Raw genomic sequence first — 57,671 nt, 5'->3', positions numbered from 1 at the left:
TTCGCAGCAATTTCTGCAGGACTGGTCAAGCTGTACCCTCCAAATAGAAGGATAAGGCAACATTATCGTTCGTTTTGTTGCTCCGACAGGCTGTGCGTTTTAGGCCGAAATCGATGGCGAAAAGCGCACGCGCGATTTACCCTCGAAAGTCATGATTCGCCTCGATCCCACGACCGCCAGCCCCGCCCCGGCGCCAGCCGTTCCGGCCTGGGCGCTCGCAAGCGCCGGCACACCGAGCGACGGTGATGCCGCTTTCCGGGCTCGGCGGCATCATTGTTGCCTCGTTTGGACCGCTGACGGCGTTCGCCGTGGCGACGCTGACCTACTTGGCGATCCTGTGGGCCATAGGGAGCCGTGAATGGAGTGGTAGCCCTTCGCCTCTTCCTCGTGAGTCGCTGACCACCGCCATTCATGACGGAGCGCGCTTTACTGCGCTTTCGTCGGAGATCAAGGCCGCAATCGCGCGCGGAACGCTTTTTGGCCTGACAAGCATCTCGATCCTGGCACTGCTGCCGCTGGTCGCCCGCGATCAGTTGGGGGGAGGCCCGATCGCTTATGGCATTCTTATGGCCGGCTTTGGGGCGGGCGCCTTGTGCGCCGGCATCTCTAACAACGTGCTTCGACGGTCGCTGTCACAGGAGCGGCTGACAACACTGGCGTGCGTCTCCTGCGCGGCGTGCTGCCTGGCGCTTGCATTCACGCCCTCGCTGGCGGTAGCGGCACTCGCCTTGACGTTCGGTGGCGCGGGCTGGGTTGTCACCTGGACGGGGCTGGACGTCAGCGTGCAATTGTCGAGTCCACGCTGGGTCGTCGGTCGCACGCTGTCGATCTACTCTGCCCTCTCGTCGGGCGGCATCGCGGCCGGCAGCTGGCTGTGGGGCATGGTAGCCGAGACCTATTCGCTCACCTTGGCGCTGGAAAGCTCCGCTGGCGCTCTCTTGCTGGTTGCTGCCACCGGGTTGCTGCTGCCAATCCGGCAATGGAAAGAAACCGACCAGGATCCATTTGGCTTTGAAACGCCGCAGCTCGCCCTAGACCTGAAGTCAAGAAGCGGCCCGATCCTCGTTAAGATCGAGTACTCGATACCGGAGGCGAATGTCGAAGCCTTCCTGGACCTGATGCGGGAACGCCGCCGGGTGCAAAGCGGCGTGGGCGCCCGGCACTGGAATCTCCAGCGCGATCTGCAGGAGCCGTTGCTTTGGACAGAGACATTCCGCACCCCGACCTGGATGGATTACCTTCGCCTCAACCATCGCCTCACCGCGGCGGACAAAGAACTGGATCAGAATCTGCTCGAACTGCATGTGGGAGAGGGGCCACCTCGCACCAGGCTTTCGATTGAGCGTCCAACCGGAGCAAATCGAAGGCGTCATGATTCAACTGGCTTCTTTTTGCGGCGTTGATCGCGTCGCAGTTTAGCTACACACGAGGCGGGATGATGACCCAAGCCTACCTGAGCTCCTTTTGATAGGCAGGTCCGAACATTGCGCTAGAAATGGGCAGTTCCGGACAGTTTTGTATTGATCTCAACGCACTGGCCGGTCCAATAGCCGAATTGCAGCGGAGTGGCGACGACGACGCGAACGGTGGTCGTGCTGTTTCGACGTATCCAATGTCTGCCTCGTTTAGACCGACGCCCACTGGTCGCCGTTCTCGACGCCTCACCGACCTCAGTGCCGCAAATTGCCTTAACGCCCGACCATACCGTTTACGTCGTCGCCTTACCGACTTCGGTCAGAAAAGCTCTCTGAATTTGCGCCCATTGTTACGACCATGCTGATAGTCTAGCTGATCAAAGCAGGATCAAATGGGCAGTTTGTCAGGTTTTCAAACCCACTTTCTGTTATGAGCACCTGCTCCTCCAGCTTGACGCCTTCGCGTCCACCAACGGCGCCAACATACGCCTCAACACACAGGGTCATCCCTGGTTGAAGCGAGTAGTCAAATGCGCCGGGTATGAAGTCCTCGGGATATAGAATCGCGGGATACTCATCACACAATCCGATGCCATGCATCATCACGCCATATCGCTGTTCGACGAACTCCGGAGGGAGTTTATGGCTACGTTCCGTAAGCTCAGTGAACGAGACCCCAGGCTTCAGCATGGCCATATTTGTCATCACGTGCTCATAAGCGATAGCGTGCAACTTTCGCTGTTCGTCGGTGGGCCGACCGTCGCCACAGTACCAAGTGCGAGAGAAATCCGCGCACATCCCATAGGGACCGACCATGTCCGTATCGAACGCAACGAGGTCCCCTGAAACAATTCGCCGGGGCCCGGCCTCCTGCATCTATGGATTCGTACGGGGGCCCGACGTCAAAATGCGTGTTTCGATCCACTCGCCTCCACGGGCGATGTTCTCGGCATGAAGAACTGACCACAACTCTGTCTCAGCGATGCCTGGCCGCAAGCGCTCGCGCATTTTGGCTACAGCTATTTCGCAGGTGGCGAGGGAACACCGCATCGCATTGATTTCGTCGATTCCCTTGATGGCGCGGGCGTGTTCCATCATCTGCATGCCGTTGCAGACCTCGATGCCCAATTTATCGAGCGCGCGCAGTCCGGGAATTTCAATCTTGTCGATCGCGAGCCGCCTGTTACTAGCCCCGGCACGGCGCAAGAGCTCGTCGATTTGGGCCGCGAACCCTTCGGCAATTGCTTGCTCCTCATCTCCTGCCACAAAGTAGTAAAATCCTGCCCCGCCATCCCGAATTTCGTTGATTAGGGGAAGGTGTGTCGAAAGGTGGCTGCATCGATGGAAATCCCAAAGAACAACATGCCCGTCTGCCGCAATGAACACTGCTCGCGATGGGTTGTGCATGGTCCAGATATGCATGTTCGAAGAATCCGACGCATACCTTATATTCAAGGGGTCAAAGCAAAGTACGCCTGCATAGTCCCTTTGCCGGAGTTGTTGCACGATACGGTCAAGCCGCGTTCCGCGCATGCGTTCGAGGTTCGGCGTTGTCAGGCCAAGAGCGGCCCACTCGGCGAACGCTACATCCGTAGGTCCAATCTCAGCTCGATCGTTGTCATCAACGCTTCCATCGGGCTTCAACCCTGTCCCGCCACGCGTCGGATCGATCTTGTGGTTAGCGATTGAGAACGAGGACATTCAGGCTTTCCAGGAGAGTGATGAGAGGGAGGATCTAGGCCCAGATTGATAGGATCCGACAGGCGGAAAAAATAGCGGCAGACATAAAGCCTATTCATCCGGTGCTAGGGTTTCCGTCAAATTCTTGGTGGCTCGTTCAGCTCCGGCAGCCACTAGGATTCAAGCCAAATGCATTCCGGAAACATTTTGAGAAATGTGAGGCAGATGCGAAGCCACAGGCGATTGCGATCTCGACAACCTGCAACTCCGTTTGTTCGATTAGCCTCTTCGCGCGTGCTAATCTTAGATGAAGATAGTATCGCATCGGCGATGAGGAGACCGATCGATGGAAAAGCCGCTCGATCTGACGTTGTGACAGGCCGACGCATTTCGCGATGTCGCGCAATGGCAGAGGATCCTCGATATGCTCTTCCATGATCCGGATAACCTCGGCGATCGGCTTGAGAATACCTGTGCCATTCGCATGGTTCGTCCCGTGGCTCGTCCATTGTCTGTCAGAAGCTGAGCGCCAATGTCCGGCAGTCGTGTGCCGGCATACAGCCAAAGCGGTCTCTCTCCCGAGACGTTCTGCGATCAGTTCCATCACAAGATCGAAGGACGCGAATTCCCCAGCGCAGGTTACCAGGCGCGTATCTCGCACAAACAGTGTGTCGTTCACATCGATGCGAACAAACGCCTCGGAAAGCGCGGCTCGCTTGTCCCAGTGAATTGTGCATGTGGTATCGTCGAGCAATCCCGTCTCCGCGAGAAGCCAGGTTGCGGTGCCCAGAGCTACGATCGGAATTCCCTGCCTATTGCAAAGGCGAAGTGTTTTGCTGAGGGATGCTGATGTCTGGTTCTCGACGTGATCTCCGGCGCAGACAATCACCATGCTTGGCCCGTCGAGCGCCTGAATGCATTTGCCCAGGCTGGCGAAATCGGCGCCAACCGACAGGTTGAAGCCACTTGCGCACTCCACCGGCCGGCCATCAGCACTAGCGACCGTCCATGCGAAGGACGGTCGGCCAGAGACTGAATTGGCTAGCCGCAGAGGATCCACGAAGGATGAAAGGCTAAGCTGTGAAAAACCGGGCAATATCAGGATGACTAGTCGAAATATGCTTTCCCCAGTGTCGATAACGGGTCGGCGATGAGGCCTCACAATCCGCGAACGCTCTCCAGCTGAAAACGGGGCATTCATGAGCAAATCTCTCTCGTTCGCGCGTGATTAACCGCGGACGTTGTGCTTGCGCTTCATAAAGTCCTTTGCCGTCTCGACAGCCACCGCGGCGTCGCGGCAATAGGCGTCGGCGCCGACGGCCTTGCCGAATTCCTCGTTGAGCGGCGCACCGCCGACCAGCACGACATAATCGTCCCGGATGCCCTTTTCCTTCATCGTGTCGATGACGACCTTCATATAGGGCATGGTCGTAGTGAGCAGCGCCGACATGCCGATAATGTCGGGCTGGTGCTCCTCGATCGCAGCCATGTATTTTTCGACCGCATTGTTGATGCCGAGGTCGATGACGTCGAAGCCAGCACCCTCCATCATCATGCCGACGAGGTTCTTGCCTATGTCATGGATGTCGCCCTTGACGGTGCCGATGACCATCTTGCCCTGCTTGGGCGCGCCGGTGGCGGCGAGCAGCGGGCGCAGGATGAACATGCCGGCCTTCATGGCATTGGCCGACAACAGCACTTCGGGCACGAACAGGATGCCGTCGCGAAAATCCTCGCCGACGATACGCATGCCTTCGACCAGCGCCTCGGTCAGCACCGTGTAAGGCACCCAGCCGCGCTCGAGAAGGATATGCGTTCCTTGCTCGATCTCTTCCTTCAACCCGTCATAGAGGTCGTCGTGCATCTGCTGCACCAACTCGTCATCGGAAAGCTCGGAAAGAACGATCTCGTCGTCGGACATAGTGAAACGCCTCGCAATGTGTGAATTACAAAAAATCGGTACCCTTCCGCGTTGAAGAAAGGGTACCGATCAGGCTTCCGGCTCAGCCTTGGGAGTTCGTCAGGCTGCCAGCCAGACTTTTTGCAGATCCATCTGGAAAGTCTGGTGGATCGCGTAATTCTGGACCTTCTTGCCCATATGGCCGTAGAGGCTTTGCCAGAACGGTTGGATGATGACACCGGAGTCCTGCATGATGGTTTCGAGTTCCTTCATGAGTTCTCTCCGCTTGGCGGGATCACTTACCGAGAAGGCCTTCTTCAGTTTTGCGTCGAAGTCGGGATTGGAATAGGCCGTCTCGTTCCATGCCTCGCCGGTCCGGTAAGCCAGCGCAAGCACCTGAACGCCGAGCGGCCGCATGTACCAGACCGTCAGCGAATAAGGGTACTTCGACCAGTCGTTCCAGAAGGTCGAGCCCGGCAGGACGGTGCGCTTCACCTTGAAACCGGCCTCACGCAATTGAGCCGCGATCGCGTCACCGGTATTCTTCTGCCAGTCCTCGTCGATCGAGATCAGCTCATGCTCGAAGTCGGCATGTCCGGCCTCAGCCATCAGTTTCTTCGCGCCCTCGAGGTCACGGGTCTTCTTGGGCAGCGCATAATACTCCGGATGGATTGGGCTGACGTGATGATTTTCGCCGACTGTGCCACGTCCGGCGTATCCGAGCTGCAGGACAGCATTGTTGTCGACCGCCATTTGCAAGGCATTTCTGACCTTCTTGTCGTCGTATGGTTTGTTGGCGGTGTTCGTCCGGCATACCAGTGTCGTTGCGGTGGCGACCTCCGATTTGACGACATTCATCTTGTTCAAAATGTCAACGAAATCCGCCGGCGTTTCGAGATTGACATCGATTTCCCCGGAGTCGAATGCGGAGACGGTCGCCTGGAAGTCGGTGCCGTAGTCTATGAACTGAACACCATCAAGCAGGGCTTCGCCGCCCCACCATTTGCCGTTGCCACGGCGCTTGACTTCAGCCTTGCTGCCGACCGAGTACGAAACCAGCTCGAACGCCCCCGTTCCGATCGGCTTTGCCACAGGGTCGGCACCCGTCGAGTCGAAGCTGTGATGCACGACCAGGCCGGGGTAGTCGGTGAAGTTGGCTATGATCGCTATGTCCGGTTCACTGAGCTTTAGCTTGACCGTATGATCGTCGACCTTGACGATTGCACCGTCTCGAGCCTTGCCCGATTTGGTGTCGATCAGACCACCGACGCGGGCCGCCATCGAGTTTCCGGAAACGCCCTTGTCACACCAGCGCGTAAGGTTGAAAATCACATCGTCCGCGTTGAACGCGTCGCCATTATTCCAGGTTACACCCTTGCGCACATGGAACACGTATTCCGTTGCGTCCTCGTTGACCTCCCAGCTCTCAAGCAGGACTGGTTCGAATGTGAATTCATGCGTGTAACGGACCAGAGGCTCCAGCCAGCAACGTGAGATGTTGGCCAGTTCGACCCAGTCATAGGTGCGCGGATCTTTCTGCGCCTTGACAGGCATCGACACGCGCAGCGTGCCGCCCTTGGTTGGCTCCGCGGCGTAAGCGGCCTTGGGTAGCGTCACGCCCATCAGGCCATAAGCCATAACGGCAGAGGCGCCGAAGGTGCTTGCAAGCGCCAGGAATTCGCGCCGATCCATCCTGCCGGCCTTCACCTCGTTCGCCATCGTCGCGACCGAAGCGGGGACACTGTCCCCGTTGCTTCTGAAAAATCCCATTTCCTGCTCCCTTTGTTATGTTCCCAATAGATTTTCGGAGGCTAGGCGAGGCTTGGCGAAATTTCCTCCTGGCGTTTCGCCACAAAGGCGTCGAGCTCCTCCCGCACGGCCGGGTCCATGGAGGGTTGTTCATAGCCGGCGATGATCGCCTTCGCCTTTTCCCGACAGCGTTGCGCCATGTCCCGCGACCCTTTCACTTTCCACTGTTCGTAGCTGAGGTAGTCGAGGATCTCGGGTGCGATAAATGCGTCCTTAAAGCGTTTGAGGGTGAAGGCATCCCCGAGATAGTGCCCGCCTGGACCGATGCGCCGGACCGCCTCGAGCGCGTCATCAAAATGATCAAAATTTATCCCCCGAGCGTATTTCTCCATCAGAAGGTTCTGTTCAGCATCGGCGACGAACTTGGCCATACAGCAGACGAGGCCGGCTTCATCCCAGCCGCCCGCATGCATCATCAGGTTTGCGTTGGCGCTGGCGCCCGACATGTAGGCAACCGCCGATTCGTAACCGGACTGAGCATCGAAGGTCTTGGCGGACGATTGGGAAGCGGTGGTCCGCCACGGTATCCCGTATCGTCGGGCAAGTTGGCCGATAACCGCGTTGATGAGCGTAACCTCCGGCATCCCTGACATCGGCGCGCCGCTGCGCATCGACACTGAGACCGAGTATTGGCCGTAGATCATATTCGCCCCAGGCCTGACCAACTGGGTGTAAGCAAGGGCGGCGAGCGCCTCTGCATTCAGTTGGGCGATCGTCGCTGGGATGTCGGCCGGGGTGTTAGCGGCCCCGAGTACGAACGGGGATAGCAGCACCACCTGGTTTGCTTCGACGAATGCGCGAAGTCCTTCGAGCATAGTGGCGTCCCAGACAAGTGGCGAGTTTCCCGACACGTGTCCCATCATCACCGCATTCTGGTCCATGAACGCTTTGCCGTGGACGATCTGCCCCATGGCAATGGAGTCTTCGGCACGCTGCTGCCCGGTCGTAAGACCGAAGAACGGCATGTTGGTCTCAACGAGACTTGAATGGTTGATGTGCAAGTGCCGCCAGGGCACCGCAATATCGGTTGGCTCACAGGTGAAGCCGCCCGCGATATGAAATCCGGGCAGCATTTGCGTTAGCCGGTTCATGTTTCGCAGATCCTCGATCGTCGAGGCGCGGCGTACGCCCTGCAGGTCGCGGACATTCGGCGCACCCTGCATCGCCCCGAATGTCATTGTATCGAGCGCAATCTCGAAACGCTGCGACGGGTCGCGTGAGGTCATCTCGAAACTTGAAGGAGCCTTCGAGATAAGGTCCATGACCATCTCGCCTTCAAGGCGAACGCGGTGATCGCGGACATCGGCGCCAGCCTCTTTCCACTGCCTGATGGCAGTCTCGTCCCGGAATTCGATTCCGATTTCGCGCAAGATGGCCAGAGACGCTTGGTGAATGCGCTCTAACTGCGCAGCGGTCACCGCTTCAACGGGGCGAATGCCGTACCTGATGGTCGAAACCCGGGGCCGCCTCTCTGCTTCACGGGTGGCCACGACCGATGCACGTCCACCTCGGCGTCGGCTTAGGGGAGCATCAGTGTCCATTGTTCGGCCTTCCCAAATGCGGGCAACGCTCCGCGCCACAAACCGGCCATCGTCGCTGCATCCAAGGCGCGAGATGACACGCTCGTGATGATATTGCGACGGGAGAGTTCTGAGAATGAGCAAAAGTTTTCGCTGGTCTTCAATCCAGTTTATACCTGAGCATCTTTAAGGCGCTCACCGTCAGCGCCGATCGTTCGCTTGACGGCCCCGTCGTGCAAGCTAGGCGTTGTTAGGACCGGATTTCACTCGTCTGCTCAAGAAACCAGTCCACCAGAAGCTTGCTCCTCTTGTTTCTGGCAGGATCCTCGCTGGTCAGCAGGAAGAAAGCTCGATCTGTTTTGACCTCGACCGGGACCGGTCGGATGAGAAGCCGATTTTTCAATAGGTGTTGTGCCGTGAGGGACCATCCCAACGAGATGCCTTCGCCAGCAAGAGCTGCCTGGAGGGTCAGTTGGTAGTCATTGAAGACGATGTCTGTTTTGATTTCAGTGGGATCGCCCCCCGCCAGCTCGACCCACTCTGGCCAACCCATCCTCTTGCGGAAAGCATCAGACGAGTGGATCAGCTGATGTTGGAGGAGATCATCGACCGACTGAGGGGACGGATGTGACAAAAGATAGGCAGGTGAGCAGACTGGAAAGACGATTTCATCACAAACAAACCAGCTGTTTGCCCTGCTGAAATCCCGCGGCCGCACCCAAACCGTCACGTCAACTTCATGATCGGGTTCGGCGTCCCGGTCCGTGGCGACAACTTTGATCTTAACGTCTGGGTGCTCCTGTTGAAAGTGATACAGCTGGGGCGCAAGCCAATGGGCCGCCAAGGAAGTGGACGCCGCGAACGTGACGTACTTCGTCCCGCGATCGGAGATGACCTCGAGCCTCTGCTCTAGCCGGCGGAAACTCGTTCGCACTTCGTCATAGAGCTGGCGTCCGGCTTCGGTCAGCTGAACTCCACGATTGTCGCGGGCGAACAGGAGGATCCCACAATGCTTTTCGAACATCTTGATGGAATGTGAGACGCTTGGCTGCGTCACGTTCAATTCCCGGGCTGCACTCTTGAAACTGAGCGTACGAGCGGCCGCTTCGAAGACGAAGAGCGAATGCGTCGAGGGAACCAGACTGCGAAGCGTGGACATGAAGCAGCTCTATATCAGCCGCGATCTTTTCCGTCTACGAGCCTCCTCTCTGATGGTCTATTCGAGCACTGAGACAACACGAACGTGACCGTCACAGGTCACCATCACAGAGCGAGTTGGCAGTGAGTTCGAGCGACCAGAATTTGGGAAAGCGGATACCCGTCGAGCCGCCGCATCCGGAGCCTACTCGGTCAGGGTGGTATATAGCTTCCGGACCAGAATTGCCCCTGGTTCCGCAGGCAGGTGATCGAGCCTGTGATTGCTTGGTGATTGGCGGCGGCTGGATGGGGCTGCACGCAGCGCGTCGATATGCAGAGCTCAATCCAGATAGCTCCGTGGTTCTGGTGGACGCCGGTCGCATCGGAGATAATGCATCCGGCCGATGCATGGGTTTCGTCATCGATCTGGCTCATAACCCCCGCAAACAGGACTTTGTCGAAGACATCAGGGGCAACAAGGAGGAGTTGTTCGTCAACCTTGATGGGATCGCCTACATCCGCAGCGCGGTTGAAGAACAAGGGGTCGATTGTGACTGGGATCCGCAGGGCAAATATCATAGTGCTGCCACCCCGCACGGTGTTGAAGATTTGAAGCGCTTTTCCGAGGCGCTGGACAAGCTAGGACAGAATTACAGCTGGGTTGAGCGCGAGGAAATTCGTTCCATTACCGGGAGTAACCATTACATTCGGGCTTTGCACCATCCTGGTACTATCCTATTACAACCCGCAAAGTACCTCAAGGATGCCGTCAGGCGCCTGCCTTCGAATGTGGTGGTGCATGAAAATACGCCGATAACCTCGGTTCAATTCGGCGCTCCCAAGCATGTCTGCGAGACCCCCACGGGGACGCTGCGTGCGTCCAGGGTCATAATCTGTGCCTCTGGTTATCTGACAAGATTTGGCTTTTTCGAAAATCGTGCAATCCCGCTCTATACGTTCGCGAGCATGACGCGGCAGCTGACAGAAAATGAGCTCTCGCGCGTCGGCAGCAAAGCGGCCTATGGACTCATTCCGGCAAACAGCTTTGGCACGACGGTTCGACGTACGATCGACAACCGTCTATTTCTTCGCAACGTCTACGCCTATGCCACAGACTTCAAGACCACGCGGCAAGACGTGATGAAGGCACGACGGGAGCAACAGATCGCATTTGATCGCAGATGGCCTGAACTATCACCAATTGGCTTCGAAGCCAGCTGGGGCGGTCTTCTGACCCTTGCTCAAAATGGTGGGATGGTTTTTGGCGAACTTGACCGGAATGTTTATGGGGCTGCTTTCTGCAACGGCACCGGTGTTGCGCGAGGGGCCGCCTTTGGCAAGGCTATCGCGGAAATGGCGTCGCTGCGAACGTCGCCCGTAATTGATATCTTGAAGACGCGGGCAAGCCCGAGCAAGCCCTACCCAAAGCCGGTGACGGCTATGGGAGTTCGTATTGTAACCGCATTCCGCTTCAGACAAGCCGGTGCTGAAGTCTAACGCCGGAGGGAGTAGTCATGGCGGACCTGAAGGGTATCAACCTCGCGATGCAAACGCCATTCGATGGAAATGGCGTGATCGACTTCGCTGTATTTGAGGAGCTTATCGATAAGTACGTTGAAGCTGGTGTTCATGGTTTGGTTCTTGGTGCGGGAACCGGCCAGCATCCGTACCTGACGGAAGCCGAATGCAATCGCCTGTACGAGGTGGGCGCAAAACGGATCGCGAGGCGATGCAACGTCATCTGTCAGACGTCTGCCCTCAACATGGATGAAGTGATACGGCGCTCGCAGCATGCCGAGTCAGTTGGCGCACAGGCTTTGATGATTTTGCCTCCTTACTTCGAGGGTCCGAGCGATGATGATGGTATCTTCGAATTTTATAGGGCGGTCGATGCAGTCGTAGGCACGGACATCATCGGATATAACATACCCCAGGCCACGGGCATTTCCGTGTCACCGCAGTTGCTTGAGCGACTTTTTCAGCTGAAAAACTTCAATTATATCAAGGATAGCGCCGGCGATTTCACCGTCCATCAGGAGTTTCTCCAAAAAAGCGGGACTGTTCTAAACGGTGCCGACCCCACGACGGTATATGCTCTCATGGCTGGAGCTCGCGGCGTGATTTGGGGTGCCGCAAACTACATGCCTATCGAAGCTGTTGAACTTTATGATCTCGTCAGCGGCGGCAAGTACGAGCAAGCCTTGGCTTTGTGGCAGCGCATGCTGCCGTCGATTCTCTTCATATGGCGCGCGCCCTACACGCCTTCCGTTCTTCGCGCCGCTCAATTGCGTGGCTATGGAACGGGTAACGTACGTCGTCCGCTTAGGAAGCTGTCGGCAGACCAGGAGGCTCTTCTGCGGAAATCCCTTGAGGCCTTGGGCGTCTAAGGGGGTCAACCAGCATTGCGTCAGTGAGGCCCGCGTGAAAATTGTCCATATAGGCGCCAGCGGCGTGATTGGCAGGGCCGTTGCCGCGGAACTTGGCACCCGGCACGAGATAGTCGCGGTGAATCGAGGCTCCGGCGACTATCAGGTCGATATTGCAGACCCTTCGTCCATCGCGCGGCTGTTTAACCAGACAGGTCACTTCGACGCCCTGATTTGCACAGCTGGTGCGGTCCACTTTGCGGCCCTTCAAGAGTTCTCGGTCGAGCAATATTCGATCGGGTTGAAAAGCAAGCTTATGGGACAGGTCAATCTCGTCAGGTCCGGACGGAAGTATCTTCGTGACGGTTGTTCGTTCACCCTGACGTCCGGTCCTACCAATGAAGATCCAATTCCGCTTGGTACATCTTGGCTGGAGACCCCCGCGCTCCGGCGCCGCTGTCAGGCGGGTCTCAACAAGAGCGAACAGCGGCACGCGCTCTCCCAGGCTATATGCACATTCCGCGATAGCCCATCTGCGATCAGCCGGCGAGTCTGTTCCTGGTCATCTGGCGTCGCAGACCTCGCTGGTGCGATGGGAGCACTTCGCCTTCTCCGGCGATTTCCTCTGGGATTCGCGCCGCACAGGCGACAAACCGCAAGCCACTCAATTTGGCATCAAGAAAGCAGGCTGCCTGACTGTTCCCTTTCCTGTTTCACCCTTGGCGTTGTTTAGCGTACTTTCAATGCGATGCCCTCTCGATGGTCTTCTTCGATGCCTAGGAAAAGAGCCCGGCCCGAAGCCGGTCAAAACTTGCGCGGTGAAGGGAGTCACCGCGCAGGGGAACATCTCCCAATTTGCAATCGTAGGCAGCTAACTCCCACATTCTCCATCTCCATCTCCATCTCCATCTCCATCTTTATCGCGACCGCCCATTTTCTAACAGCGACGTCATCGAAAAGCTCGAGATACCAGGGTTTGCTGTAGGCTGTCAGAAGCTTGCCAGTGGTTCGCCGAATATACCTTCATCCGGTACGACTCCCAACCCTGGCCCGTTTGGAAGCTGAATGTGACCTCCTACGATTTCCACGCCGCTTTTGCTGTCGTAATGCCCTTCGATATACGGTGAAGCTAGCCACGCTCCCTCGAAATTGGCGGAATTCACGGTTGCGCCAGCATGAGTACAGGCGGCGCTTATGATGTCGCCACCCCACGCATCGTCAGCGGTATGGGGCAGGTTCCGGGCCGCGCATATATCCCTGAAGATCGCATAGTTGTGGAGCCCGCCGATCCGTGTAACTTTCATCCCAAACCCATCTACGAGGTTCGTGCCAACGGCCGTTATTACAGTGTTCAGATTAACGCTGTTCTCGTCCATATAGATTCCATGGCCTATCTGCGGACGGATTTTCCGCAAATCCTCAATATTGTTACACGGCTGCTCCATGATAAACGGAATATCGGGGCATTCACGGCTCATGCGGAGGGCATCCCGCGTCGTCCATCCGCGATTTGCGTCAACCGCCAAGCGCATGCCGGACTTGCCGATGACCTCCCAAACCCGTCGCACAACCTCGACGTCCACTTCCACGGGACGACCGCCGACCTTAATCTGTAGGCGAGGATAGCCTTCTCCCATTTTATCTCGGGCTATGCGAGCGATCTCATCCGGGGTGCCTATCCCGCTGGCATAGTAGGACGGAATACGCTCCGTGGCGGCTCCACCAAGGATTTCTGCGACACGCACGCCGAGCTTCTTTCCGATGAGGTCATGAGCTGCGATATCAACGGCGGCCTTGGCGTAGTTGTGACCATTAAGCAGCCCGTTCATGGTACGCTGGAGCGAAAGGGGCCAAACGTCCGCTCCTATTAGCCCAGGCCCCATCTCTATCAAGGCAGCAACGGCACCGCCTGCGTGAGCTTCTGCATAGGTCGGTCCATTCGGGCAGGTTTCACCCCAGCCTTCCACGCCGTCATCGCTTGTTATGCGGACCAGCACCGATTTCAGCGTCCATACGAAGCCTGAAGCCATTTTGTATGGGCCACTTTTAACCGGCAGATCGTGGGTGAAGATGTCGAGCTTCTTGATCTTCATGTGAGTCTCACTTGGGATGATTATGAGTGAAGATGTGTGACACATCCAATCTTTACTCGGCAGCCGACGGGTAGAGCCGCTTAATGCTCGTGTTTCCTATGGACTCCATGAACGGGCGTGTGACCGTGACCTGCGCCCAACTTGTGGAGTTGTTGGTGCAAACGGTGATGGGCAAGTTCGAGTGTTGCCCTCATCTTCGATCGTCTCTGTTCGTCCGTCTTCGGCGACACCGTATCAAGATAGGCCAACGTTCCCTCGATTTGAGCCAAAACCGTCACCGCGTCGGAAGTCGCGAAGATCGGCTTGTCACCGACTTCGACGAAGACGGCGCTTGTATGCGCTGCGATGTCTTCGTCGCGGCCCGCGACGCTTCCACGAACACGGATAGCCAGCCATGAAGACTCTAGGATGTGGACCGATGCATGGCCACTCAGCCTCATTTTGTCACAGTTTACTTCGCCGACGATTATGCCACTCTGAAGAATTTCAACACGTTTGGGCGGAACGCTAACCGATTCTACTTGCCAGTTGACCACGACTGTACCGCCTTGTGCGGCGAGCCGAATCTTGCTCCCCGGGCATTTGCCTTCTACCGTCATCCTTACGAGTGGTCCTACGGTTATGAATGTGTCACCGCCACGGATTGCGTCCATCCAGGTTCCGTAGGTGAACTCTTGCGGTCCAAGGTGAGCGTAAGTCCGTATCCCACCTATAATCGAGGCGGCGTCCATTTTGTCGGAACCCGCGACCAGCGGGACCTGGTAACCAATGTTAAGATATCTATACCAGTCGGCGATGGCGAAGACACCGATCTGCCATCTGCGCGGATTGAATGTCATCACTTCGATAGCGTCCACAAGTCCAAGCACAATATCAGCAGCCCGCTCACCCTGAGGACTAGGCGCATGGGGCATTACAACCAGCCCTCGTTGATCGCGGCAGCGCTCCGCCCATTGGGCAAGGGTCGTATCAAGTGGGTCGCCAATTGCACCTTCATCAGCTCCACCGGCGCACAGCGGGTCGATGATCGGTCCTTCGTACCCAAGAAGAGATATGTGACCTAGTACCTGCATCCTGTTCTCAGTTCCAACTCGCACCAAAAATTCGCCGTCGCCACCAAATTCCTTTGCGCCGAGTGTTGTCCGCCCATCGAAGTCGGTTGCGTTCTGGATGAGTTCGCCCCATTGAGTCGCAAGCAAATTGACGACGTTAACGCCCTCTGCTTGCCCTTCAAGAAGCGCCGTATGCGGGTTCAGGTAGTGCACGTGCGTATCCGAAGTTACCCACCCTTTCTCACGCCACTGAAGAACGTCGTCCAATTCGAATGTCAGGGTCTCCGTTGTCGGCAGGATGTCCACAACTCGACGAATGGGCTGGAATTCAAATCCTCTCGAAATTTCGATGAAGACCGGACCGGTCGGTAGATCGACCGTGCAATCTCCTTTTACATATGCATACTGGTTGAGATCGTTGGCCAGTTCACCGAATCTGGCTTGAAAGACTCCAATGTTCACTTTTCGATGGTATCCCCTTGGTGGCAAGTACTCCCCATGCTGCCCATGGATATGGAGCCGTGCCGCAACTTTCTGACCCGAGCTCTTCTCGACGATGGAAATCTTGACTGGCTTGTTGGCAGGCTGGATCGATCTCGCGTCAAGATTCGCGTTCGGGACCGAATTCCGCGCTTCAATCGAGCGCAGTGCGATATTCAAGAGATCGCCGTCTCCCGACCGAACATACAGATGGGCGTCCGGATGGGCTGAGTACTCGACAATAACCTCTGTATTGGACTTCCTGGGCTGAACATCATGGATATTGCTCTTCCACTCCTCGGTCGAATATTCAAGGACCGCGCGCGCCGAAATCACGGTGCCGAGGTCGATACCGATCTCGTCACCTCGATCATCTGTGTCCAGCTCTCCGAGCGCGTTCAAGTGAACCCCCTCGGGGAGCCGAAGCCGCAGCTTCGTTCGATTTTGCAAACGCAAGGGGTGGTCAGCGAGGCCCGTCGTCGAAATCGCGTAGACAATCGACTCTTCCTGTTCAGCCCGCAATTGGACCGCAGCCAACTCCTTTTGCGGATGCGGATTGGGCAACGCATAAATCCATAAGTTCTCCCTCCCGTTGCTGAGGCGACCGGATTCGTTGCGAGCCTCGGCTATATCGTAATCGACCCGCGGCGCTCTACCCAGGATAAAGTCCTCTCCATGAGTTGAGTGAACATGAGGTCCTAGCGCGGGCATCGCAGCGAATGGGCTTGCCCCCCAAGAAATGTGTCGTTGCTGGATCGCTATTCTTCGGTAGACGGGTACGTTCTCTTCGCTGCCGTCGGCGTATCGAAGTACGTAAGTTGATACCAGGCCGCTAACATCATTGCTCTCGATCGGCGATCTATATGGGCTGTCAACTGGAAGTGCGTCCCTGAATGACTTCAGTTTTCCCGGCGGCCGATCTGCCACGGCTTGGACAAAAACAACGTAGGTGGCCAGGCGAGAAGGGAATTCCACGCAAATGTCGGGTTCTCCGGGACGAAGTAAGACGACATCAAACCCCGGCGACACACCGAAAAGGAAGGGGATACCGCGCAATGCCTGCGGCCCCGTGAGTCCATCGCTCCAATCGCTGTCGAGAGGCCCTTTTGCGAAACCTGCTCCTAAGTTTTTTCTGGAGCGGTTGAAAGAATTCGAAAGCTCTAGAGCACGGAAATGTGGGGACGGGGGCGTTATCATGGAGATTTTCCGCGGTTAGATTTCGGTAGTCGGACACATCACTAGCGGATATTAAGTTGCAATCTTCGATTCCTGCGAGCGTACAGGATTGCCGAGACGGGTCTGTCTTGTTTGCGGTCAACGTTCGACGTCGCGCCACTATCGCGTCGTGGCACCTCGCCGAAGGAATGTCGAACGCCTACCTCTGGCTAGATCACGCCTGTCAAGAGTCCGAACCCCAGAACGGCAACCGCGCCGCCCATAGACCGGATCAGCATGCCGTTACCGCGTTCACTTCGTTTTCCAAGCAATGATCCGAGGCTGATACCAATGAGATGGAGCAAAACAGTTGCAGCGATAAAGCCCGCCGCGAAGGAAGTTCCGCTATGACTTTGCGGGATCTCTGCGCCATGAGCATATCCATGAAAAATCGCAAACACCCCGACGATCGCTGCAGCCAAGGCAGCCGGAGTCTTAACGCCGAGTGCTACAAGCACACCGATCACGGCGACGGATAGAGCGATCCCGCTCTCAACCCACGGCAAGCCAAGTCCGACAATGCCCAGAGCACCCCCCGCGGCCATTGCTAGAACGAACGCAAGCGGGACCAGACACAGGCCACGGCCACCGATCTTGTACGCCAACACGCCTACAGTCGTCATCGTGAGCACGTGATCGAGGCCGAAAAAGGGATGGCCAAATCCGTGAACGAATCCGACCGAGTCAGCCAGTCCAGTATGAGCTGACGCGATACTTGGTGTCATGATCGCAGCGATCGACAGGCAACACGCGAGCATTTTCTTCATCGTGTTGTTTGAGACTCCACGTTCAATCTCGTTACTTTCATATCGAACCTCTTCCCAAACTAAGTTCGCCCTTCGATGCATCCGCGATCGCGGGGCATAATAATGACGCTGAATGGTCGAACAGGAATCGACTCCTCAGCTCGCTATCGCCCTCTCACCCACCAGATCGCTCTCAACCACCGCGTCGATCGATTGATCTATTATGTCGAGCGCCTCATCGATCACATCATCTGAAATTGTGAGAGGGACCAAGATGCGGATTACGTTGAAGTGCCTACCCGCCGATGCAAGCAGCAATCCACGTTTAGATGCTTCCTTGATAACCTTCCCGACGAAGGCCCGCGCAGGCGCGCGTGTTTCGTCGTCTTCAATAAACTCCACGCCGATCATCGCCCCTAGACCGCGAATATCGCCGATGACAGAGCGGTTTTTCTTAGTTTGCATTCGTTGGAAGCCGCGCACGAGACGCGCTCCGACCTCGTTGGCGCGATCGATCAAGGCTTCCTTGTTCAGAATGTCGATCACGGCAAGGGCGGCGGCGCAAGCCAATGGGTTGCCTGCGTAAGTTCCCCCAAGCCCGCCGACATCCGCGGCGTCCATGATCTCGGCCTTGCCTACCACTGCCGCGATCGGGAGACCCGCCCCCAGGCTTTTGCCCATGGCAATGAGATCGGGCGCAACCCCGGTATGTTCGATCGCGAAAAGGCGGCCCGTTCTTCCAAAACCCGACTGCACTTCGTCGGCGACGAGGACGATGCCGTGCCGGTCACAAATCTGCCGGATGGCTTCCATGAATTCGGTCGGTGCCGGGATGAATCCGCCCTCGCCCTGAAGCGGCTCGATGACGAAAGCCGCGACCGCACCTGGTTCGATCTCGCTTTCGAAGATCGTGCCCAGCGCCGCAAGACAATGTTCGACGCCGACACCGCGATAAAGGTCGGGGAATGGCGCGCGATAGATGTCGCCCGGGAAGGGTCCGAACGCCTTCTTGTAGGGGTTCACCTTACCCGTCATGGCCATCGTCAGCAGGGTGCGGCCATGGAAGCCTCCGCCGAAGACCACGATGCCACGTCGCTTCGCGTGGGCTCTGGCGATCTTGACTGCGTTTTCCACCGCCTCCGCACCTGTGGTGACGAGCAGCGTCTTGGCCTTCGCTCCGACACTGCAGCGCTCGTTCAGCTTTTCCGCGAGCTCCACGTAGCTTTCATATGGAGCGGTACCGAAAAAGGTATGGCTGAAACGGGTGAGCTGCGCCTGGACGGCGCTCACGACTGCCGGATGGGAATGGCCTACGGCGAGAGCACCCATGCCTCCCACGAAATCAATGTAGCGCCGCCCCTCGACGTCCCAGAGTTCCGCGTTCTGCCCACGGTCCGCATAAATCGGAAAGGAGCATGACACTCCTACGGGGAGAGCAGCTTTTCGGCGCTCGTCCAGAGTAATATTCGATGACATCATGAAACTCCCGACAGCATTGTTGTCTGCAAGTCCAGGCCTTGCGGGTTGCTGCGGTCTTAGGACCAGCTTCCCGCCGTATTGGCTTGATTCATCACCGCCCATTTAGGTCGGCAGGTTGAAGCGGGTCCAGGCCAACCTGGAACCGCTCCTGTCACACCAAGTGCTCACTTGGCTGCGCATGCCTTATCGACCCAGCCGTCGAAGGCACTCTGGTGCTGGGCGATCCATTCGTCGGCGTGTTGCTTGATCTGGTCGATCTTGCTTTCGCCCTGCTGTTGACGCGACGCCTCAGCGGAAACGTCGTTCACGTTGATCGATACGTTCTCGAAGAGGGTTTTGACGGCGGGGTTTGCTTTCAGGAACTCGTTGTTGACCAGAAAGCTAGCGTAGTCGATGCCGAAGCCGAGGTTCTTGCCTTCGAAGTCGGTGTAGAGCGCCTCGTCCCCTTCAATTTTGGGAACGGCGATCCACTCGACGTCTTTGCCTGGGACGAGCACGCCAGTCACCCAATATGGTGTCCAGGTAAAGAAGACGATCGGATGTCCGCTTTTGTAGCGGGCGATCACATCTGCCATCATGGCATCGTATGCGCCTTGATTGTGGGTGACCGTGTCGCGCAGTCCGAGCTTGTCCAGGTGGCGTTCGATGACCTTCTCGCAACCCCAACCCGGCGCGCAGCCAGCCAGGTCTGCCTTGCCGTCACCATCGCTGTCGAACTTCGCCGCGACTTCCGGCTTCTTGAACTCTTCGAGGTTTTTCACCCCCGCGTCGTAGGACTTCTTGTCGACGAGGTAGCCCTGGACCGCGTCGGAGATGAGCCTGCCGACAATGGTCATCTTCTTGGCCCCGCCAGCTTCGTCATATAGGGGCTTGTGAAGCACATTCCAGTGCGATGCGGTGAAGTCTACGTCGCCATTCGCGACCGCGATGTGGATCGTGGCGTACTCGGCCTCTTCAGGCTGGGCAACCTCATAACCCAACTTCTCGAGCGCCCGAAAGGTGATGTCATGGAAGAAAATCTCCGCAAGCGAACTCGGCTGCATAGGGCGGATTTTCTTCCCCGCGCCGACTTCGCATCCGGACGCAAATGCGGTCCCTGCGGTGAGTGCCAGCACAGTGGCCGCGACGATGGTTCTCTTAAACATTTGCATTCCCCTTTCTTGTTGTGAAGGTCGTGAATTCTGACCGCGCGATGAATGGCGAGATTGTCGCTAGGACATTCGCCGCGAGGTTTTTGAGGTTGTAGCCACCTTCCTGGGTGAACATGGTCGGTCTGTTCAGCGACGCGATCGCTTCACCGATCCGCGAGTAGCAGTCATGGGAGAGGGCAAAGAGCGGATTGGGTTCCTCGATGTGCCCATCGACCCCGAGCGCGACGACGAGATATTCTGGGTCGAACCTCGCTATGTGTTCGAGAGCGACCTCGAGAGCATCGAGGTACTCCTGATCCGCCGTGCCAATCCGCAACGGGATGTTCCGAGTCGTACCTATTCCCTCGCCCCAGCCAATTTCCACCTCGTGGCCTGTGAAAAATGGATACGAGAATGTTGGATCGGCATGGATCGAAACGTGGAGCACGTCCGGGCGTTCGTAGAAGATGGACTGCGTCCCGTTTCCGTGGTCCGCATCGAGGTCGAGGATCGCGACCCTTTTTCCGCCCTTGGCAAGAAATTCCGCCGCCACCGCGGCGTTGTTGAAATAGCAGTATCCGCCGCCATAGTCGGCATGGGCATGGTGCCCGGGCGGCCGACACAGGGCATAGGACGCAGGTCCACCGGACTTGAGAATGTGCGCCGCCGTGATAGCGCAGTTCGCCGCGCCGAGGGCCGCGCTCATTGTGCCGTGGCTGATCGGCGAGTACGTGTCGAACATATGCCATTCGAGTTGGCCGATAAGGGAATCCGGATAGACGCTCGCGTTGCCCTTGCGCGTGATGGTCGGTACCAATTCGCTCGACGCAGGCATCGACGACTCTAGGTATTCGTCCGCTCTTTGAAGAAATTGCAGATACCGTTGCGTATGGACGTTGAGCACCGGACCCAAGCCGAAGTTAGTCGCGGCTCTTATTTCGATTTCGGCGGTTCGGAACGCCGACAACAACGTCTCCGCGCGTTTTGGGTGGTCGAGACTGACGCCGAGCTGGCCGTTCTTGATGTAAAACTGGGGGGCGTGCCTGGTCTCGCTTTGGTCGTAGATGACGGAGAACACTTCGTTCCTCATAAATGGGCGGCGGCTGCCATCTTTGATAGCTTCCTAGCCCACTCATGACGAACCCAAAGAATTCAGGGGGGCATTGAGGAAAATTCACGGGGCACACGGTCCGGCGCGTGAAGCAAGTAAGTCAGGCTCGGGCGGGACCCGGCGCGACGTGTTCCGCGATATCGCGGTCTCCGAGTTCGCGGCTAAGCCACGCACGAAACGCCTCCACCTCGGGTTTTTCGACGCTTTCGCGGGAGATGACCAAATAGTAGCCAAGCCCCTGATCGACGATTAGGTCGAAAGGCATGACCAACCTGCCATCGGCCAATTCCTCTCCGACAAAATTGTAGTCCGCCATCGCGACGCCGAAGCCGCGGCACGCGGCAATCAGCGCTGCCTCAAGGGTATCATACTCTTGAGCGCTATCTGGTTCATCCCCCAACTCGCCGACGTCTTTGAGCCATTTCTGCCAGTAGCTCAGACCATCTTCGCGTTGCGAATCTTCAGGCATTCGCACCTTGATGATCGGAAGCGACAATAGTTGACCGGGCGACGTAAAGGGCCCGTTAGCGTCGAGGAACGCAGGACTGCACACAGGCGTGGTACGTTCGTCCATGAGAAGTTGCGAAATCAATCCCGTAGGAGGCGACTGCATCGTCAGGATTGCAGCGTCGAACTCATTCGATTTGACGTTCAGGGGACTGATCGACGTCGTGATCTTGAGTTTGATGCTCGGATTTGATTTCTGGAAACCATGTATCCGAGGCAAAAGCCATCTCGCCATGAATAGGGGCTGCACCCGGATGTGTAGATCGGGTTGGTGCCCTGACAGGTCCTGCACTGTGGTGGCGATGTCTGCAAATGCCTTCGTCAGGGTTGCAAGCAGCTTCTTTCCCTTGTCAGTCAGCGCGATGCCACCACTCAGTCTTTTGAAAAGCGGAAACTTCAACTCCTGCTCGAGTATGCTTATCTGGTGGCTAATCGCTCCGGGGGAGACGTTGAGCTCTTCGGCCGCGCGCGCGAAGCTAAGGCGGCGGCCGGCGGCCTCGAATGCCCGTAACGCACGCAGTGACGGCAAGCGCTGCACCTCAACCTCCGGAGGTTCTGACATTGTGGACGCGGTCTGAATGACGGCCCGGACGTTCCCCAAATATATTCATCCAGCTTTCGCCAATACTGCCCAGCGTCGCTCCTCTCAAGCCGCTCTACTGCGGAAGGCTGAGCTTGATCATCCGGCCGCCATCGATTGTCCAAACCTGTCCTGTGACAAATGACGACTCTGGTGATGCTAGCCACGCTACGAGGCTCGCGACCTCTTCCGGCCTGCCTGTGCGTCCGACCGGATGAATCTTGCCAATCTGTTGTCTGAAGCCCGCCGGGTCCGGCATGCTTTCGATGAAGTCGACATTCAGGTCGGTATCAATCCAACCAGGGGCCACGGCGTTGCAGCGCACGCCCTCGGCGCCATGATCGACCGCCACCGCCCTGGTCAGTCCATGGATGCCCGCCTTGGAGGCACAATAAGCCGTGTGCTTCGGATTGGAACCGAGGCCCTCGATGGAGCCGATGTTGACGATGGTCCCGCCTACCCTGCGAAGATGCGGCATGGCGGCTTTGATCAACATGAAGGGCGTGGTCAGGTTGACAGCAATTGTGCGTTCCCATTCCGCGAGGCTCATGTCCTCGGCAAGCGCTTCTTGCATGACTCCGGCATTGTTGACCAGGACATCGAGCCGGCCGGCAGCTTCTAGAACCGCGTCCACGGCCGCGCTAGCCTCGGTCGGGACGGTGAAGTTCACCGCGATGCACTCGAATTCCTGATCCTCCCCGCGCTGCGCCGTGAACACCCGCGCACCTTCGTCCCGAAGACGCCGCGCGATCGCTTGGCCGATGCCGCTCCGTCCGCCCGTCACCAGGGCGACTTTTCCCTCAAACCTGTTCATCCCACTGCCTTCCCACCGTTGACCTCGACTAGCGAACCGCACATGTAGCGCGAGGCGTCAGATGCGAGGAAGACAACGACCTCGGCGATGTCCTCCGGCTCGGCGATACGGCCGAGCGGAACTGTCTTGCCAAGCTCTGTGACGGCGGTATCCGGGTCGAAGCCACGCTTGGCAAATCCGGTTCTGAGCATCGGCGTATTGACCTCATTCGGGCAAACCGCGTTCACCCTTATGTTCTCATGAGCATGGTCCATGCCCATGCACTGAGTCAGCGAGGCGACCGCCGCCTTCGTCATGCAATAGACCGCGTGGTTCGGACCCGGATGGACGCCCCAGCAAGACGCGACATTGATGATCGCACCGCCACCGCGGTCGGCCATGATCGGGATCGCGGCGCGGCACACCCTGAACGGCGCTTCGACATTGACGCCCAACGAAAGCTTCCAGTCGTCATCCGTCGTTTCGGTGACCTTGCCACGGGTAATAACGCCTGCATTGTTGACGACGATGTCGAGCCCACCCAAAGACTCGAATGCCGCCCGGGGCAAACCGTCAGCATAAGCCTCATTCAACAGGTTCCCAGGCAGATGTGCGTCCGCGTCGATGCCTCTGACATCACGATCAGCGACAGCCACATTTACCCCCGCGGCCCGAAGCTGTCTGACGATTGCAGCGCCAATGCCGCCCGCGGCTCCAGTCACGAGCGCTTTCTTTCCCTCAAGATGTTCCATACTATTCCTGTGCAACGAATTTTCCGTTCAAAAAGGTCGCATGAGGGCGCTCTCTCAAGCGCCCCCTCACCGATGATTACTTTGAGGTTGAGCGAGCCGCCTTAAGCCAGGAGTCGTATTCGCTTCGATGTTTTTCAATCCAGTCATCCACGTGTCTGTCGATATCTGACATCGACTTTTCGCCTTTTTGAATCAACATGTTCTCTTCGGATACGTCATTGACCGGTATGGTTACCAACTCCATCAGCTTGCTTGCAGCGGGGTTTTTGGCAAGGAAATCATTCCGAGCCACAACGCGGATGTTATCGACGGGAAAACCAGTATTTTTGCCGTTCACTGTGGTGTCGGCCTTCTTGCCATCCGGTAGAGAGGTGTAGGGAACTGCTAGGAACTCGACATCTTTGCCGGGTACGAGCACACCGGAAACCCAGTAGGGTGTCCAGGTGTAGTAAAGCACAGGCTTCCCTATCTTCAGGCGTGCAATAGTATCAGCGATGATGGCGTTGTACTCGCCCTGATTGTGAGTGACGGTGGCGCGCAGTTTATACTCGTCGAGTTGGTGTTCGATAATACGCTCGCAACCCCAACCTGGGACGCAGCCCGCAAGATCCGCTTTGCCATCGCCATCGGCGTCGAACAGTGCAGCGACTTTAGGGTCCTTGAGCTGGCCGAGATTCTTGATACCCGAATCATAGGTCTTCTTGTCCACGAGATAGCCCTGAAGCGCTCCTTGGACCAAGTTGCCTACCTTGGTCATGACCTTCGATCCGCCGGCCTCTTCGAAAAAAGACTGATGCAGCTGGTCCCAGCTATCAGTGTAAAAATCAGCATCCCCAGTCCCGACCGCTAGGTGAGCCGTCTGGGCAATCGCTTCTTGTGGATCTGCGACTTTGTATCCAACATCGGTCAGAGCGCGAAGTAGTACTTTGGCGTAAAAGTACTCTTCAAGCACAGGCTCGATGATGGGGCGGACGGTGACGCCTTCGCCGGGCCTGTCGTTCGCCGAGACTGGCTGCGTCAGGAAGACTAACGCCGTTGCGCCCACAATTAAAAGTTGTTTCATTGTCTCACTCCCTTTTCATGTTAGTTACTCAAATGCCCCTATTTTCTTGGGTCAATCAGTTGCGTAACCAGGCCGATTGGACCGGTCCGCCACCAATTCGTGTGACCTTTTTCCCGGCCGGAGCGGCCGAGGCCCTGGGTGATGCGGTCGAGGACGATGGCCAGCATTACGATGCCAAGACCGCCGACGATCGCCTTTCCCGCATCAAGGCGACCCATGGCGCGCAGCACCTCGTTGCCGAGGCCGCGGACCGAGATCATCGACGCGATTACCACCATCGAGAGGCTGAGCATGATCGTTTGGTTCAGCCCGGCGTAGATGGTCCGCGTCGCCATCGGCAGTTCGACCTTGAACATGATCTGGCTCGGGGTCGCGCCGAAGGCCCGGGCGGCCTCCACTACGCTCGGATTGACCGACCGGATTCCGAGCGACGTCAACCGGATCAGCGGCGCGAGTGCGAAGATGATCGTGACGATAACACCCGCGACATTTCCGATGCCGATCAGCATCACGACCGGTACGAGATAGACGAAAGCCGGGATCGTCTGCATCGTGTCGAGGATCGGCCGCAACACGGCCTCGAAGCGGTCGCTCTTGCCTGCAATGATGCCGAGCGGCAGCCCGATCACCACGGCCAGGATCACCGATGCCACCACGATGGCGAGCGTCGTCATGGCGAGCGGCCATGCCTCGGGGGAAAGTAGTCCGAGGACAATGAGCGCCACCCCCACATAGATTGCTGTACGGCGGCCGGCCGCCTGCCAGGCGATCAGCACGATGACGATGAGCATGATCGTGGGCGGAACAGCGTGAAATGCACGCTCTATGGCCTGTATCAGGCTATCGAAGAAGAATTTGAAGGGCTGGATCGCCTCGCGGTGGTCGATCGCCCACTGCTTGATGCCATCGGAATGTTCGGCGATGCCGAGGTCGATGCTCTCGAAGGGGCTAAGCCAGTTGAAGCTCTTCTCGTCGGCCATCAGTGTGTCCCCCGCGCGCTGGAGTTCGTTTCGCCCTGTCCCTGGATGCCCCTGAGGAGGGCGTCCTTAGTGACGACACCGACAACGGCTTCTCCGTCTTTCACTAGGACCGGGTGGCTGGTTCCGATTGAAAGGTCTACTAATGTGTTCAGCTTGTCGTCAGGCCGGGCCACGGGCCAGTTCGCCATGTCATGGCCGGGATGGGCCTCACGATATTGCTCGAGCTGCTGCATGACCTTCGCCGCGGTGACGAGATCGAGCTTTGAGATGCCACCCACGAAAGCGGCGACGTAATCGTCGGCCGGGTTCGTCACGATCTCCTCTGGTGTCCCGACCTGGACGAGGACACCATCTTTCATGATCGCAATGCGGTCTCCGATGCGGATCGCTTCGTCGAGGTCGTGCGTGATGAAGACGGTCGTCTTGTGAAGCTCGGCTGAGAGCTGCATGAAGGTGCCCTGCAACTGGTACCGGATCAGCGGATCAAGCGCGGAGAACGGCTCGTCCATCAGGAGAATGGACGGGTTGGCTGCGATTGCGCGCGCCAGGCCGACGCGCTGCTGCATGCCGCCCGAGAGTTCATCCGGGTATTTCAGGTCCCAACCGGTCAGTTCGACGGCTTCGATCGCCTCTTGAGCCACTTTATGCCGTTTCTCCTTCGGCACGCCACGAACCTCGAGCGCAAACGCGACATTGTCGCGGACATTGCGATGGGGCATCAACGCCATGTTCTGGAACACCATGCCGATCTTTTCTGCGCGGAGCTGCCTTAGCTCCTTAGTGCCCATAGCGTTGACGTTCCGGTCTTCAATGTACACAGCTCCATCGGTGGGCTCGATGAGCCGATTGATATGTCGAATGAGGGTCGACTTCCCGGAGCCGGACAGCCCCATGATGCAGAATATCTCACCGCGGCCAACGCTGAAGCTTGCGTCGCGCACACCAACTATGCAGTCCAGTTCGTCACGGATTTGGGTCTTGCTCAGCTGTCCAGCCTTGACAGCACGGATAGCGTCTTTGGCCCTCGCTCCGAAAACCTTCCAGATTCCCTCGCATCGAATGACGGCCTCTTGAGGCGCTTTGCTCATTCCCTGTTCCCATTGTTATCGTCGTTTCTAGATCACTGCCGAACGACTGGAAGACCACGCTATCGAAAATTCGGCGCCGGCGGAGTCGAAATAATATCAAGCGTCAGGCTACTTTTTCGCCGTGGGGCCGCATAAGGGGATGGGCGCCAGGCGCGAGACTGTCGTCGACCTCGGAAACTTGGAGGCGCAGTCTGGGCTCACCGTTTGCGTGGTCTGGCCGCCGATATATTAGTCGCCGGCGAGCCACGATCGACTTTGGGGTCACCTGGAATCACCTCCTTGCTCGGACGAACTCCATGGCTCTTCCAAAATCCACCTGGCCCATAGGCAGAGGGGCAGAGAAACCCGGTTACCCTATGCGTATATACGGTAGCGAGGGCCGCGCAAAAAAGTATCCTGCCGCGTGACTTTATTTCGACTGCCGGCTGCACAAACCTTCCATATAACGACGAGCCTGAACCCGAACTGGAGCCAGGCCGATGTCGTTCAAAGGCATTATTCCGCCCGTCACCACACCCTATCATGCAGACGGATCGATCGACCGCGACGGCTTCTGTGTGATGGTCGAGCACCTGGTCGCAGCGGCCGTGCACGGCATCATCGTCGGCGGCACGACCGGCGAATACTACGCCCAGTCGCGCGATGAACGTGTCGGCTTGCTGAAGCTCGCCAAAACCGTGGTGAAGGGGAAGGTGCCGCTGATCGCCGGCGTCGGCGCCATCCGCACCGAAGACTGCATCGAATATGCGCTGATCGCCAAAGATCTGAAGTATGACGGCATCCTGATCGGAGCGCCGTATTACGCTGTTCCGACGCAGCTCGAACTGGCAAACCATGCGCTGGCCATCGACAAGGCCGCCAACCTGCCGGTGATGCTCTACAACTATCCGGGCCGCACCGGCACGATGATGGACCTCGAGTTCCTGGACCGGGTCGGCCGCAGCACCAACTTCTGCGCCATCAAAGAGTCCAGCGGCAGCATGAACCAGCTGCACGCGCTGGCGCGCGACTATCCGCATATCGATCTGTTCTGCGGCATGGATGACCAGGCGCTGGAATTCTTCGCCTGGGGCGCCAAGGGATGGGTGTGCGGCGCCGGCAACTGCCTGCCGGCCGAGCACATCGCACTCTATGAAGCATGCGTGATCGAGAAGGATTTCACTAAGGGCCGGCAGATCATGTCGGCGCTGCTGCCGCTGATGCGGGTTCTGGAACAGGGCGGCAAGTTCGTGCAGAGCATCAAGTTCGGCTGCGAACTCGCCGGCCTGCCAGCTGGGCCTGTGCGCAAGCCGATGCGGGGGCTCGACGACGAGCAGAAGCGGGAACTCGAGACGACGATCCGCACGCTCAAAGCGGTCATTTCGTCAATCACTGCAAAATCGCAAAAGGGGGCTTCCGAGAATGTCATCGCTATTAACGCGTGATGAGTACCAGAATCTGGCGGCTAGCCTGCCGCTGCCAACCAATGCGGTGATCGACGGCAAGGCACGGGCGGCACAATCCGGCGATACATTCGAGACGATCAATCCGGCGACCGGCCAGGTGATCGCCAGGATTGCATCCTGCGGTCAGGCCGACGTCGATCTCGCCGTCGAGAAGGCCCGGCTGGCGTTTGAATCGGGCGCCTGGTCGCGCGCGCACCCGAGCCAGCGCAAGCGCGTGCTGCGGCGCCTCGTCAAGCTGATCGAGTGCAACGTCCATGAGCTTGCGGTGCTGGAGACGCTCGAAAGCGGCAAGCCCATCTACGATGTCTCAACCATAGACATTCCTGAGGCCCTGCATTGTCTGGAGTGGCACGCGGAGGCCACCGACAAGCTTTACGGCCAGACGTCACCTTCGGGCGACGACGTCGTGTCGCTGATCGTGCGCCAGCCGCTCGGCGTGGTGGCCTGCGTTCTGCCGTGGAACTTCCCGATCCTGATGCTGGCCTGGAAGATCGGGCCGGCGCTCGCGACCGGCAACTCCGTCATCGTCAAGCCGGCCGAGCAGACCAACATGTCGACGTTGCGGATTGCCGAGCTGGCGCATGAGGCAGGGTTGCCCCCGGGCGTCCTGCAGATCGTCACTGGTCCTGGCGAGATCACCGGCAAGGCGCTCGGCATGCATCCGGATGTCGACATGGTCGCCTTCACCGGATCGACCGATGTCGGCCGAAAATTTCTGGAATATTCCGCCAGGTCCAACCTCAAGCGCATCGTGCTCGAATGCGGCGGCAAGAACCCGTGCATCGTGCTCGACGATGCCGAGAACCTCGACGTTGTCGCTCAGCATGTGACCCAAGCTGTCTTCTGGAACATGGGCGAGAACTGCTCGTCTAATTCCCGCCTTATCGTGCACGAGAAGATCAAGGACCGTCTTATCGAGGCCGTGCTTCACAAGCTAACGGAATGGCCCTTGGGCGAGCCGCTGGATCCGGGCAACCGGCTCGGCGCGATCGTGTCGAAGGAACAGTTCGACCGTATCATGGGCTACATCAAGAAGGGCCGTGCGGAAGGCGCCAAGCTCGTGGCGGGCGGCAATGCACACAAGCAAGGCAAGGGCTATTTCATCGAGCCGACCATATTCGACGATGTGACGCCACAAATGACGATCGCACGCGAAGAGATCTTTGGCCCCGTGCTGTCGGTCATCAAGGTGGCCAACGCCGACGAAGCGGTACGCGTCGCCAACGACACACAATATGGTCTCGCAGCCTCAATCTTCACCGCCAATCTTGGCAAGGCGCATCGCATCGCGCGCGATATCCGCGCCGGCACGGTGACCATCAATTGCTACGGCGAGGGCGACATCACCACGCCATTCGGTGGCTTCAAGCTTTCTGGGTTTGGCGGACGCGACAAGTCGCTTCACGCCCATGACCAGTACACAGAACTTAAGACCATCTGGGCGGACATTTCCGATCCGAAGGTCTCGCGCGTCATTGACTAAGCCGACAGCCACATGAGCCTCCATCAGGCCACTAGAACGCCTGCCGATATCAACCTGTCGGGCTGGTACGGAATTCTACCGCCTCCCAAGGCGCATGAGGTGCTGCGCGGCCGCCACGAGGCCGACTGGGTCATAGTCGGGGGCGGCTACGCCGGCCTCGCGGCCGCGCGGCGCCTCTCACAATTGGTACCGGAAGATCGCATCGTCGTGATCGACGCTCAACGGATCGGCTGGGGTGCTGCGGGGCGCAACTCTGGCTTCATGATCGACCTGCCCCACGAGCTAGGCGGCGAGAACTATGGCGGTAGCCACGGGCACGACCGCAAGCGCATTCGCATGAACCGCGCCGCGATTGAATTCTCAAGCTCGGCGGCGGATGAGTATGGATTGCATCGGTTCTTCATTCGGGCGGGCAAGTTTCATGGAGCTGCCACCGATCACGGCCTTGCTATTCTGCGCGAGTTCGAAAACCACCTAACCGGGCTGGCCGAGCCATTTGAGCAGTTGGACGCGCAGCAGTTGAAGAAAATCACTGGAACCGACTTCTTCATCGGCGGCACTTTCACGCCAGGGACGGTGATGGCTCAACCGGCCGGTTTCATCTGCGGGCTCGCCGAGGGCTTGTCGAGCCGCATCCGGATATTCGAAAACTCTCCAGTCACATCTGTGCAAACTGGCAAACTGCACATTGTCAAGACAGCCGAGGGCGAGATTTCTGCGCCGCGATTGATACTCACGGTCAACGGTCATCTCGAAAGCTTCGGATTCTTCAAGAAACGACTGCTGCATGTCTTCACTTATGCCAGCATGACCAGGCCGCTCGCCAAGAGCGAGCAGGCCACCCTCGGCGGTGAGCTGCATTGGGGCTTGATCCCGGCTGATCCGATGGGGTCGACCATCCGGCGCATCGGCGACCGCATCGTCGTCCGCAACACTTTTACCTACAACTCGGACATGTCGACGAGCGAGAAGCAGATCAAACGGATCGGCGCTGCGCACGACCGCTCGTTTCGGGCACGCTTTCCGATGCTGGGTGAAATGCCGATGGAGTTTCGGTGGGGAGGCCATCTGTGCCTTTCCCTAAACTCGGCGCCGGCGTTCGGAGAAGTCGACGAAAGAGTGTTCGTTGCCGGATGCTGCAACGGTTTGGGAACGGTGCAGGGCACGCTCTACGGGATGCTGACCGCCGACCTTGCCGTCGGCAGCGACGAACCCATGGTCGCGGAGGCCCTGCAGGAGCAAACTCCGGCTCGGCTTTATCCAGAACCGCTGATGTCAATTGGAGCGCCGCTGAAGCTATGGGCGATGCAGAGGCGCGCCGGCCGGGAGCTGTGAAAATCAGGTTGCTCGCTCTTGGGCTGAGACCTCTCTCAACCACGTCCGGAATATCTCGGCGGCGGGAGACAAGGTCCGATTATCATTCCAGGTAAGGGAATACCCCCCGGGAGCAGGCAACTCCAGATCTGTAATCCTGACCAGCTTACCTTCGCTTATCAGCGGCCCTACCAAGCGGTGCCACCCGACTGCAACACCTTGATTTGCCTGGGCGGCCTGCAAGGTCACGAAAAACTTGCCGAACCTGCGGCCACGGGGAGCGCCATGGGGAATTCCCGCACGGCGCAACACCTCATCCCAGTCAGCCCAATCAGGGTCGACCCAGTTGACGTGCAGGAGCGGAAGTTCGGACAGCGACTCTGCTGTGGCATCCCGGTGCATATGGGCAAAGTCAGGGCCGCAGACAGGATAGATAACATCGCCAAAAAGCGGTTCAGTGGTTTCGTCGGGCCACGCACCAAACCCATAGCGGATGCGAAGCTCCACTTCAGCGCGCCGGTAGTCTCGCGAATTATCAGATATGAGATGGTCGACGGCAATGTCAGGATAGCGGGTCCAGAAACCTGGCATGCGCGGGATCAACCACATCGTTGCGAAGGCATCTGAGCAGGCTACTGTCACGTTTTTGGAGCGGTCACCGCGTTTCACGGTTCTGACAACTTCAGAGGCTTTGGAAAAGCCGCTAGCCAGCACAGCGTATAAATCTTCCCCAGCACTGGTGAGGATGACGCCGCTTCCCAATCGGACAAATAATGGAACGCCGATTTCCTCCTCGACGGCCTTGATCTGCCGACTAACCGCGCCTGGCGTCACGTTGAGCTCGGAAGCCGCCAGCTTGAACGACAGGTGCCTGGCGGAAGCCTCGAACACTGCCAGCGCAGTCAAGGAGGGTAGGTCGTAATAGCGGCGAACCATCTCGAACTCCAAACATCGCGATGATCGCGCGCCGCGCTACCTTAGGCAAGAGGCGGTCAGCCGCGCACCTCGCGGCAATGCAAAAGCTGCATTGCTGCTGATAACGCCGCTAACTCCAAGGCAATTTTACCCATGACAGATACGGTGAAGATGCAGGCCACCCTACGCAGTTTACGACGCCATTCCATCATTATCCGACGTTTCCCACCATGATAAGCCCGTGAGATGTAAGTGCCGGCAAACCAACACAGGAGAAGTGACACTTTTGCTGGCTTAGGGCACAGTTCACAGAATATAAGCCACTTCCGTCAAGAGTGGCTCGCGGCATCGAGGAGAAAACCGCAGTGATAACAGGAGCGGCCGGAGGTGTCGGGCATGCGCAACTGCTATCGTGTGATTGCGGGCGCCGCCGACCAAGGCTGGCTTGGACTGGCTCAAGGCCGAGCTCAAAAGAAACAGGCGGACTCTCTCGAGCAAGGCCAGGATTTCAGGGACAAGGCCTATTGCGAGGATCTGGTCGATTATGCCGTCCAGGCCGTCGGGCGGCTGGACGTGCTTCTCAACAAGGCCGGGATCATTTCTAGGGGGCAACATCGCCGAGAAGACTGACGAGAATTTGGGAGCGGACGTTCGACAACAATCTCACGTCGATTTTCTGCGTGAAGGGCAAGGCGGCCGCGCGATTGTGAACATCGCATTTTGCTGGGCACTCTCCCGGCTCCGGACACACGGCCCATTGCGCCAGCAAGGCGGCCGCGGCGGCATTCAGGAATGTTTTTTGCCGCGAGCATGTCGGTAGCGGGATACGTGGATGCCGTGTGCCCAACGCGGTCAACGGCAATAGCGGAGCAAGACGGCCCCGCTCGGGCGCATTGCCGCCAGGCCCGGAATCGGCGCCGGTATCACGCAGCGTTCGCGGAGGAAGGCGGTTGCGATTGTGAAGGGGAACCGCCGCCTGAGACGTGCTCAACGAGAGCGTCATCTACGAGACGCCGGATCTTCGAACTCCGCGCATATTGCATCGGCCGTCCAGACTGTCGTCGAGCGCTTCGGCGGCTCGGACATCATCGTCAACAACGCCGGCATCTTGTTCGAGAAGACGGTCGACGACATAACCGAGGCGGACTGGGCCTAGATGATGGACACTAACCTCAAGGCCCTGCTCGTGATGCACCCATTCGGACGTCTGGGCGACCCGGGGGATGTCGGTAATCCGGCGGTCTGGCTTGCCTCGGAAGAAAGTGCCTGCGTGACCGGTCGGGTTTACGTCACCTACGGGGGCCGCATCACAAGCTATCCCTGCCTATCGCATAAACAGGCGAAGCCCTTATAAATCTGATCCGACAAAGCAGGATCCATTGCGTCCAATGCGTCCGGCGGGGGGCGAAGAAAACCTAGTGCTCGCAAAGTCATCGCTCCGATGATTGGGCCGACCGACATCGGCACCGACAAGCTGAAGCACGCCAGCAATAAGCTCTCGCCTAAGTTTTCTTTCAGAAGTCTCTTTAGAGTCAAGCGCACTCTAAAATCCCCAATCTTTGCCCTCTCCGTTGACAAGGGATTTATTTTCCGCGGAGCTTTAGTCAACAGCCGCGTGAGACTTTTGCAGTAGGTCGAATCCCACAGCGATGGCAATGTCGGGACGCGTTCGAGTTCAATCTGTGGAATTCCTGGAGACCGGCATGACTGCTCAACTACAAGCCTCCCGTAGAGGAGGACGGGAAGCGCGGCGGACGATCCGCACGGCGCCAAAGATCGACATGCTGCCGACGCTTAAGCGCGGCTTGCCGGTGGTAGAGCCAATGGATGCCGAGCAGGTCGAGCGCATCCACGAGGCTTCTCTTGCGATCCTCGAGGACGTGGGCGTGGTGTTTCGCGATCCGATCGCGATCGAGGACTGGAAGAGGGCAGGCGCCGACGTGCGTGCCGATGACCGCGTATACCTCGACCGCGGGCTCGTCATGGAACTTATCAAGACCATTCCTCCCAAAATCGAATATTTTGCGCGCGACCCGGCAAAGAATGTCAAGCTCGGCGGACCGAATTCCATTTTCGTGCCGATGACCGGCGCGCCCTATATGCGTGACCTCGATGATGTCAGGCGTGGGCCGACCATCGCCGACCTCGGCACCTTCCATAAGCTCGCGCACATGATGCCGGCACTCCATTCGTCCGCCCATCATATCGTCGAGCCGATGGATCTCGTCGTTGCGCACCGGCACCTGCACATCACCTATTCATCGATGAAGCACTCCGACAAGATCTTCATGGGCATGACCACCTCGCCCAAGAATGCCGAGGACGTACTCGACATGTGCGAGGTTCTCTTTGGCAAGGACTTCCTCGAGACCCACGCGGTCACGACCGGCAATTGCAACGGCAATTCACCGCTCGTCTGGGACCAGGTGATGCTGGGCGCTATGCGCGCCTTCTGCCGGCGCAACCAGCCGGTGCTGTGCTCGCCTTTCGTTCTCGGCGGGGCCAACACGCCGGCTTCCACCGCGGCGGCTGTCGCACAGTTGAACGCCGAGGCGCTTTCGGCGCTCGCCTATACCCAGGTCATCCGCAAGGGCTGCCCGGCGATCTATGGGCATTACCTTTCGACGGTGTCGATGCAGTCAGGCGCCCCGATGGCAGGAACGCCCGAGATCTCGTTGATGAATTTCATGATCGGCCAGATGGCCCGCCGGTACAATGTACCGTGGCGCACGTCGAACTTGCTCGGCGGAGCCAAGGTATTCGACGCGCAGGCTGGCTATGAGAGCGCCATGACCATGATGGCGGTGCTGATGTCGGGCGCCAATTATATCTGGCATTCGGCAGGCTGGAACGAAGCCGGCATGCACTGTTCGATCGCGAAGTTCGTCGTCGACGCGGAGGTATGCGACATGGGCTATCGCATGACAAAGGGCATCCAGTGGGACGACTTCGACGAGGCCCTGGCTGCCGTGCGGGATGTTGGCCCGGGCGGCCACTACCTTGGCCATCCGCACACGCAGGCCAACTTCGAGCGGGCCTTCTTCATCCCGAAGCTCTTCGACAACAACTCGATCGAACAGTGGAAAGCCGATGGTTCCAAGGACATCAAGCAGCGGGCTCTTGAACATGCCCGTCGGCTGCTGGCCGACTATGAAGAGCCGACGCTCGACATTGCTAAAGACGAGGAGCTGCGCGCTTATATCGACCGGCGATCTCGTGAGATCCCCGCCGTCGACGCGCTGAACGAGGAATACTGAGTATGCGCATCGATCGGATCAACGTCTACACGGCGCAGTTGCCCGTCAAAGGCGGAGCCTATCGCATGGCGAGCGACGACGTGGAGACGCTCGATAGTACCCTTGTCGAAATAGTTGCGAACAACGGTTTGATGGGTTGGGGCGAAACCTGCCCGATCGGCCCGGTCTACCAGCCGCACCACGCGCTCGGGGCCCGTGCGGCAATTGCCGAGATAGCGCCGGGCCTCATTGGTTCCGAGATAGCTTCGATCAGGCTGCTGGCAAAGCGGATGGACGAGCGCCTGAACGGACATGGCTATGCCAAGGCTGCGCTCGACATGGCCATTCTCGACCTCCTCGGACAGAAGCTCGGCGTGCCGGTCTCGACTCTGCTGGGCGGTGCTTTGACCGACCGCGTGCCGGCCTATTATTCGCTGATCGTCGGGTCGCCGGACGAGACGGCGAGGATTGCCGCCGACAAGGTGAAGGCCGGTTATCCGCGCCTGCAGGTCAAGATCGGCGGGCGCAACCTGGAAGAAGACGTCGCCGTCGTTCACAAGGTCTGGGAAGCGGTTGGCTACAAGGCGCGCATCGCGGTCGACGGCAACCGGGGCCTGACGGTCGCTGCCGGGATCCATCTCGACCGGCTCTGCCAGGCGATCCCGTTCGTTTTCGAACAGCCCTGCAACACCATGGATGAGATCGCGACGCTGAAAGGTCGCGTGACACATCCCGTCTATCTGGACGAGAGCACCGAAGACCAGAACGCGGTGCTGAGGGCAATCTCCATGGGCATCGCCGACGGTTTCGGCTTCAAAGTGACGCGCCTCGGTGGCCTCACCAAGATGACAGCAGTGCGCGACCTGTGCGCCATACGCTCGCTTCCGCACAGCTGCGACGATGCCTGGGGCGGCGATATCATCGCGGCGGCCTGCGTTCATCTCGCGGCGACCGTGGAGCCGCGTCGCATGGAGGGGGCCTGGATCGCGCAGGAGTACATCAAAGGCCACTTCGACGCGAAGAATCCGATCATTATCGACAAGGGCCACATCGCCGTGCCGCAGCGGCCGGGCTTGGGCGTCAAACCAGAACCCGGCATGTTCGGCAAGCCGGTCGCGATATTCGGACCCTGATGAACGCGCCAGCTAATCTTGCCGCCATGAAGTCGCTGGCCACGCCGGAGATTTCGGCGATGGCCGACCGGCCGTTTGATGTGGTCGTTCTTGTCCTGCCGGGGTTCTCCCACCTGGCGCTTCACGCCTACATGGAACCGTTCCGTCTCGCCAACACCGTATCGAGATTGCCGCTTTTTAGATGGCGTATCGCTGGCTTGGGAGCGGGCCTGGTCGAAGGCGCCAACGGGCTCGCAGCTCCTGTCGATGTCACCATCGACGATCTGGCTTCCCACTTGGACGATCATAGACCTGGCCAACTCGCAGTTGTTGCAGGCGAACCGGTAGAGCGGCAACTGACGCCACAACTTAATGGATTTTTGCGGCTGATGGCCCGTCGTGGAGTTGCTATATCTGCCTTCGGAACCGCGACATGGCTGCTGGCGCAGACCGGCCTTTTGACAGGTACGCGCTGCACGATCCACTGGTCGCGGCTTGCTGCCTTTTCCGAAGTGTTCAACCAGCCGCGCATACGCGACTCTCTCTTTGTAAAAGATGGGCAATTTTCGACCTGCGCCGGCGAGTTGGCAGGGTTTGACCTCGCGGTCGACCTTATCGCAACGCAGGCGGGCGCCTTCATCGCACAGGAAGTCTGCAGGCATGCGACGGTGGACGGGCAGCGTTCTGGTTCGAACCGTCAGACAGGCCCTTCGGGCATCGCCTTCGCTGGCGTGAGCGAAAGTCTCGTCGCAGCCATCAGGGTGATGGAAGAGAATATCGAGTCTCCGATAGCAATGTCAGACATATCGAAGCGCATTGGTGTTTCAAGACGCCAGCTAGAGCGGCTCTTTGGGACATATGTGGGTACCACGCCCGCCAAGCACTATCTGAGTCTGAGAGTCGATCACGCAAAGCGGCTGATCGAAGGCACCCGGCTGCCTCTGGTCGACGTAGCGATGGCGAGCGGCTTCGTCTCCTCGTCGCATTTCTCGAAATGCTTCAGGAACCTACACGGAGTCTCACCGCAACAGCTTAGATTGACCGTACCCGCGTGGATCGGTCGAGGGCTCGGCTAAGGCTCCTCGGCGAGCGGGGTATGCTCCTCGATGGGACTTGGCGCTCGCCTGGACGTCTAGCCGAATATACCTGTCGAATGCTCTGGGGTCGCAAGACCTCCACCGGGCTATCCACAGGGAGCAATCCAATCCCGCTTTATGCGATTGGCTTCCTCGTCTGTCCTCGGATCTTCCACGATCACCCGCACGGGTCGGCTAGCAAGCTGCTTCCGCTCGCTCATCACTTCGCAGTATCGTCACCGGCGCCGGGCAACGACGAAGCTCTCGACCGGGAATTGACCTGCTCCAGACAGAGCCTCAGATGTCGGATCTTGCCACCTGATAGAACAAGGCCGAAGTGGAGTCGCATCTCCTGGACCGCGTTTCTGACATTCAGTCTGACACCGTGCCGCCAAGGCAATTGCGCGCCCCGCAAAGCCGCCGAAGCAGGGCAAGAGTGGGGGCAGCCTAGGGCCGCGCAGGCTGGCCATGGGGTCGAGCCGCTAGAAGATGTGCCGGCGAGGCTTTGTCGTGCCGACACCGAACAGACACTGCTCGACCTTGAATTGTCACAGTCGCACAGAACATTGCGCGGTGATTGACGAGCGGGTACCGCCGCCAAAGTGAGAGTTTAACAAGTTGGGAGGAACGAATGAACGCGGAGGATTTCAGCAGCTCCATTTTCGTGAAACGTGCGACCTACATCGTACAAGAGATTGCGGGCCTTGCGGACGCCATCGATTTCCTCAATGACTGGCCTGAAGAGCAAAGGGACCTCATGCACCAGACTGCCCTTCGGGCATGCTATGATGCAGATGACGGGCACAATCCGTAAGCGCTGCGCACCACGCTTTTCTCGTCTTCACCAGGCGCGTCGACATTTTGGAAGATCCGATATTCGCCATGCAGTGGATCGCTGCCTGCAAAAAGCTGCGGGCGTAGCTGTGGTTTTCGGGGTGGATGAACTGCCGTCGCCCCTGGAGGTTATCGCCGCTATATTCATTCCAGACAAATAGATTAAGCTCTCAACCTTGCGAGCAAATCGCAAAATTCAAGCAGAGCACGAAGCGGTCAGCGCGTATGGCGACCGCCTGGCGCAAATCAAGGCTGAGCTGTGGAGTACGGCTCTACCCTCCGGGTGGGCTAGAAGGCTACCGAGCGGCCGATACCGCACGGCTTCGGGTGAGGGAAGATCTGGCTTGAACAGATTTGAGCGGCCAGTCGTAGTTCAGGTCAGCGGTCACGGCACAGAGCGTGTGGTGGTCGAGGTCAATGACGCGGCCGCTATCTTGCTGCGGGAACTCCCTCGTCAAACCGAAAAGCGGAAGGCAGCGATGGACGCTTGTCTGCGGGTATTGCGTGGCGAGAGCCATCCACCAGCCGCCCGCAGAGCATTTGTCGCAGCCGCGCTCGAAGCAAAGATACCGCGCGGCGACTGAGAATCAGGACTCTATTTCTCCGTTCATCCTCTTCGCCGCGCTACCTGCGCGAAGGGCGACAACTTCCGAACTCTGTGATGCGATCCGCCATCCGCCAGGACCTCCTGCGGGAAAGCCCTCGTGGCAGCGTGTGGGCTGCCCATAGGGATGGGGAGGGGCGTTTCACCGGCTGGGAAGAGCGCGGTCCTGAGTGGCGCGGCTTCGCGACCGGGGGCGCCAAGGTGCTGTTCCAATTCAGCTCCTGCGATGCCCCGCGCCTGTGCGTCACCGAGGCGGCGACCGACGCCATGAGCCTTGCGGCGCTGGAGGGTGAACGGTGCGACAGCCTCTATCCGACTGCTCGTAGCCCCGAAAGGTGTGGTGCTGATCGCTGCGACCGACACAATCCCCAAGGCGAGGTTTACGCCGATCGCCTTGAAGCGCTCGCCGGTGGGGCTGGCTGCGGCTTCGAACGTCTTCGGCCGCGCGAGGAGGACTGGAATGCTGAACTGAAGGCCAAGGGTGATGAGTAAGCCAAAGGCAGGAAGGAGAGAGGAGGAAGACCGCGGCTGCCGCATGCCCGCCGGCCGCGTCAAGGGTGAAGCTTTCGCCCGGCTTTGCCGGCCCTTGACCCACCGGGACGGAGAGGCCGCCGCGGAGGCGGTCACGTGGTGCCATTCTACCCTTCGATGACTCTTGCGAATGCGACAAGCGGACCAAAAAACGTCCACTTGAGGCTAAAGACTTTGCGGCAAAGCTTCCGAAAAAGGAACTGAGCCTCTTTTGCGTAGACATGGCTGGGGTTCTTGGAAGCTTTTCGAACTTTCTCGTCGCGCCCCAGCCTGAGTTGCGTGCGCTGATGGGAAGAATTCGGATATCAAAATCGGTTCTAGGGAGAATTTGACGAGGTATGGAGTCTTCTTGGACGGGGCCTTCCGCCCGGCTACCTGATTGAAATCAGATGCTGGAGGTAGCTCACCATCTTGTCGGTTGCCGACGAGTACCCCGACTGTTTCGTCAAAAAAAATGTTTCGACAAGCGGCGCATCCTCGACAAATTCCTTAATCACCAGGTTGGGTAGCTCAGCGTTGCGCACACATGATGGATAAAGCGTGATGCCAAGGCCTGCGGCGACCATGCTGAAGATGGTGGCACCATCCTGCGCCTCAAGCGCGATCCTCGGCACGAACCCCGCAGTTGCGCAGAATGCTTCCACGGTTGGCAAGTATAGCTCCCAGCCCTCGCGATCCCCCATAATGAAAGACTCTTCAGCTAGATCGCTCACTGAGATACGATCTTGTTGCGCCAGGCGATTGTGTCGGTTGATCACGGCAACCAACGGCTCTTGCGTGAACGGCCTTACTTTTATGTTGCCCTGAAAGCGGTGCCTCACGGCAAAGCCAACATCGATACGATTGGCGTTAAGATCGGTCGACTGTGCGTCAGATCGATGACGTTTTAAGCTGACTTTCACAAGCGGATGAGTCCGCTTGAATTCAGCAAGGAGGGGTACCATAGGACCGTGGATCGCAAAATCCATGTAGCCAACTCGCAGTTCGCCGGTGAGGCCGATCTCTGCCTCTTGCGTGAGCTGAACCGCCCTTTTCATTTGAGCGAGCGTATAGTGCGCTTCCGCCAGAAAGACTTTGCCGGCCAGGGTGACATGTGTCGATCGAGTCGTCCGGTCTAGAAGCTGCACGCCGAGCTTGGCTTCCAGCATGCTGATTGTCCTGCTTAAGGCCGGCTGGGCAACGTTAAGCCGCTTCGCAGCACCAACGAAGCTTAGCTCCTCTGCAACAGCCACAAAGGCACGAAGCTCCCTCATTTCAAGGGACGGAGATGCCATCCTAGTGTCCATACGAATACGATGCCGACTGCCGCTTATATCCCCCAACTCATAACAAATTCAATAACAATCGGTGCCCAAGTTGTATTGGGATGCCGATAATTCGGAAGCTAGAGTGGCGATGTTGAGATGCGATCGCCCGGACGAGAAACCCACAAGGGAACCGCCGTTGACGGCCGCCAAAAGCCAATGGGAGCTAACGATGGATTTTGGAGATTCGAGCAAAAGGCCGTTGCTCAAGCTTGATCGCAGAGCTTTGCTCCGTGGATCTGTAGGCCTCGGCATAGCCGGAGCTGTTGGCCGCATTGGACTCCCGACAACGGCCTTTGCTCAAACGCCGCGACGCGGCGGCAAATTTGTAGCCGGGGTCAAGGGTGGTTCGACGACCGATACGGTTGATCCTACGAATATGCCTTCCTCGGTCCCGCTGTTTGTTTCCTATCAGCTTGGCAACAGGCTGCTGGAGCGCACTACGGATGGAAAATTGGCCAGCGAGCTGGCTGAGAGCTGGGAGCCTGGCGACAACGGAAAAACCTGGACCTTTATCCTGAGAAAGGACGTCACCTTTCACAGCGGCAAAGCGTTCACCGCCAACGATATGGCCTACTCGCTCAACCGTCACCGCGGCCCTGACACGAAGTCGGGCGCCGCCGCCCTCATGAAGGCAATCAAGGACATCAAGGTGGACGGCTCTCACCAATTGACCGTGACCTTGTCTGCCCCCGACGTCAACTTCCCGTACCTGATGACCAATGCGGCGCTGATTGCTCAACCTGAAGGAGAAGATCCCGCCAAGGGAATCGGAACGGGACCGTTTATCCTTGAGTCGGCACAACCAGGCGTCCGCTATAACTTTAAGCGGAATCCGAAGTATTTCAGGCCAGAGCAGCCACTGTTCGACGAGCTTGAGATTCTGGTGATCAATGATGATATGGCCCGGGTGTCCTCACTCCTAGCCGGCTCAACGCACTTTGCCTCGGAACTCACACCGAACATTGTCGGGCGGCTAAAGAGCTCCCCGTCGATCAAGATCGACGTAGCGGATACAACCACGTTCAACTATTTCGTGATGCAGACGAACAAGGCGCCATTCGACAATCCCGACTTACGGCTAGCACTCAAATATGCGGTTGATCGGAATTTGATCTTAAAAACAACGCAGGCGGGATACGGCACCATCGGCAACGACAATCCGATCAATTCGATCTATCCGCTTTATTCCGAACTGCCTCAGCACACGTACGATCCGGATAAGGCCAGCTTCTACTACAAGAAGTCTGGCCAAAGCGGGGCGATCGATCTCTACGTGTCCGAGTCCGTGTTCCCCGGAGCGGTCAACGCCGCAGAACTCTTCCAGCAATCAGCGGCCAAAGCTGGCATTACTATCAATCCAAAGCGTGTACCGGCCGACGGTTATTGGAGCGACGTCTGGATGAAAAAGCCTTTCTGCGCCTCCTATTTCGGCAGCTTAGCCACAGAAGATCAGGCTTTTACCCAACCATTCGCAAGCGACTCTCCATGGAACGACGGTAACTGGTACCGGCCGGCGTTTGACAAGCTTCTCGTCCAGGCCAGGTCAGAACTTGACGTCGAAAAGCGCAAGTCTCTCTATCATGATGCTGCAAAAATGGTTCAGGAAGACGCGGGCCACATAACCTTGATGTTTTCAACATCCATCAATGGGCTAGCGAAGACCGTCCAGGGTTTCGTGGGAAATCACTTTCACGGCGAGGCGAAGAATTTCGCGCGTTGCTGGCTCGAGGTTTAATAATGACGCTTCTCCGCGCTCGAAATATTTTGAGCGCACGGAGGTTTTACGCTTTTGAATATATTTGGGTGAAAAGTGGCCAATACTTTGAATATTGAACGTGGAACAGCTCAAGCAGCACGAAAAATGCTTGCCGAGACCATTGTTTGGGACACGCATGCCGGCGTTGCTTGCCGTCCCACTTTGGATCTGAGTTTTCTCTCACGCTGGCGCGACGGGGGGGCGACGTTCATTGGTCTGAATGTGGGATGGGACGCCCTGTCGTGGCAGGAATCGCTCCGCTGCGCGGCGCACTACCGTAGGTGGCTCGAGCTTCATAGCGATGACTATGTGATCGTCGACCGGTTTGCCGACGTTGAACGTGCCAAACGAGAAGGTAAGCTAGCAGTTGCACTCGATCTGGAAGGCGCCAACGCTCTCGACCAGAACATCGAAATGATCGGCGCTTATCACCGTCTCGGCGTCCGCCAAATGAACTTGGCTTATAACAAGAACAACGCGTTCGCCGGCGGGTGCACCGATGAAGATATTCCTCTGACACCGCTTGGTCGGGAGGCTATTGCCGAGATGAATCGCGTCGGCATGCTGGTCGACTGTACCCACACCGGCTACCGCTCTTCGATGGAAATCATGGAGATTTCCAAGACGCCTGTCATTTTCACGCACTCTAACCCGCGGGCACTCTGGGATCACGAGCGCAATTTACGCGACGACCAGATCAAGGCCTGTGCGCGGACCGGCGGGGTGGTGGGTATCAACGGCGTCAGCAAGTACATGGCCGCTGATGAGGATTGTACGCCCGAGACGATCGTCAACCATATCGACTACGTGGCGAACCTGGTGGGCGTCGACCATGTCGGATTGGGGTTGGACGCCGTCTTGGATCCTGACGAGATGCCGAACCTGGTCAAGGAATTTCCCAATGTCTGGCCAGAATCAGAAGCCGACCAATGGGACTATTCGTCATGGCGGTTCATCCTCCCGGAGCAGCTCCCTGACATCGCTGAGGGCCTGTTGCTTCGTCAGTACAGCGACTCAGACATAAAGAAGATCATGGGGCAAAACTTCACGAGGGTGGCTGCCGCAGTTTGGATTTAGCCTACGCACGTTGCAACCAGTCATCGTTGCTCGGGGATGTCATCCTGAGCAAAGCCTCTGCTCGGAATTTTTATGAAGATTACCAACATCAAAGTCACACACGTCAACGTGCCGCTGTCGGCACCGTTATGGTGGACGGCGGGCCTCTACGGCGGCGCTTCCAAATCGATCATCGAAGTTGAGACTGATTCCGGTCTGGTCGGCCTGGGAGAAGCGCCCTGGTGGCACTTTGGCGAGGTCATAAAATCCGATATCGCTCCAGCCCTTATCGGGGCTGACCCGCTCGACCTTGCTGACTGCGAAGCACGCTGCGTCCCACCCTGGCAGATCACGGTCAACACAGGTGAAAACGCTGCCTCGATTGCGTTTGGTGCGGTGGAACTTGCGCTTTGGGACATTCGGGGCAGGGTATTTGGCATGCCGCTCTATCGATTGCTGGGCGGCGCGGTCCGTAAGAACATTCCTTTCTCCGAGTATTTTGCCTTTCGTCCAGAACAGGAAGGAGCGGGTGGGGAAATGACACCCGAAGCCGTCATAGAGCATTGCCTTAAAATGCGCGAAGAGTACGGTTCGACCATTTTCGAGGGTAAGCTCATATTGGGCGATCCTCAGCTCGAGATCCGCACAGTGCGAATGCTGCGGGAAGCTTTGGGCGAGGGCGCACAGATCAAGCTGGACTCGAACATGCAGTGGTCCCTGACCACCGCACGCTGGGTGCTGCGGGAGATTGAGCCTTACAATATTCGTAATTACGAAGATCCGGTCGCGACATTCGAGGAGATGGCTGCGTTGCGGCAGCATTCTGGCATCCCGTTCTCGACCCACGTCCCGGATTTGCGGCGCGCCGTAGCGCTTGGCGCTCCCGATTATTTTGTCTGCAACTTCGCCGCCCTCGGAGGTCTTTCAAAGGCGTTGAAATTCATCGCCGCCTGCGAAGCCATGGGCAAGGGCTTTTGGTGCTATTCTAACGACTTGGGTATCATGACGGCTGCATACCTCCATGTCGTTGCTGCCACGCCCTGGATCACCGAGGCTTCGCAGTCGCTCTTTCGTTGGCAAGTGGGCGACGTCGTTATCAACGGGCCCTTCCGGCAGACCAACAACACAGTGCCCGTGCCCGAAGGGCATGGTCTCGGGGTTGAGCTCGACCCTGCGGCAATGGCTCGATGGTCAAAGCATTTCCAGGACAATGGTCCGGTCAACCATTTCTTCGATCCGAACCGGCCGGGGCGGTACAGGCGTCTGCCACTTCACTGATGAGACGGTCTCGCGGGGAATCCCTCCCGCGAGGTGTCATGGTCATGGAACAAAGCTAGGAGCGACAATGAGTGCGGCCGCAGAATCCCTCCACCAGAATGCGATCATTATCGACGCAGTATGTCCCCTTTTGGATGACCAGGACATGATTGCCGAATATCGGGCGGGTGGTCTGACTGCGATCGCTCCGACTGTTGGATTCTGGGACGGGACAGAGGTTACGCTGCGGAAAATTGCATCGTGGCACCGGCTGTTGCGTGAACGTGACGATCTGCTTCTCGTCCGCACGGCGGCCGATGTCCGCAAGGCCAAAGCGCTCGGCAAGATGGGCATCATAATGCACTTCCAGGGGCCCGCACCCATCGAAGATAACCTGAATCTCATCGACACCTTCAAGGTGCTCGGGGTCGGCGTCATGCAGCTCGCCTACAACGTCAGGAACCGTCTCGGCGATGGCTGCGAAGAACGCTCTGATGCTGGTCTCAGCCGATTTGGGCTGCAGGTCGTAGAGCGCATGAACCGGGTTCGTATGATTGTCGATTGCGCTCATACGGGGGTTCGAACAACCATGGATGCCATCGAATACTCGTCGGCGCCCGTCATCGTGTCCCACGCCAATGCAAAAGTCGTTCACCCGTCTGCCCGCAATCTCTCGGACGAGCTCATTAAGGCAATTGCCGCGCAAAACGGCACAATTGGAGTTGTTGGCTTTCCTGGCTTCGTATCTGACGATAAGCGGCCGTCCATTGATCGGTTTATCGATCACATTGCCCATATCTCAAGCCTCGTAGGCCCGCAGCATGTCACGCTGGGCATCGACTACTATGCTGACCAATACCCGTATGCGGATGATGCCGCCGCATTGAAGCAATATCAGAAGTACGTTGCCGACAATGTTTGGACACCTAAAGCGTATCCGCCTCCGCCACACTTCTTTCCAGCCGGTATTGAAACACCGCGGACGATGCAAGCACTGACGGAAGCCCTTCTGCGCCGGCAGTTCAGCGAACAGGAAATCGTGGGCATCTACAGCGGCAATCTCCTCAGCATCTACGAAACGATCTGGGGCAGTTAATCTCGGACACCATTCCTGCCTGCACCGACGCGGCGTGTAAATCATTATTTCTTAACTTTGCAACGTGCGCGGCGACTGAGAATCAGGACTCTATTTCTCAGTTCATCCTCTTCATCGCCGCATTCGCCCATCGCAATGGCCGCGTCTGCCGAGGGGAGCTAATCGCATGGCCCGCTCGTAGATGCGACCCGGACGCTCGCCTGCAAACCTGGCCGGATCACGCAGCGAACAGGAAACTATCGCCTGCGGCTCGACGATGCTCGCAAGCGTCTTGCATCGTATCTTCCGCGCGTCGGTGAAGCCTTTGCCTTCGAGGCGGAGTTGAGGATGAAGCGGGAGAAACTGGCTGAGGTAGACGCGGATCTCGCCAGCGATGTCGAGGCATCTGGCGACAAGCCCGGAAGCGATCGGATCGCGGCCTGACGGCTTGCTATCTCGACAGGCGATCCTCGTCGTCGATCAGCGTGAGGCGGTGCGGGGCCGCATCCCCCCATTTCCAGAGCACGAGGTTCAGATCCTGCCTGGTTGCGCCGGGTGCGAAGCTGCGGACAAGCAGGCCGTTGCAACCCTGATCCATCAGGCGTCGGGCAAAGGCCTGCGTCCGCGCTTCTCCGCTCGCCTTCATCTGATCGCGCCATGTGCCGTCGGCGAGCGCAGCCGCATGCATATCCTGCGCCGACAAAGCCTCCGCGTCGCGGCCGTCGAAGACATCATCGATTTCCGCGTCGTAGGAAACGAGCGTCGTCGGCTGGAGATTGCCGACGTGGTTCGCTTCGCGTAGCGCTGTCATCACCGACAGTGACGCGTAGAGCGCCGGCACACCCTTCGGATTGAATCGTCCGCCACGGCCGGATAGCGGCTCGCGCGCATAAATGGGATTCAACGCCCGATAGAGCTTTCCACGACAAAGCACCGGGTCAGGCGTGCACGCCGGCGTCGACCGCGTCGATATAGTCCAGCACGTCATCGGCACGACCGCCGCGCACGAGCTGCATAGCCGTCTGGCCGGAGAAGCCCGGAAGCGGCTCCGAACGATACCAGGCATAGGCCATCAACTGCGAACCGAAGCGCGGCTCGACCTTGTTGATCACCTCGACCATCTCGCGCAGCCGACGCTGGGTCTTGTCCGACCGAATGCGGTCCTTGCGCTGGACCGCGTCCCTGCCAAGCCCCGCGGTGCGCGCGACTTCCTCGCTGGTCGTACGGAACGCCTGCGCGATCTTGCGCGGCGCGAAGAGGCCATTATCGGAATACTGGACGAGACCCATTGCTTTCTCCTGCTGGTTTTGCCGCTTAGCCTGACGCAATATAATGTCAGCCAACGTGGCAATCAATGGGAATAGTAGTGGGAAGGGAAGGAGAGGAGGGGGAAAAAGCCGGCTCGCCGATCGCCCGAACCGGTGGCGCTGACGCTCAACCGCAGCCTGCGCGATCCCGGCCACTGCGTCCCGCGCAGGGCTGGAAGCCCCGCTAGCCCGACCGGGCAGGGATGCTCGGCCGCGGTTGCACCGGCCCGTCCGCTCCGCGGGCCGCCGGACGCGGGCCCGCCGTGTCGAGAGCGGCTCTACCGGCCGTCCCGCGCGCGGCGCATATTCAATGATCACCACCCATGGAGAATGCAGTAGTGTTCGACAACGAACAGCGGCAGTATCGAAAAACTCGCATTTTAACCGTTGCTAAAATTCGCCGCACTGTCTTGCGTGCGCACGCACTCCGGGGCTCAGGAGACGGGGCCGCCCCTCAGCCTTCTGGTTTCCGACTAATCTTAGTAGAGTTGGTAACGGCTCTTTCAGAGCCTCTATCTAAGAAAACGGTACCAATCTCCAAAGAAACAACATGACGCCTCGCACCAAGCGTATTCTAGGTAAATCAATAGTCGTGACGATCATTGCCGTCGTCGCGACCTTTGGTCTGTCGTTCACGGCAAGAATAGCCTTACGCATGCCGATCGATTGGCTGAGTTGGGTGGAGTGCACGCTCATCCCCATCCTGATTGGGATGCCTGTCGGGGCCTATATCTTCGCCCAGTCGGAAACCATCCAGGACACATGTGACAAGCTGGAAAAGTCGTATGCGGCCCTCAGAGAAACCCATGACAGGCTGGCGTTCGTCACCACCCACGACCCGATGACGGGGCTTCTTAGTCGCGGCGGATTCATCGCAAGGATGGACAGGGAGCGCGATGAGGGTGAATACGACACGCTTCTCCTTGTCGATCCGGACCACTTCTCCTCGTTCAATGACAAGCACGGACATTCCAAAGGCGACGAGGCCTTGGTTCGAATCGCTAAGGCGCTTGGTTATCTAACGCGCCCGGGCGATTCAGTTGGGCGCCTTGGTGGCGAAGAGTTCGGGGTCCTGCTGCGAGGGGTGCGCAAGGAGCAGGCAATGACCATAGCGGAGAACATCCGCCGTCTTGTTGAAGGGATACCCTGGATCAAAGCGCAACAGGACGATGTAAAGGTGACCGTCAGCATCGGGGGTGCGGAAATCCCTCCCAATGCAGATACGCAGGATATTCTTCGCACAGCAGGACGATGCCTTTCTGAAGCGAAACAGCGCGGCCGGAACCGGGTTTCCTTCGACTTTGAAGCAGCCAAATTGCGAGCCGTGACACCATAGCCGACGCTTAGGGCCTGTCCCTTTCAGGTGTTAGCTCGCCGGAAGGGTCGTCGAGGCAACCGCCAGCATTTGATAACGGCGAGGCCGCCAGGCGGCCTTCGGACCTGGCTCTCAACCAGCTTAGGTGCTTGCAGCGGACGGTATGCTGTTGTTGCGCGTGGCTTTGCCCCGCTGATCTGATCCGAGGACGAAATCAAACACCGGTTGAGGCTGACCAAGTGGCGCGTCCTGCAACGCCGGAGCCTCTGTCGCTGCCTCGGTATAGTCGGCGAGTATCGCTGGCGGGAGGCCGAGCGCGTTTTCAACGATGTGTTCCGACGGGCCGCGCAATCGACGAAACAGCAATGCGGCGTGCCGGGAGTGACGCACCGCTGCGGCAGTTTTGCCCTCTCGTATCTTTACGCCGGCCGCTGACAACAGGATCAATGCTTTGAAGAACATGCGAGAAGGGTTGCCTCGGTCGGCAACCTGCCAAAGACCTTCCCACGCCTCATGTGCTTCCCAGTAATACCCGTGATTGAAGAGGTCGAGACCCCAGAAGAATGGATCTGAGCCAAGCGCCGCATCCGTGGTGATCGGCATCGGCTCGGCCAGATAGCTATGTCCGGCGGGATCGCGCACAGGATGCGGCTGCCTGCCCGGTAATACGCATAGGCTGGAAAGCTCTTTTCCGGCACGTGCCGGGGGCGCGAATTCGAAGCAATGGCCATGAAGCATGATACCACATGGGTGGTCATGGCTCGCATATGAACTTCTTGTTTGGAGACGGGCTCTATGGCTCTGATGGAGTTGCCAAGGCTCCTTCTGGGCTATAAAGGCCGGCGCGGAACAGGAACTGGCGGTGAAAATTGCAGCCCGAAACTGGACCTCTTAGACAATAATGCTCACAAGGAAGCGGCATGAGGCGTCAAACGCGACCATTCATCTTGGAAGTCAAGCGGAAGCGTGGCGTTCAAAAACAGTCCCGGCCGATTTGGGGGAACTTTGATATCTCAGCGGCCCTCGCCGAGACAATCCGAGAATCGGAGGCGGCAGAGCTGCCCAATTGTCAGACGATTGACTCCAACGTAATCTCCGTCGATCCTGAACATCTGTTCAAATCCCAAGCGGAGACTCATATGCCCGATCCAAATGGCGCTGAAGCTGTAGCATCCTCCTCTGAATCCCCTGCGAAAGCAGAAAAGCCAAAGGCCAAGAGTAGAGTTGCGCAATCGCGCAAGTCGAAGCCGGAGAAAACATCGCCATCCCGTACCAATGGAGCGGTCACACAGCCTGCAACGTCGGATTCGACGGCAACGGTTCGAAGCGGCCGGAAAATTTACTCCGCAAAAGAGCGAGCTCAGAAGCTCTCCGAGATGGAGAAATCACTCAACGCCGGCGCCACTTTGAAACTCGCCGCAAAGCAGGCTGGCGTATCGGAACAGACCTATTACCATTGGAAACGGGCCTCGACACCTGCGCCGCGCAGCGACGACCTGAAAGACCTTGTCGCGCTCGAGGAGGAAAACAAACGGCTAAAGATCCTTCTCGCTGAGCGCCTTCGCAAGGAGAACGCGGAACTGAAGAACAAACTCAGCCTCCTGTAGGGTCTGCGCTTGAGCCGCAGGCTTGAGACCCCCAATAACCGAGAGTTGTCGCCAGGCTGCCGGCCTAATCGGGATTTGCCACAGTCCGGAGAGCCCGGATCCGGGGCAGGCGCCACTGGCGAAAACACTGGCAAAGCATGTCGGCTTTGAAGTGACGACCTGGTGGCCTGGAGTAACGACTTACCCTCGCGAGCTCATATCCCGCCCATGCAGAGGTATTTCATCTCGAGGTAATCCTCGAGGCCGTGGCGCGACCCTTCGCGCCCGATGCCGGATTGCTTGATGCCGCCGAAGGGTGCGGCCTCCGATGACATGCGCCCGGTGTTGATGCCAACCATGCCATATTCCAGCGCCTCGGCCACACGCCACACCCGCTTGAGGTTGGAAGCGTAAAAATAGGCGGCAAGCCCGTAAATCGTGTCGTTGGCCTCGTGCACGATCTGATCCGCATCTTCGAAGCGAATGATCGGAGCCAACGGCCCGAATGTCTCCTCTCGGGCCACGGCCATCTCGCCGGAGATATCAGTGAGGACCGTCGGTTGGAAAAACGTACCCTCTTTGCCCATGCGATTGCCGCCGCATTGAACTGCCCCGCCCTTTGCCACGGCATCGGCGATATGGGATTCGATCTTGGCCAGCGCATGACTATCGATCAGCGGTCCGATAGCTACAGCTGGATCGAAGCCGTCACCCACCGAAAGCTGGCGGGCTTTTCCGACGAACTCCTCGACAAACCTGTCGTGAACGCCCGCCTGCACATAAAGGCGGTTCGCGGAGACACAGGTCTGGCCGGCATTGCGGAACTTCGCTTGAATCGCGCCGTCGACGGCAGCATCGATATCGGCATCGTCGAAGACGATGAACGGCGCATTGCCGCCGAGCTCGAGGCTGAGCTTCTTGATCTGGTCCGAGCACTGATGCATCAACAGGCGTCCGACCTCGGTCGAGCCGGTGAAGCTGATCTTGCGGACCTTGGGATTGGAACAGAGTTCGCGGCCTACCGCATCGCCATCCGAAGCATAGATCAGGTTGACGACGCCTTCGGGAAAGCCAGCCTGATGGGCGAGGGCGAACATCGCACCCGCAACGAGCGGTGTCTGTTCGGCCGGCTTGAGAACGATCGTGCAGCCGGCGGCAAGCGCTGGCGAGATCTTGCGCGCCACCATGGATGCCGGGAAATTCCACGGCGTGATCGTGCCGACGACCCCGATCGGCTGTTTGATGACCAGCATGCGGCGGTCTGTCGACGGTGCCGAGATAGTCTCACCATAGATGCGATTGGCCTCTTCAGCGTACCACTGCAGATACGCCGCGGCATGCGAGACTTCCGACTTCGCCTCGGTGAGCGGCTTGCCCATTTCAGCGGTGAGGATCCTTGCGAGATCGTCGGCGTGGTCGACGATCAGCTGATGCCAGCGCCACAGGATGTCGCTGCGCTCTCTGGCGGTTAGCGCCGCCCATCGAGGCTGCGCCATATGGGCTTTGCCGATCGCGGCGCGCGTCTCCTCGATGCCCATGTCGGGAAGTTTCGCCAGCAATTCGCCTGTCGATGGGTTGAAGATCTCGAATGTCCGGCCGCTCACAGGCGTGCCAAGGCACGGCAAGCGATCGATGGTGCCGAACAGGCCGGGGGATTTTACGTGACGGATCAAAGGCGGGCAGAGCGGCAATGCCGTATTCTCCTCAACGCGGCGGACATCTGTGGCAAGAGCTTGTTTATCCCGCATGTCCGGTGTCAGCATAGGGCCTCGGACGGCCGGCGGGTGAACCCACACGCGCGAATATTGCTGATCCTGGGGCAGCATTGACCAAGCCGATGTGAGGTTACCGCGTCGCTGTCATTTCGGTCCAACGAGGGGGCTTGGCCGCGCGCTCGCTTTCTTCCAGCGAGGCTTCGAGCGCGTCGCGTTGCTCTTTGTAGAGCATCGGCTGCGATGTTCTGAAGCCATGCTGGCTGCGGACGAAAGCTCGGTCGCCAGCCCGATCAACGCCCGAACTCGGACAGGCTCCCTCCGCTCGTTATGGGGCCGCAGCTAACGCTGGATCGCACGCGATCCAGCCATCCAAGATACGGTGCTGGTATCGAGCGAACAGCTAACCCTTGCAGATTCCGCCGCTCGGCGGTCAGATTCAACACCGGTTGCACAATTCGCGCTCGGGAAGGACCTCCACCAACCCCCAGGTATTCAGGTCGGGGCTGGCCTCGTCCGCGACCCGTCAGATTCTCGAAAGCTGTGTCTGCAACAGTCTTCAAATATCTCGAGTTCTGGCCGCGAGAGTCTGTTGCTGCGGAAACCCGAGTCGAACCGGCTCGTCCCTACATGGGGCAGCTATGCAGTTTCATCTCAGCTAGGGATAGTATTATGGACGCGAACTACAACGACCCAGACTATTGGACCCGTTGGTACGCTGAGCAGAAAGAGCTGCAGCGTGCGAGGCAAGGCTCGGACAACATGGCTGCGGATCAAGCTGTCTTTGAACAGCAGCTGAACGAGCTTCAACTCAGCTCTTCTGAGGAGAGCTCCGTTAAATTGAGTTCGCCCGGCACTCGACCCGCTGAGGCACAAAGAAGTCTGCGGCGCACTGGCATCGGCGGTTCAATGCGCATGCCGCAGCAATCCAATCTGCGCGACAGTGGGTTCAGCAGTACGCGGCACAGCATTGATATTCCTCGCGCTCACCTTGGCTCGGCTCCGACGGGCTCGCAGTCTGACCTGCGTGACAGGTCATTCGGTAGCACGCGTTTCACAGCGCCATCGGAGGCGCAGACCGCGACGCGGACCAAGGATAGCAAAAGCCGTGGACTGTTTTCTCGTGTAAAATCAGGCCTCGGCAAAGTCTTCGGAAGCCGTAGCGAAAAGTCGTCCCGCAGCCCGGTGTCCGACGTGGTCCATTCAGAGCTTCGTATGGACTCGGCCAAGCGTAGTCGCCCCCCCACCGGCGCAGACATGCATCCCGCGGACGAGCGCCTCATCGAGCAGTTCGCGGCAGAACTCCGAGCCTATGAAGTCGTTCCCGACGGCACCATCGGCCGAGGGGAGGGAAAGGTTCCCGAGCCTACCATCAAGGACAATCTAGGCGTTCTTAGGGGATTTGCTCGTTGGCTCCGTCAAGAAAACAGGGGTCCGTTGACGACTCGAGCTTTTAACGAGCCAAGGTCGCTGGCCATCGACATCGAGGACTACACGAAAGCCGGAGGGGACGATCGCGACCGTCTCTCGTCGGCGTTGTCCCATTTCCGGAGGCTCGGGGCTGAGGGGCTCCAGTCAGTCGGTGCCGGGCCCCGCCTGATGGGGCGCCAAACACTTGGCCCTTATCCCGAGGACGCCCTCGTCATCGATGGCTTGGAAAAGAAAAACCTAGCCGAGCTCGCACCGGACTCGACTCGCCCACAGAAAACGCGCGTTTCAGTGATCGCTTCCAGGCAACGCAAGTTTAGTGATTGGCTCCAAAGGGAGGGTAAGGGAAGCATAGTGAGCCGACTCAACGGCAGTGCTCAGGAGCAATTGTCGTTGCAAGCAGACCACAAGGCCTTCATCACAGCCACAGGACAGACCAGCTCTCAACTCGATCAGCTTCGGCAGTACCTAGGCGCCGACCCCCAAATCAACCGGCATAGTCCTTATCCCGATGACGCCAGCATTATCGACGGCCTGGAAAAGGAAGAACTGCGCCAGCTCGGACCCGAGGTGGGCAAACAGAGAAAAGTCGTCTGGAATACTGCTTGGGCTCAACGTAGGTTTAGTGATTGGCTGCAAAGGGAGGGCAGAGGCAGCATAGCGAGTCGACTCAACGGCACTGCTCAGCAGAAACTGTCGTTGAAAGCAGACCAAAAGGCCTTCAACACAGCCTATGGAAAAACCGCCCTGAGTCTCGACCGGCTTCAGCAGCACCTAGGCGGCGGAATCCAAACGAGCCGGCAATCCAACCGGCATAATCCCTATCCCGACGACGCCCGCATCATTGAGGGCCTGGCCAAGGAAGAGCTGATCAAGCTCGGACCCAAGCCGACATCCCGGCAGAAAAACGTAAGTGTGACCATTGCCAGCGCGCAACGCAGGTTTAGTGATTGGCTCCAAAGGGAGGGTAGGGCGAGCATAGTGAGCCGACTCAACGGCACTGCTCAGCAGAAACTGTCGTTGAAAGCCGATCACAAGGATTTCACCAAGGCCGAAGGAAAGGTCACCCTGAGTCTCAACAGGCTTCGGCAGTACCTAGCAGTTGTTGAGGCGAACAGAGCGCTGGGTGTGGCTTCCTCTGAACAGGTTGATTGGGCTCCGCAGCCTGCCGGGTCGAGCTCAACTTGGTCCCCGTATGTGCCGTCCGACTTTGACGCGAATGAGTGGCTGCCGGAAGGCCAGTCAGGACACTCCGAACGCCAGGAAGCTGCGTCGTCCGGCTCAAGCTGGCCGCGAGTGCCGTCCGACTTCGATGCGAGGGAGTGGCTGCCGGAAGGCGCGTTAGGACACGCCGAACGGCAGGAAACTGCGTCGTCCGGCTCAAGCTGGCCGCCGCGAGTGCCGTCCGACTTTGACGCGAATGAGTGGCTGCCGGAAGGCCAGTTGGAACAGGCCGAATGGCAGGACGATGCTTACTATCGGCCGGAGCTTCCGGTTACGCCATCCGTGGCTCATATAGACGCTTTGGATCCGGGAGCCTCGTCGCATGCCCGCACCGGGCAGGTGCTCGGCGCCGAGCAATGGCTGGGTGACGAGCATATTCAGAGAGATTACGATCTCCTGGCCCAGGAGTTGCCGGTGACCTATCCGAACCTCGCCGCCCGGACGCGGTTCGTGGACCCCCTCATAGCTCTTTATAGTCTGCGTGGGGGTATCGATATGCAACGCGCATTGGATGGCATCCTTTACAGAGACGGTAACGACACAGCCGACTTCGTGTTTGTGCCAGTGAGCGACGCCAGCACCACGGACCCCAATCGCCGCGGCACTCATTGGTCGCTGCTGCTGGTTGACCGCCGCGATCGGGAAAGCCCGGTTGCGTATCACTACGACTCCGTCCGCGGACACAATGATGTACCTGCTTCAGTAGTTGCAGCACGGCTGGGTGCGCGCCTGGAGCCAGCCCGCATGTCCCAGCAACAGAACGATTATGATTGCGGCGTGTTCGTGGTGGACGGCACGCGGGCGCTGGTTGGGCAATTGGCGCAAGAGCGGTTGCCAGTGCAACAGTCACGGCATCTCGACAACCTCGTCGCCGATCGGCAGGCACTCCAAAATCGACTCGGGGGCCGTCTGATGCACGAGCTCCCCCCGGACCGGGGGGAGCTTGAACTGGCTGGTGTTGGGAACAGCCGAGATCTGCGAGGATCGCGTGATCTTGACACGGGACGATATGCCGAGCGCACGCGTGACCGATCTCAAGGACTGGGCCGATGACACCCGGCTCAAAGATCTCTTGCTGGAGCGCGTGGAATACCAGTGTCCGTCGATCTCGATAGTCGGGCGCGACACGGCCGCGCTTCCAGTGCACAAAGACGGGGCAGGTCCGGCAATTGCCCCTGCTTCGGCCTGTCCAGCTCGGCCACGAGTTCGGCCCGGCTGGAGGCGTTGAGTTCGTGTGACGAGTACACTGATCTCGGCGTTTAGCTCGCCAAGCAAAAGAAGCGGTGATTGCGCAGCCGCGCCAGCGCCTGGCGTTGGGCAGTTTGCACGCGAACCTCGACTTTTGCCTCCTTCGCTCGTTTCGGCCGAGCACCCGTCCCCACGAAGTCTGCAGCATTCACTGCGGCCCAGAACGTCGATTAGATCGAACAAACCGAGGTGCTCATCAGCCATTCGACAATTGGTAGTTCACTCGTCGTGCCGGTTTTTGCGCTGAAGCGTGTCGACGCGATCCCTACAGGGATGTTCGCGGCCCAGGCATCGAGGTCTATCGATGATCGTCTGGGGATTTTCCTTGCACATAATGCCAGCCCGCCCAATGCACCAGACGCCTTTGCTCAAATCGGCAAAACAAACCAGTTGGACACAATGGATTGAGAGAGCTTTGCGCCACAAGGGCAATTGACACTAGCGCGTCGCCCGATGGAGATTATCTTAGCGGACCACCGTGCCTTCGCTATCCCGCCGAGACGATCATGAGTCGATATAGAGATCATCGCAAACCACGCAGGCATTGGAATGACGACGAACCGGCTTCTTTTTCGGAACGGCCTCCCGAGCCCAGCTATTTTCAACGTCCGCCTCCCATGTCCGTAGATCCTGTCGATGCCGAGGTGAAGTGGTTCGACGTGACCAAAGGATTTGGCTTCGTCAAACTCTTGGACGGTAGGGATGCCTACCTGCCCAGCAGAGTACTTGAGCTAGCCGGAAGCCGCAGTGTCTCCCAAGGAACCCGGCTCAAGGTCGCCGTCGAAGAGCGGTCAAAGGGTCCTCAGGTCACCCAGTTGCTGGAGATTGACGAGGTCGCCAAAACGTCGCCGCCTGCCCATCGTGCTGAAGGATCCGTCTCTGCAGTGGGTGGAACGACGGAGAGTGCGGGCACAGTGAGGTGGTACAATCCCAAAAAGGGCTTCGGCTTCATTGCTGCTGAAGATGGGAGCAAGGACGTCTTCGTTCACGCCACTGTGTTGACCGATTCTGGCCTCACCAATCTGGTGGAGGGGCAAAAGGTAATGGTCCAATGCCGTCCGGGGAAGAAGGGCTTGGAAGTCCACAGCATCCGCATCGCTTAGAGCCAGCTTCGGGCGAACCCTATCGCTCACGCAAAAGGCCCGCTGCCGCGGCGATGGCAGCGGGCCGATGTCGAAAAACAGCGCGGGAGGAGGTGCGCTGCATTTCAGCGTCGGCATCGCATCTGGGAGGAGTAGATGGCCGACAGTGGAACCGTATCCATCGAGCAACATATTGCAATGCACAAAAAATTGTTTGCAAGCGCGAAGGGCCTTCCAAGGTCCGCCTCGATGGAGCTGCCATAGCCCCTATCGACAAAAGGCAAAAGCAAAAGGGCGGCATCGCTGCCGCCCTTCCGAGATGGTCAAATTGCGCGGTCAGAAACCCATGCCGCCCATACCGCCCATGCCGCCGCCGCCCATGCCGCCCATGCCGCCGCCGCCCATGCCGCCAGGCATGCCGCCGGCGCCAGAGTCCTTCTTCGGAGCTTCGGCGATCATGGCTTCGGTGGTGACCAGCAGGCCGGCGACCGAGGCCGCGTCCTGGAGGGCCGCGCGCACGACCTTGACCGGATCGACGATGCCCATGACGATCATGTCGCCATATTCGCCGGTCTGGGCGTTGTAGCCGAAGGTCCCGCTTGCGTTGTCGAGGATCTTGCCGGCAACGATCGAAGCTTCCGCACCGGCGTTGGCCGCGATCTGGCGGGCCGGAGCCTGCAGCGCACGACGAACGATGTTGATGCCGGCAGCCTGGTCGGCGTTGACGCCGGTGGCCTTGAGGTTTGCCGAAGCGCGCAGCAGGGCAACGCCACCGCCGGCAACGATGCCTTCTTCCACGGCCGCGCGGGTCGCGTTGAGGGCGTCATCGACGCGGTCCTTCTTTTCCTTGACTTCGACTTCCGTCGCACCGC

General features: G+C 58.5%; 49 protein-coding genes and 4 pseudogenes. 26 read left to right on the top strand and 27 right to left on the bottom strand.

What is annotated here, in order from left to right; all coding sequences use genetic code 11:
* Window positions 1-260: 260 nt before the first annotated feature.
* Window positions 261-1,403, top strand: a pseudogene (locus O7B34_RS28930) (MFS transporter); the annotation flags it as partial.
* A gap of 381 nt (window positions 1,404-1,784) precedes the next feature.
* Here O7B34_RS28930 and O7B34_RS28925 read toward each other — a convergent pair.
* The 7 genes from O7B34_RS28925 to O7B34_RS28895 all read right to left on the bottom strand — a co-directional run bounded on the left by O7B34_RS28925 (window position 1,785) and on the right by O7B34_RS28895 (window position 9,483).
* A complete protein-coding gene (locus O7B34_RS28925) occupies window positions 1,785-2,291 on the bottom strand; it encodes a M24 family metallopeptidase (protein ID WP_337149216.1) in 507 nt (168 codons plus the stop codon).
* Complete coding sequence (locus O7B34_RS28920) at window positions 2,292-3,116, bottom strand: hypothetical protein (RefSeq protein ID WP_337149214.1); 825 nt, start codon at window positions 3,114-3,116, stop codon at window positions 2,292-2,294.
* Between the two features lie 136 nt (window positions 3,117-3,252).
* Window positions 3,253-4,296, bottom strand: a complete 1,044-nt coding sequence (locus tag O7B34_RS28915) for a GlxA family transcriptional regulator (RefSeq protein WP_337128040.1) — start codon at window positions 4,294-4,296, stop codon at window positions 3,253-3,255.
* Between the two features lie 27 nt (window positions 4,297-4,323).
* The gene (locus O7B34_RS28910) at window positions 4,324-5,016 is read right to left on the bottom strand and encodes a corrinoid protein (RefSeq protein ID WP_337128041.1); all 693 of its coding nucleotides are present in this window, start codon (window positions 5,014-5,016) and stop codon (window positions 4,324-4,326) included.
* Between the two features lie 99 nt (window positions 5,017-5,115).
* The gene (locus tag O7B34_RS28905) at window positions 5,116-6,765 is read right to left on the bottom strand and encodes an ABC transporter substrate-binding protein (RefSeq protein WP_337149213.1); all 1,650 of its coding nucleotides are present in this window, start codon (window positions 6,763-6,765) and stop codon (window positions 5,116-5,118) included.
* A 41-nt stretch (window positions 6,766-6,806) separates the two neighbouring features.
* Window positions 6,807-8,345, bottom strand: a complete 1,539-nt coding sequence (locus O7B34_RS28900) for a trimethylamine methyltransferase family protein (protein ID WP_337149212.1) — start codon at window positions 8,343-8,345, stop codon at window positions 6,807-6,809.
* A 229-nt stretch (window positions 8,346-8,574) separates the two neighbouring features.
* Window positions 8,575-9,483 carry a LysR substrate-binding domain-containing protein gene (locus tag O7B34_RS28895; protein WP_337128044.1) on the bottom strand — a complete coding sequence of 303 codons (909 nt, stop codon included), beginning with the start codon at window positions 9,481-9,483 and terminating at the stop codon, window positions 8,575-8,577.
* Window positions 9,484-9,749: 266 nt separating this feature from the next.
* Between O7B34_RS28895 and O7B34_RS28890 the strand changes: the two genes are divergently transcribed.
* From O7B34_RS28890 to O7B34_RS28880, 4 genes and pseudogenes are all read left to right on the top strand, one after another.
* Window positions 9,750-10,958, top strand: coding sequence for an NAD(P)/FAD-dependent oxidoreductase (locus tag O7B34_RS28890; protein WP_337149229.1), 1,209 nt, complete (start codon window positions 9,750-9,752; stop codon window positions 10,956-10,958).
* 17 nt (window positions 10,959-10,975) lie between these two features.
* A complete protein-coding gene (locus O7B34_RS28885) occupies window positions 10,976-11,848 on the top strand; it encodes a dihydrodipicolinate synthase family protein (protein WP_337149211.1) in 873 nt (290 codons plus the stop codon).
* A pseudogene (locus tag O7B34_RS32265) lies at window positions 11,757-12,170 on the top strand (NAD-dependent epimerase/dehydratase family protein); the annotation flags it as partial. The gene O7B34_RS28885 and the pseudogene O7B34_RS32265, both read left to right, overlap by 92 nt.
* A gap of 84 nt (window positions 12,171-12,254) precedes the next feature.
* Window positions 12,255-12,523, top strand: a pseudogene (locus O7B34_RS28880) (Tn3 family transposase); the annotation flags it as partial.
* A 293-nt stretch (window positions 12,524-12,816) separates the two neighbouring features.
* Here the strand turns inward: O7B34_RS28880 and O7B34_RS28875 are convergent.
* From O7B34_RS28875 to O7B34_RS28820, 12 genes are all read right to left on the bottom strand, one after another.
* A complete protein-coding gene (locus O7B34_RS28875) occupies window positions 12,817-13,920 on the bottom strand; it encodes a mandelate racemase/muconate lactonizing enzyme family protein (RefSeq protein WP_337149210.1) in 1,104 nt (367 codons plus the stop codon).
* A gap of 80 nt (window positions 13,921-14,000) precedes the next feature.
* Window positions 14,001-16,649 (bottom strand): CehA/McbA family metallohydrolase, encoded by a 2,649-nt coding sequence (locus tag O7B34_RS28870; protein WP_337149209.1) that lies wholly within the window; start codon window positions 16,647-16,649, stop codon window positions 14,001-14,003.
* 188 nt (window positions 16,650-16,837) lie between these two features.
* Window positions 16,838-17,434 (bottom strand): HupE/UreJ family protein, encoded by a 597-nt coding sequence (locus tag O7B34_RS28865; RefSeq protein ID WP_337149208.1) that lies wholly within the window; start codon window positions 17,432-17,434, stop codon window positions 16,838-16,840.
* Between the two features lie 135 nt (window positions 17,435-17,569).
* Entirely contained in the window at window positions 17,570-18,889 is a 1,320-nt protein-coding gene (gabT, locus tag O7B34_RS28860; protein WP_337149207.1) for a 4-aminobutyrate--2-oxoglutarate transaminase, read from the bottom strand.
* Window positions 18,890-19,056: 167 nt separating this feature from the next.
* Window positions 19,057-20,037, bottom strand: coding sequence for a glycine betaine/L-proline ABC transporter substrate-binding protein ProX (gene proX / locus O7B34_RS28855; RefSeq protein WP_337149206.1), 981 nt, complete (start codon window positions 20,035-20,037; stop codon window positions 19,057-19,059).
* Entirely contained in the window at window positions 20,030-21,100 is a 1,071-nt protein-coding gene (locus tag O7B34_RS28850; RefSeq protein WP_337149205.1) for a histone deacetylase family protein, read from the bottom strand. The genes proX (O7B34_RS28855) and O7B34_RS28850 overlap by 8 nt, the downstream gene beginning before the upstream one ends.
* Window positions 21,101-21,233: 133 nt before the next feature.
* The gene (locus tag O7B34_RS28845; protein WP_337149203.1) at window positions 21,234-22,178 is read right to left on the bottom strand and encodes a LysR substrate-binding domain-containing protein; all 945 of its coding nucleotides are present in this window, start codon (window positions 22,176-22,178) and stop codon (window positions 21,234-21,236) included.
* A 118-nt stretch (window positions 22,179-22,296) separates the two neighbouring features.
* Window positions 22,297-23,034 (bottom strand): SDR family NAD(P)-dependent oxidoreductase, encoded by a 738-nt coding sequence (locus O7B34_RS28840; protein WP_337149202.1) that lies wholly within the window; start codon window positions 23,032-23,034, stop codon window positions 22,297-22,299.
* Window positions 23,031-23,765, bottom strand: coding sequence for an SDR family NAD(P)-dependent oxidoreductase (locus O7B34_RS28835; RefSeq protein ID WP_337149201.1), 735 nt, complete (start codon window positions 23,763-23,765; stop codon window positions 23,031-23,033). Before O7B34_RS28835 ends, O7B34_RS28840 begins: the two co-directional genes overlap by 4 nt.
* A gap of 76 nt (window positions 23,766-23,841) precedes the next feature.
* Window positions 23,842-24,828: a glycine betaine/L-proline ABC transporter substrate-binding protein ProX gene (proX, locus tag O7B34_RS28830; RefSeq protein ID WP_337149200.1), complete on the bottom strand. Its 987-nt coding sequence runs from the start codon at window positions 24,826-24,828 to the stop codon at window positions 23,842-23,844.
* Between the two features lie 38 nt (window positions 24,829-24,866).
* Entirely contained in the window at window positions 24,867-25,808 is a 942-nt protein-coding gene (locus tag O7B34_RS28825; RefSeq protein WP_337149199.1) for an ABC transporter permease, read from the bottom strand.
* Window positions 25,808-26,896, bottom strand: coding sequence for a quaternary amine ABC transporter ATP-binding protein (locus tag O7B34_RS28820; RefSeq protein WP_337149198.1), 1,089 nt, complete (start codon window positions 26,894-26,896; stop codon window positions 25,808-25,810). The genes O7B34_RS28825 and O7B34_RS28820 overlap by 1 nt, the downstream gene beginning before the upstream one ends.
* 479 nt (window positions 26,897-27,375) lie before the next feature.
* On the opposite strand from O7B34_RS28820, the gene O7B34_RS28815 reads away from it, so the two are divergent.
* The 3 genes from O7B34_RS28815 to O7B34_RS28805 are packed head-to-tail and all read left to right on the top strand — an operon-like array spanning window position 27,376 to window position 31,159.
* Window positions 27,376-28,320 carry a dihydrodipicolinate synthase family protein gene (locus O7B34_RS28815; RefSeq protein ID WP_337149197.1) on the top strand — a complete coding sequence of 315 codons (945 nt, stop codon included), beginning with the start codon at window positions 27,376-27,378 and terminating at the stop codon, window positions 28,318-28,320.
* Entirely contained in the window at window positions 28,298-29,824 is a 1,527-nt protein-coding gene (locus O7B34_RS28810; RefSeq protein ID WP_337149196.1) for an aldehyde dehydrogenase, read from the top strand. The genes O7B34_RS28815 and O7B34_RS28810 overlap by 23 nt, the downstream gene beginning before the upstream one ends.
* A gap of 12 nt (window positions 29,825-29,836) precedes the next feature.
* Window positions 29,837-31,159 carry an NAD(P)/FAD-dependent oxidoreductase gene (locus O7B34_RS28805; RefSeq protein WP_337149195.1) on the top strand — a complete coding sequence of 441 codons (1,323 nt, stop codon included), beginning with the start codon at window positions 29,837-29,839 and terminating at the stop codon, window positions 31,157-31,159.
* 3 nt (window positions 31,160-31,162) lie between these two features.
* Here the strand turns inward: O7B34_RS28805 and O7B34_RS28800 are convergent, their stop codons facing one another.
* Window positions 31,163-32,074, bottom strand: a complete 912-nt coding sequence (locus tag O7B34_RS28800) for a LysR substrate-binding domain-containing protein (RefSeq protein ID WP_337143746.1) — start codon at window positions 32,072-32,074, stop codon at window positions 31,163-31,165.
* Between the two features lie 366 nt (window positions 32,075-32,440).
* On the opposite strand from O7B34_RS28800, the gene O7B34_RS28795 reads away from it, so the two are divergent.
* The 9 genes from O7B34_RS28795 to O7B34_RS28765 all read left to right on the top strand — a co-directional run bounded on the left by O7B34_RS28795 (window position 32,441) and on the right by O7B34_RS28765 (window position 39,407).
* Entirely contained in the window at window positions 32,441-32,683 is a 243-nt protein-coding gene (locus O7B34_RS28795; RefSeq protein WP_337149194.1) for a hypothetical protein, read from the top strand.
* A gap of 262 nt (window positions 32,684-32,945) precedes the next feature.
* Window positions 32,946-33,209 (top strand): SDR family NAD(P)-dependent oxidoreductase, encoded by a 264-nt coding sequence (locus tag O7B34_RS32260; protein WP_442921013.1) that lies wholly within the window; start codon window positions 32,946-32,948, stop codon window positions 33,207-33,209.
* Complete coding sequence (locus O7B34_RS32255; RefSeq protein WP_442921011.1) at window positions 33,210-33,407, top strand: SDR family oxidoreductase; 198 nt, start codon at window positions 33,210-33,212, stop codon at window positions 33,405-33,407. It abuts the gene before it with no gap.
* 349 nt (window positions 33,408-33,756) lie between these two features.
* Window positions 33,757-35,310 (top strand): trimethylamine methyltransferase family protein, encoded by a 1,554-nt coding sequence (locus O7B34_RS28790; RefSeq protein ID WP_337143749.1) that lies wholly within the window; start codon window positions 33,757-33,759, stop codon window positions 35,308-35,310.
* Window positions 35,311-35,312: 2 nt separating this feature from the next.
* Complete coding sequence (locus tag O7B34_RS28785) at window positions 35,313-36,422, top strand: mandelate racemase/muconate lactonizing enzyme family protein (RefSeq protein ID WP_337149193.1); 1,110 nt, start codon at window positions 35,313-35,315, stop codon at window positions 36,420-36,422.
* On the top strand, window positions 36,422-37,477 hold the full coding sequence (locus O7B34_RS28780; RefSeq protein WP_337149192.1) for a GlxA family transcriptional regulator: 1,056 nt from the start codon (window positions 36,422-36,424) through the stop codon (window positions 37,475-37,477). The genes O7B34_RS28785 and O7B34_RS28780 overlap by 1 nt, the downstream gene beginning before the upstream one ends.
* A 631-nt stretch (window positions 37,478-38,108) precedes the next feature.
* Window positions 38,109-38,291 carry a DUF982 domain-containing protein gene (locus O7B34_RS28775; RefSeq protein ID WP_337149191.1) on the top strand — a complete coding sequence of 61 codons (183 nt, stop codon included), beginning with the start codon at window positions 38,109-38,111 and terminating at the stop codon, window positions 38,289-38,291.
* A gap of 421 nt (window positions 38,292-38,712) precedes the next feature.
* The gene (locus tag O7B34_RS32250; RefSeq protein WP_442921012.1) at window positions 38,713-38,895 is read left to right on the top strand and encodes a DUF982 domain-containing protein; all 183 of its coding nucleotides are present in this window, start codon (window positions 38,713-38,715) and stop codon (window positions 38,893-38,895) included.
* 77 nt (window positions 38,896-38,972) lie between these two features.
* The gene (locus O7B34_RS28765) at window positions 38,973-39,407 is read left to right on the top strand and encodes a DUF3991 and TOPRIM domain-containing protein (RefSeq protein WP_337149188.1); all 435 of its coding nucleotides are present in this window, start codon (window positions 38,973-38,975) and stop codon (window positions 39,405-39,407) included.
* 410 nt (window positions 39,408-39,817) lie between these two features.
* Here the strand turns inward: O7B34_RS28765 and O7B34_RS28760 are convergent, their stop codons facing one another.
* Window positions 39,818-40,699, bottom strand: coding sequence for a LysR family transcriptional regulator (locus O7B34_RS28760; protein ID WP_337149228.1), 882 nt, complete (start codon window positions 40,697-40,699; stop codon window positions 39,818-39,820).
* Between the two features lie 190 nt (window positions 40,700-40,889).
* Here O7B34_RS28760 and O7B34_RS28755 point away from each other — a divergent pair, with 190 nt between their 5' ends.
* The 4 genes from O7B34_RS28755 (at window position 40,890) to O7B34_RS28740 (ending at window position 45,918) form a co-directional block, all read left to right on the top strand.
* A complete protein-coding gene (locus O7B34_RS28755; RefSeq protein WP_337149187.1) occupies window positions 40,890-42,488 on the top strand; it encodes an ABC transporter substrate-binding protein in 1,599 nt (532 codons plus the stop codon).
* A 75-nt stretch (window positions 42,489-42,563) separates the two neighbouring features.
* On the top strand, window positions 42,564-43,586 hold the full coding sequence (locus O7B34_RS28750; RefSeq protein ID WP_337149186.1) for a dipeptidase: 1,023 nt from the start codon (window positions 42,564-42,566) through the stop codon (window positions 43,584-43,586).
* A gap of 72 nt (window positions 43,587-43,658) precedes the next feature.
* A complete protein-coding gene (locus O7B34_RS28745; protein ID WP_337149185.1) occupies window positions 43,659-44,843 on the top strand; it encodes a mandelate racemase/muconate lactonizing enzyme family protein in 1,185 nt (394 codons plus the stop codon).
* Window positions 44,844-44,910: 67 nt separating this feature from the next.
* A complete protein-coding gene (locus O7B34_RS28740; protein ID WP_337149183.1) occupies window positions 44,911-45,918 on the top strand; it encodes a membrane dipeptidase in 1,008 nt (335 codons plus the stop codon).
* Between the two features lie 430 nt (window positions 45,919-46,348).
* Here O7B34_RS28740 and O7B34_RS28735 read toward each other — a convergent pair whose 3' ends face one another.
* The gene (locus O7B34_RS28735; protein ID WP_337149182.1) at window positions 46,349-46,831 is read right to left on the bottom strand and encodes an RES family NAD+ phosphorylase; all 483 of its coding nucleotides are present in this window, start codon (window positions 46,829-46,831) and stop codon (window positions 46,349-46,351) included.
* A 4-nt stretch (window positions 46,832-46,835) separates the two neighbouring features.
* Window positions 46,836-47,186 (bottom strand): MbcA/ParS/Xre antitoxin family protein, encoded by a 351-nt coding sequence (locus O7B34_RS28730; RefSeq protein ID WP_337130015.1) that lies wholly within the window; start codon window positions 47,184-47,186, stop codon window positions 46,836-46,838.
* 568 nt (window positions 47,187-47,754) lie between these two features.
* Here O7B34_RS28730 and O7B34_RS28725 point away from each other — a divergent pair.
* Window positions 47,755-48,540 carry a GGDEF domain-containing protein gene (locus O7B34_RS28725; RefSeq protein WP_337149180.1) on the top strand — a complete coding sequence of 262 codons (786 nt, stop codon included), beginning with the start codon at window positions 47,755-47,757 and terminating at the stop codon, window positions 48,538-48,540.
* A gap of 120 nt (window positions 48,541-48,660) precedes the next feature.
* Here the strand turns inward: O7B34_RS28725 and O7B34_RS28720 are convergent, their stop codons facing one another.
* Window positions 48,661-49,257: a DUF309 domain-containing protein gene (locus O7B34_RS28720; protein WP_337149179.1), complete on the bottom strand. Its 597-nt coding sequence runs from the start codon at window positions 49,255-49,257 to the stop codon at window positions 48,661-48,663.
* Window positions 49,258-49,439: 182 nt separating this feature from the next.
* Between O7B34_RS28720 and O7B34_RS28715 the strand changes: the two genes are divergently transcribed.
* A complete protein-coding gene (locus O7B34_RS28715) occupies window positions 49,440-50,126 on the top strand; it encodes a transposase (protein WP_337149178.1) in 687 nt (228 codons plus the stop codon).
* A 194-nt stretch (window positions 50,127-50,320) separates the two neighbouring features.
* On the opposite strand, the gene O7B34_RS28710 is transcribed toward O7B34_RS28715, so the two are convergent.
* Window positions 50,321-51,796: an NAD-dependent succinate-semialdehyde dehydrogenase gene (locus O7B34_RS28710; protein WP_337149227.1), complete on the bottom strand. Its 1,476-nt coding sequence runs from the start codon at window positions 51,794-51,796 to the stop codon at window positions 50,321-50,323.
* A 693-nt stretch (window positions 51,797-52,489) separates the two neighbouring features.
* Here O7B34_RS28710 and O7B34_RS28705 point away from each other — a divergent pair.
* Window positions 52,490-55,522, top strand: a complete 3,033-nt coding sequence (locus O7B34_RS28705; RefSeq protein ID WP_337149177.1) for a Ulp1 family isopeptidase — start codon at window positions 52,490-52,492, stop codon at window positions 55,520-55,522.
* Window positions 55,523-55,555: 33 nt separating this feature from the next.
* Here O7B34_RS28705 and O7B34_RS32245 read toward each other — a convergent pair.
* Window positions 55,556-55,839, bottom strand: a pseudogene (locus O7B34_RS32245) (IS21 family transposase); the annotation flags it as partial.
* Window positions 55,840-55,906: 67 nt separating this feature from the next.
* Between O7B34_RS32245 and O7B34_RS28700 the strand changes: the two are divergent.
* Both O7B34_RS28700 and O7B34_RS28695 read left to right on the top strand, forming a co-directional pair.
* On the top strand, window positions 55,907-56,125 hold the full coding sequence (locus tag O7B34_RS28700) for a hypothetical protein (protein ID WP_337143759.1): 219 nt from the start codon (window positions 55,907-55,909) through the stop codon (window positions 56,123-56,125).
* Between the two features lie 98 nt (window positions 56,126-56,223).
* A complete protein-coding gene (locus tag O7B34_RS28695; protein ID WP_337143760.1) occupies window positions 56,224-56,820 on the top strand; it encodes a cold-shock protein in 597 nt (198 codons plus the stop codon).
* Between the two features lie 315 nt (window positions 56,821-57,135).
* Here O7B34_RS28695 and O7B34_RS28690 read toward each other — a convergent pair.
* Window positions 57,136-57,671 (bottom strand): TCP-1/cpn60 chaperonin family protein (locus O7B34_RS28690; RefSeq protein ID WP_337149176.1); only part of this gene is annotated, 536 nt, incomplete at its 5' end.

The sequence above is a fragment of the Mesorhizobium sp. Cs1299R1N3 genome, from assembly GCF_037179625.1.
Taxonomy (GTDB): Bacteria; Pseudomonadota; Alphaproteobacteria; order Rhizobiales; family Rhizobiaceae; genus Mesorhizobium; species Mesorhizobium salmacidum.
This window is presented reverse-complemented; position numbering and strand designations above follow the sequence as displayed.

Coding starts and splice junctions, on each gene's coding strand:
- O7B34_RS28925 (WP_337149216.1), bottom strand. CDS start 2,291: ATGCAGGAGGCCGGGCCCCGGCGAATTGTTTCAGGGGACCTCGTTGCG.
- O7B34_RS28920 (WP_337149214.1), bottom strand. CDS start 3,116: ATGTCCTCGTTCTCAATCGCTAACCACAAGATCGATCCGACGCGTGGC.
- O7B34_RS28915 (WP_337128040.1), bottom strand. CDS start 4,296: ATGAATGCCCCGTTTTCAGCTGGAGAGCGTTCGCGGATTGTGAGGCCT.
- O7B34_RS28910 (WP_337128041.1), bottom strand. CDS start 5,016: ATGTCCGACGACGAGATCGTTCTTTCCGAGCTTTCCGATGACGAGTTG.
- O7B34_RS28905 (WP_337149213.1), bottom strand. CDS start 6,765: ATGGGATTTTTCAGAAGCAACGGGGACAGTGTCCCCGCTTCGGTCGCG.
- O7B34_RS28900 (WP_337149212.1), bottom strand. CDS start 8,345: ATGGACACTGATGCTCCCCTAAGCCGACGCCGAGGTGGACGTGCATCG.
- O7B34_RS28895 (WP_337128044.1), bottom strand. CDS start 9,483: ATGTCCACGCTTCGCAGTCTGGTTCCCTCGACGCATTCGCTCTTCGTC.
- O7B34_RS28885 (WP_337149211.1), top strand. CDS start 10,976: ATGGCGGACCTGAAGGGTATCAACCTCGCGATGCAAACGCCATTCGAT.
- O7B34_RS28875 (WP_337149210.1), bottom strand. CDS start 13,920: ATGAAGATCAAGAAGCTCGACATCTTCACCCACGATCTGCCGGTTAAA.
- O7B34_RS28870 (WP_337149209.1), bottom strand. CDS start 16,649: ATGATAACGCCCCCGTCCCCACATTTCCGTGCTCTAGAGCTTTCGAAT.
- O7B34_RS28865 (WP_337149208.1), bottom strand. CDS start 17,434: ATGAAGAAAATGCTCGCGTGTTGCCTGTCGATCGCTGCGATCATGACA.
- gabT (WP_337149207.1), bottom strand. CDS start 18,889: ATGTCATCGAATATTACTCTGGACGAGCGCCGAAAAGCTGCTCTCCCC.
- proX (WP_337149206.1), bottom strand. CDS start 20,037: ATGTTTAAGAGAACCATCGTCGCGGCCACTGTGCTGGCACTCACCGCA.
- O7B34_RS28840 (WP_337149202.1), bottom strand. CDS start 23,034: ATGAACAGGTTTGAGGGAAAAGTCGCCCTGGTGACGGGCGGACGGAGC.
- O7B34_RS28835 (WP_337149201.1), bottom strand. CDS start 23,765: ATGGAACATCTTGAGGGAAAGAAAGCGCTCGTGACTGGAGCCGCGGGC.
- proX (WP_337149200.1), bottom strand. CDS start 24,828: ATGAAACAACTTTTAATTGTGGGCGCAACGGCGTTAGTCTTCCTGACG.
- O7B34_RS28825 (WP_337149199.1), bottom strand. CDS start 25,808: ATGGCCGACGAGAAGAGCTTCAACTGGCTTAGCCCCTTCGAGAGCATC.
- O7B34_RS28820 (WP_337149198.1), bottom strand. CDS start 26,896: ATGAGCAAAGCGCCTCAAGAGGCCGTCATTCGATGCGAGGGAATCTGG.
- O7B34_RS28815 (WP_337149197.1), top strand. CDS start 27,376: ATGTCGTTCAAAGGCATTATTCCGCCCGTCACCACACCCTATCATGCA.
- O7B34_RS28810 (WP_337149196.1), top strand. CDS start 28,298: ATGTCATCGCTATTAACGCGTGATGAGTACCAGAATCTGGCGGCTAGC.
- O7B34_RS28805 (WP_337149195.1), top strand. CDS start 29,837: ATGAGCCTCCATCAGGCCACTAGAACGCCTGCCGATATCAACCTGTCG.
- O7B34_RS28800 (WP_337143746.1), bottom strand. CDS start 32,074: ATGGTTCGCCGCTATTACGACCTACCCTCCTTGACTGCGCTGGCAGTG.
- O7B34_RS32255 (WP_442921011.1), top strand. CDS start 33,210: ATGATGGACACTAACCTCAAGGCCCTGCTCGTGATGCACCCATTCGGA.
- O7B34_RS28790 (WP_337143749.1), top strand. CDS start 33,757: ATGACTGCTCAACTACAAGCCTCCCGTAGAGGAGGACGGGAAGCGCGG.
- O7B34_RS28785 (WP_337149193.1), top strand. CDS start 35,313: ATGCGCATCGATCGGATCAACGTCTACACGGCGCAGTTGCCCGTCAAA.
- O7B34_RS28780 (WP_337149192.1), top strand. CDS start 36,422: ATGAACGCGCCAGCTAATCTTGCCGCCATGAAGTCGCTGGCCACGCCG.
- O7B34_RS28775 (WP_337149191.1), top strand. CDS start 38,109: ATGAACGCGGAGGATTTCAGCAGCTCCATTTTCGTGAAACGTGCGACC.
- O7B34_RS28765 (WP_337149188.1), top strand. CDS start 38,973: ATGCGATCCGCCATCCGCCAGGACCTCCTGCGGGAAAGCCCTCGTGGC.
- O7B34_RS28760 (WP_337149228.1), bottom strand. CDS start 40,699: ATGAGGGAGCTTCGTGCCTTTGTGGCTGTTGCAGAGGAGCTAAGCTTC.
- O7B34_RS28745 (WP_337149185.1), top strand. CDS start 43,659: ATGAAGATTACCAACATCAAAGTCACACACGTCAACGTGCCGCTGTCG.
- O7B34_RS28740 (WP_337149183.1), top strand. CDS start 44,911: ATGAGTGCGGCCGCAGAATCCCTCCACCAGAATGCGATCATTATCGAC.
- O7B34_RS28730 (WP_337130015.1), bottom strand. CDS start 47,186: ATGGGTCTCGTCCAGTATTCCGATAATGGCCTCTTCGCGCCGCGCAAG.
- O7B34_RS28725 (WP_337149180.1), top strand. CDS start 47,755: ATGACGCCTCGCACCAAGCGTATTCTAGGTAAATCAATAGTCGTGACG.
- O7B34_RS28720 (WP_337149179.1), bottom strand. CDS start 49,257: ATGCTTCATGGCCATTGCTTCGAATTCGCGCCCCCGGCACGTGCCGGA.
- O7B34_RS28715 (WP_337149178.1), top strand. CDS start 49,440: ATGAGGCGTCAAACGCGACCATTCATCTTGGAAGTCAAGCGGAAGCGT.
- O7B34_RS28705 (WP_337149177.1), top strand. CDS start 52,490: ATGGACGCGAACTACAACGACCCAGACTATTGGACCCGTTGGTACGCT.
- O7B34_RS28695 (WP_337143760.1), top strand. CDS start 56,224: ATGAGTCGATATAGAGATCATCGCAAACCACGCAGGCATTGGAATGAC.